The sequence below is a fragment of the Zobellia sp. OII3 genome, from assembly GCF_002211465.1.
GTDB lineage: Bacteria > Bacteroidota > Bacteroidia > Flavobacteriales > Flavobacteriaceae > Zobellia > Zobellia galactanivorans.
This window is the reverse complement of sequence record NZ_MWRZ01000001.1, coordinates 1384118-1441788: the sequence shown is the minus strand read 5'-3', so window position 1 is coordinate 1441788 and position 57671 is coordinate 1384118. Positions and strand designations below refer to the sequence as shown.

Sequence of the window (57671 nt, the reverse complement as noted above, 5' to 3'; positions counted from 1 at the left end):
CTCCCCAGCTTCAATTTAATTTGCCCCAAGAATGGTAACCGCTATGCTTTGCTAACATAGCCTTTCTATAGAAATCATTTTTACGGAAATCTATAATGCGGCAAGAATTAAGTCGAATGGAAAGCGGCTTAAGACCTCCGCATAAGATTTCCACTTTCCAAAAACCTGGGGGGACGCCCCTTCATTTTCAGCGCCTTTAATCCGGTGCCCATCAGACCAAATACTAATCTGGACAGCCACAGCTATGTCCAAAAAATAACAAAACGATGAAAAAAGTATATATAGCGACCTTAGTCGTAATCATGAACGGATTTTTATTTTCATGCTCCAGCCCATCTACGGCAGACACCGATGAGCTTTACCATATTCAAGCAACGGAAGGGGATGACGGCGATCCGCCAACAGACCCTCCAAGAGGATAAGGAAAATAACGATTAAATTCAGTAATTTGAGCCATACTTTCGGGTATGGCTTTTTTTATGTTCAACTCTTAATACTTCCCGCCATTGAATAGGTTCGCACTAATCGTGTTCTGTTTTTTGTTTTTCGGCTGCACATCAAAGCATGATGCCCCCCTCACCCAAGAGGGCAAGGATGCCGACAGTGCCTTATTTCACTATAAGCGTGCCAAGGAAAAAACACTTTCCGTAAAAGAACGCTACCAAGCCATCAACCAATCGTACCAACATCTAAAAAACGACGTTGAAGACAGTCTGTACGGCCCTGTTCTCTTTCAAAAGAGTCTGTTACACCTGCTTTCAAAGGAATACGACAGCTTACGTATATACCACGATCAATTGGCAAACCACGCCCCGAAGGTCAAGAAAGCTTCTGTCTTGGCGGAACAATACTACCTAATGGGCTATTATTTCTCAGAAGTGGAACACGATTACCACAAGTCCATTGAAAACTATTCCCTTTCAAAAGAATACTATACGCAGTTGAAGGACAGCAGTAGAATTGGTATCAACCTGCTGAACATAGGCACCATTCAAAAAAACAACAACGATTTTTTCGGAAGCAAAGAAACCCTGACCGACGCCTTAAAATTTTTAAAAAACCCTAAAAAAGTAGCCCATTGCTACAACGCTTTGGCTACCAACCATAGAAAGCTACTGAACTTTTCCGATGCCATAGACTACTACCAAAAAGCGATACACATTGAAGAAAGCGCCCATGACCGCCTGATTTACGAGAACAATTTGGCAGCCACCTATATCGATAGCAAGTCCTTCGACAAGGCCATGGAACTGTTGAACAAAATAGTAAAGGACAGTACCTTGGGCCGAAATCAAAAACAATACGCCCGGGTCTTGGACAATTTGGCCTATGCCAGATGGTTATCGGGCCTTCCTGTAAAAAAGGAAGCCTTTGAAGAACCCTTGTCCATACGAATTCAGCAAAAGGACAAAAGGGGGCAGATTGCCAGTTATACCCATTTGGGGGAATTCCACAGTAAAAGCAATCCTGTAAAGGCCCGTTCGTATCTTGATTCGGTCATACAGCTATCCAAATCGTTAAAAATACCACGGGCGGAAAAAGATGCCCTGAAACAGCTTATGCAACTCGCACCCAACGCTATCGGAATAAGGGACCGCTACGTGTTTTTGCAGGATAGCCTGTACGACCAAGAATTAAAAGTAAAGACCCAATTTGCCAAATACAGGTACGACGACAAGCTAAAGCAAGAATCCATTCTCCATTTAGAAAAGGAGAGTGCCGAACACCTTTTGGAAGCGGCCAAGCAACGCAACCAAAAGATTATATCCTACTCGGGCCTGGCCTTGATCGTACTCATTTCCGTTTTCACGGGCTTCTTTTCGGTTCAGCGCGCCAAGCGCCTAAAACAAGAAAATAAAACGGCAAAAATAGAAGCCACCTATGCCACCGAAGCAGAACTGTCGAGAAAACTACACGACGATTTTGCAGGCAAGTTAAACCATGCCATGGTATTGCTGCAAAACGGGGCGCCCAATACCGAGGTTCTGAACGTCATCGATGGCCTCTACAACCAAAGCAGGGATTTTTCAAGGAAAATCAACGACATCGACACCGGGCCAAAGTTCAAGGAAGTCCTCTTCGGTATGCTGAGCAGCTACTGTAGAAACACCCAATTGATCGTCACAGGAAGTACTGAAATCGATTGGGGCAAACTACCGGAACTAAGCAAAAAAACCTTGTATAAGGTACTTCAAGAACTTATGATCAATATGCAGAAGCACAGCGGGGCCACAGTGGTCTCCATACACTTTGAAGCCTTGAAAACAAAGCTAAAAGTCAACTACACCGACAACGGTAAAGGAGCCTCAAAAAATAATTTAAATCATAAAAATGGACTATGGAATACGGAAAAGCGTATTCTAGCCATCAATGGAAGTCTTACTTTTGATTCAGAAAAGGGCGATGGTTTTAGAGCCCAAATTGAAATTCCGAATTAAATAGTGCAGACTATGTTCAAAAAAATACTGATTGCAGAAGACTTCCAAGACACGAACAAAGGCATCGTTAACGCCCTTGAAAATCGACTGCAGATTGAAGAAATACAAGAAGAACTTTATTGTGACAAAGCGTACAACAGGTTTAAACTAGCCTTTAACGAAGGGGAGCCCTATGAGCTTTTAATAACCGACCTTTCGTTCAAAGAAGGGCCCGCGGCCCGTAAACTGACTTCAGGCCAGGCCCTTATAAAGGCGGTCAGGGACATCGACCCGAACATAAAGGTCATTGTCAATTCAATGATAGACAATCCGGTCGAGATCAATCCGCTTTTTACCGATCTAAAGATAAATGCCTATGTCTGTAAAGGCCGTAACGGACTCAACGAACTGGTGACCGCCATACAAGAGGCCTACCAGAACAGGACCTATGTTTCCCCCCAGATCAACCTGAATAGTGCCAACACTATTTTTGAACTGGACAAGTACGACCGTATGATCTTGCAAGACCTAGCCGAAGGCTTGACCAAAAAAGAGATCTCGGAAAAACTCAAACGTCAAAACATTTCGCCCAATAGCGAAAGTACCATCGATAAAAAAGTAAGCCGCTTGTTTGACGCCTTCGGGGCCAAAAACATCCAACATCTTATAGCCAAGCTGATCAAAGAAGGCAGGATATAACACCTCCGTATTACAAATTTCTAACCGCCCGACCAATTTTTTAATCCCTTACGGAAATCCGTAAGGGATTATCTATTAATGGTATTAGTTTGGCCGAAAATTACCCGATGATCAAATATTACGTAAACAACACCAGACAAAGCAACGGCAATTACGAAGTACACAAGCACGACTGTAATTTGCTTGCCTTTATCTTAAGCAAGACCGACCTGGGCTTTCACCCCACCTGTCAGGGAGCGGTCATGGAAGCCGGTAAAATGTATAAAAAAACCAGTGCCTGTATCCGTTGTTGCAAAGAATGCCATAATTAAGCATAAGACCGGCCTGTCTATGAGGTGGTTGGGGGATCATCAAATTTGCGGGTTCGGTCTTTTAAACATGATAAGGAAACACCTTTCCCAAAGGGACAGCCCAAAAAACGGCTAGTCACTTATTATAGCAGGGACCCGACCGAAGGGAGCCCACCCTTTTACAATTTATACGAAACAATTTTCGCCCTTTACGGTTTTACGTAAGGAATTGTCTTTCAATGGTTTTACATTTAACCATCACTAACTAAAACCAGAGATGACCATGCCAGTAAAACACATAGCCACAGGAGAGATCCACCAAGGATTAAAAGGAGGAACCACAGGGTGCGGTTTTGATACGACCGAGCGCCCGAGCCATTGGACAAATACGAGCAAACCTATCACCTGTAGCAAAAACGGGTGTAAAAACTAGACGCTTCCCCAAGCACTAAATAGAATTCAAGACTCATATTCTTAACCTCTAAATTAAAACTATGCCACTCCAAAACCAACTTAAGGCCCTTGCCGAAAAAATCGCCAAGTTAAAAGGGAAGATAGACACCGAAGAATCTACCAAACACGCTTTTGTACTCCCGTTTATCAATTTGTTGGGGTATGACACCTTTGACCCCACCGAAGTCGTGCCAGAGTTCACGGCCGACCTTGGACTCAAGAAAGGCGAAAAGGTAGATTATGCCATTTTTCAAGACGATCAGCCCATAATCATTATTGAATGTAAAAATTGGAAAGAAAAACTCAATTCCCATAATTCACAGCTGTTCCGGTATTTCCATACCACCAAAACAAGGTTTGCCCTATTGACCAACGGAATAGAATATCGCTTCTATACTGATTTGGAAGCCGCCAATAAAATGGATGAAAAACCTTTTCTTGAATTCAATATCACCGAACTAAAAGAAAACACGGTTCACGAAATAGCAAAGTTTCACAAGTCCAATTTTGACGTAAACAAAATTGTGGACAATGCCAGTTCCTTAAAGTATACCAAAGAAATCAAAAAGCTTATTGCTGATGAGCTACAATCTCCCTCACACCATTTCGTAAAACTATTTGCCAGCGAGGTCTATACCGGTCGGCTCACGGAAAAAGTAATGGGAGAATTTACCGAGTTGGTAGGCAAGGCCTTCGTTCAGACCATTAGCGAAAAAGTAAACGACCGTCTAAATGCGGCCTTAAGTAAGGAAGCGGTACAACAGCAAGAGGAAGAGCAAGAGCCCGAAGAAATCAGTAAAATCGTTACGACCGAGGAAGAACTCGAAGGTTTTCGAATTGTAGTGGCCATTCTAAGGCGAAAAATTGCCATTGACAGAATTGCCCATAGGGATACCCAATCGTATTTTGGAATCTTATTGGACAACAATAATAGAAAACCGCTTTGTAGACTTCATTTTAACGGCACTATCAAATACCTGGGCCTTATCAATGAAGACAAGAGCGAAACCAGACAGGCCCTAGGTGCCTTGGAAGACATTTACCAATTTGAAGCTCCCCTATTGCAAACCGTAGATTTTTATGAAAATGAATAAAGTTCTTCTAGCATTATTGTTTTTGTCTTTCGGGCCGTCTACACCAAGCGAAACCACCGTTTATATCTGCAAGGGAAAGGGAAGCAAAAAATACCATTACGTAAAAAACTGCCGCGGATTGTCGCGCTGTTCTACACGTATTTACCAAGTACCCCTCCACCAAGCCAAGGAAATAGGGCGAGGCTTGTGCGGCTGGGAAGATTAAACACCAAACCGACCTTTCTTAAAAGAACGGCCCTGTGCCGTTCTTTTTTGTATTACGGATATCCGTAAGGAATTACCCACAAATGGTATTAGGTTTGAAAAACCAAGAACATCAAACCACAAACCGATGGGCTACAGAAAAGGATACTACAAAAAAGATGGCACTTACGTTCAAGGCCATTTTGTAAACAAAAGTTCAAAAAAGAAAAAATCAACACCTAGCAATAAGCGTCAGGGTTGCCTAAAATTTGTACTCCTGCTAATAACGATTTCAGGCACAATTTACCTTGAACTATTATGCTAATTGTTCTAGACAAAGGAAACCATATATCAAATCAAAAAAACCAATATTAAAACTATGGATAAATTAAATGTATCGACCGTACTAAAAAGTCATTTCCTAAGGCTTTATCAAATGGCATTTGCCGACGATAATTTTGATATTCAAGAATTAAAAATGCTTTACAATTTTGCAGAAGAAAGAGGGCTCAGCAAAGATCAATTAAACGAGATATTACTAAATCCTTCCCAAAACTCGGCAATTCCAGAATCCTTAGAAGAAAAAATAGAATATCTCTATGATTTGGCATTAATGATCTGGGCAGATGGCATCGCAACTGAAGACGAGACAAATACCTTAAAAAAGTATTGTCTAAAATTTGAATTTTTAGAGGAGAATATTGATGACATATGTGAATTTCTTCTTGAGAATGCAAAGGCAAAAATTTCCAAAAAAGAATTAATCGCTAAAATGCAAGACTGATATGAGCGCAATAAAAAAAATATTCTCCGTAAAAAAGACTACCCCGCAAGAAATAGAGAAACCAAAAGAGGAAGACACAAAAAAAATCAAACTTACTTTTTTTGAAAGCGGCTACGGTTCATCAAAACAGGCAGCGGGCAACCATATGATCTTTAAAGCGTGTTTGCAAGATGTTTACATGGATTATAAAGGTAAATGTAGGGAAGACGAAAAGCTCCAAAAAGAATTGAAAGCACCCTACGTTCAAGAGAAGAGCAAATTCGAAATTGAACTAAAAAAAAGAAAGACTGTTAAGGGCATTATAGAAGAAGGCATCGCCAGTTTGGAAAACAAAATTTCAATCTTTAAAAACGAAATAGCCGATGTCAAACACAACCCCGAAAAATATGTGGAAGATGCCGACAAAAAGCCCAAGGCGCAATTTTACCTGGGTCTGATTGTTATCATTCCAATTACGTTTTACCTATTGGTTTTCTATATCTCGGCTTCCTATTCCGCTTTTTTCAAAACATTTGATACGGAACAACTCACCAACGCCATTTTCGATGCCAATGCCCTTACCAAAGCCATCAAAGATGGTTGGCTTGAAGGGGTTTTTGTAGCTACGATTCCCTTCGCATTTATGGGGTTAGGATATCTCATTCATATGTTTCAAAAACACAAAAATTGGTTGTCTTATGTAAAAATAGGAACGCTGTTTATAATCACTTTTATTTTTGATGCAATACTTGCCTATCAAATAGAAAAGAAGATATATGACATAGAAAAAACCCTGAATTCTCCAGATTTCAACGTACAAATAGCTTTTACCAAGGCGGAATTTTGGGGCATAATATTCGCAGGTTTTGTGGTATACATTATTTGGGGGTTGGTATTTGATTTCATTATGAAAGAATATGACAATTTCGATAAAATAAAAACCTTCATTAGATCCAAAAGAGAAGATATAAAAAACCACGAACAAGAGATATTGAACCAAACAGAGAAGCTAAGCCCAATAAAAGAGGAAATCTCAGGAATCGAAGGCAAAATAAACGACCTGCAACGTACAATCGATGGTTTTGTGTTTTCCAATAAACATTACCTCACCTATCATGCCGAATACGTAAAAGGATGGTTCTTGGGCATAGCAGATAATTTTGACGATTTAAAAAGGAGGGATGAACTATTGTCCCTTTGCTCTATTGAAGAAAAAAAGCACTTAGAGGAGCACGATATAGCCGATGAAAGTTACGAAGGACGATTATATAAACTAATAAATTAACAAGATGAAAAGATATTTCCTAACCCTTACGATATTGGCACTAATACCTGTTGTCCTTAGTTCTTGTAAAGAGGGCCCCAAGTCAGAAGAGCCCATGCACGACCACGAATTTCCAAAAGTTACCGCGAATGAGAACTTAAACATTAGTGTACTTTTAGATTTATCAGATCGAATAAATCCCCAAAAATATCCCTCACCCGCAATGGAGTTCTACCTGAGGGATGTTGGTTATTTAAAATCTATTGCTGAGAATTTCGAAGCTCATATCATGAATAAAAAAATGATAAAAATAGATGACAAAATCCAAGTTTTCATAGACCCAGAACCTTCCGATAAGACCCTAAACAAAAAGCTCGGAGCCCTTAAAATTTCTTTCAACAGAAATAATGTTACAAAAGAGGGTATACTAATGACTTGCAAAAAATACGATAGTATTTCAACCCTTATCTATGAAGCAGCCATCAATGATGACCATTATGTTGGATCCGATACATGGCGTTTCTTCAAAAACAAGGTGAACGACTATTGTATTGAAGATAATCACAGAAATATACTAGTGGTTTTGACCGATGGTTATATCTATCATAAGGACACTAAAATCAAGGAAGGGAACAGAACAACCTACCTGACCCCTCAAGATGTAAAGCGTTTTGGATTTAACAAACCTGGATGGAAGGACAAATTTGAACAACAAGATTTCGGTTTTATAGTCCCAAATAAAGATTTATCCAATTTAGAAGTGTTAGTTTTAGGTATCAATCCCGATGACAAAAACCCTTACGAAGAGGATATTATCAGGGCATATTGGTCCAAATGGCTCAACGAAATGAATGTCAAAAATTTCGAGATCAAACAGGCCGATTTGCCTTCGAATATGGAAAAAGTGATACAAGGGTTTATTTTAAAGGAATAGTTATGGCTTTCAGGTTCAACAAAAGAATAAAATTGATAAAAGGATTGGGAATTAATGTCAGTAAGTCCGGAATTACACCAAGTTACAGAACCAAAAGGGGAAGCCTTAGCTCCAAAGGATATTCCATAAGAACAGGAATACAAGGCTTAACCTATCGAAAGACATTCAGCAAAACAAAAAGCAATGGATGCTTGGTCGTTATATTTATTTCTTCATTGGTTCTCACCTTGATTTCCTGTACGAGCAGCGATAGCGAAAAAATTGACAACATCAGCAGCAGCACGAACGACTGTAGGGATACAAATTGCGCCAATTACACCTCTCAAGCTGCGGCACAGGCTGCCTATGATGCGGATCCCGAATGCAGGAACGATTTAGATGCAGACAAGGACGGTATGGCATGTGAAGAGCCTGGCAATACCATAAAAAACTGCGCTACGACATCAAATTGTGGTTGTTCTAATAAAAATAAAACCCCATGTCAAGCGGACCCTTGTTGTAAATGGATAGTTGGCAAGGGGTGTAAGTGCGGTTAACTACTCCAAACGAAACCTCAAAAAAACAGGCAAATGGTCCGATAAACGTCTTGCCATTTCCAAGTTGTCGCAAATACGTATAAAATCGAGTACCCCACTGTCGGTCTTTAAGATATCTTCGGAATAAAACATATTATCTATGGGGTGATTCAGGTAACCATACCCGTTACACGCCCTTTTCAAGGTGGTCTTCGTATCGGAAACACAGGCGCGGTATCCGCTTTGTTTAAAAGTATCAAAAACCGACATGGCCTCGTTAACGTTAAAATCCCCTGCTAGAATGGTAGGGTTCGTAAAGTTTTCGGCAATATAATGGGTCAGGGCCCTTATTTCCGCCTCCGGTCTTTTATTATACGGCCTAGAATGAAAATTGATCAGGCTCAACTTTTTGTCCCCAATAAAAAAGTCCACCAAAAAAGGCTCCCTATCAATAAGGCTATCCAATTCCTGAATGAGTTTCCCCCGGTTTTTGATCTTAATGTGTTTCGTCTTCCAAATAAAGGCATAGCGCTCCGTGACGTATTTAGGACTGTTGGTGGGGTTACTGATAAGGTAGTCCCATTTAGCGCCCTTTCGGTTCAGGATATCCGATAGTTTGGCCACGGCTTGGGCTCCGCCATAACCGGCAACTACCTCTTGAATAGCGAGAATATCATATTCCCTGACCAGCTCGGCCATTTGCTCCAGCTCCTCGCTACTCTTGGTCTTTCCAAAGTCTTGAATATTCCATGAAACCAGTTGGATCTCGCTTTTTTGTGCAACGACCGTCAGCGAAAGGAAGAATACGGCAAAAAGTATGATTTTTCTAAACACGGGACGAATTTTGGTGAACTACAAATCTAGATAAAGTCCCGCTTTTAAGCTTACGGAAATCTGTAAAGGAGAAGATAGTATTTAGTACAAAGTAGTCAGGACTAAGTAGGGAGTACAAAGTATTCAGTACAAAATACTTAGTACTTAGTACTAAGAAAAATAATCCTATACCGAACACAGCCAACGACATACTAATTACGGATAAAGATTGAGTTTCTACTTTGGTGGTGGTTCACTGCCCCCTAGTAGTAGACAGGGTGGTTTTTTGATCCCTAATGATTTCGCTACAGAACCAGAAAACAAAAAAGCCTCCAACTTGCGTTGAAGGCTTTCGCGGTCTGGACGGGACTCGAACCCGCGACCCCCTGCGTGACAGGCAGGTATTCTAACCAACTGAACTACCAGACCGTGGCGTTTAGCGAGTGCAAATATACACCGCTATTTCAATTGCACAAACAATTTTTGATAAAAAATTTCGTGATTAAACAAATTTATGCCTTTCTACTAGGTAGGTGTTGAGTATTTTCGAGAAATCGCCCTTTACGTCAACCTCTACATATTTGATCTTATACTGTATACATTTCTGCTTTAAATCTTCAAAATAGGCGGTAACACTACGCTCGTAGGCTTCCTTTATATTACTGGAATACAAATCGATATATTCACCCGTTTCCACATCTAAAAAGCGCTTGGGGGTGTTGTCGAAATTAAAGTGATACTCCGTAGACCGGTCCAAAAGGTGAAACAATACTACTTCGTGCTTGTTGTATTTCAAATGTCGGAGGGCCTCAAAAATTTTTTCGTCATCCGCAGCGGTCTGAAACATATCGGTAAAAAGAAAAATCAGGCTTCTCCGTTTTATATTCTCGGCAATCTGGTGCAGATAGGTGTAGGTTTCGGTCTGTTGGGCCGGCTTGGTCTCCTGACTTAGCTCGCTCAGTTTGGCCAATAGCATTTGATGATGCCTTTCACTCCCCTTTTCCGGGGCATAAAAATTATAGCTATCCGAGTATACACTCAACCCGACCGCATCGCGCTGCCGCTTAAGAATATTCATCAGGGCGGCTATGGCCAGCACCCCAAAACCGATTTTATTTAGGTTGCCCAGGCTTAGGTTCTTGACCTCGGGATAGTACATCGATGCCGAACTGTCCAAGATCATATGGCACCTCAGGTTCGTCTCTTCTTCATAGCGCTTGGTATACAGCTTATCGGTCTTGGCAAAGAGCTTCCAATCTATATGCTTGGTACTCTCCCCTACATTGTAGATCTTATGTTCGGCAAACTCGGCCGAAAAACCATGGAACGGACTCTTGTGTATACCACTGATAAAACCTTCCACTACTTGGTTGGCCAAGAGCTCTAGGTTTTGAAAAAGGCTGGCATTGTTTAGTTCTGACTGCAGGTTCATATGACTAAGATAAACATTAAACCGTAATCACTAGCTGCGAAATTTTAGGCATAAAAAAATCCCGCCATAAGCGGGATTTCCTCTATAATCTCCCTTTTTCAGGAAAAAGTACCTTATAAAACTGCGTCAATCGCGTCTGTATAAACTTTCTTTGGTGAAACCCCAACCTGACGGTTAACGATTTCCCCGTTCTTGAATACCAATACTGTTGGGATGTTACGGACACCGTATTTGGCGGCAAATTCTTGGTTTGCATCCACATCTACTTTACCTACAACGGCTTTACCGTCATATTCGGCACTCACTTCTTCGATGATAGGGCCGACCATTCTACAAGGTCCGCACCATGCTGCCCAAAAATCCACTACTACCGGTTTATCACTTTTCAAAACTACTTCGTCAAAAGTAGCATCTGTTATTTCTAATGCCATGATTCTATAATTTTAGATATATTATGCAAACTTAGTCAAATATCTTAGGGTTTCCTTACTAAGGATACATTCGTTTTAGCTATTGCACTATCAACGTAATCTATAACGTTAAATTGCACAGGTAATCCCCTAATTTAGCTTATAATGCACCTCGTTTTCCCTTAGTGTTGCCAACAGTTCACTGCTAATCTGCACTTTTTGCTTTCGGCTTGTTAGACTCACCTTGATTTCTTCCTCCATTTCATACACGACAAAATTCAACGGATGATTGCCCGTATGCGACAATAGGGTGTCCTTCAATTGATGGATATCTTCTTCCTTTAGGTCATCGATATTGAGCTTGATCGTAAGTTTTTTGGCATAGGTTTCCATTACTTCCTGAAGCAGCATAAAGCTATTGAACTGTATACGGGGATCTCCTTTTTTACCGGTATCACGGTTCATCCATCCTTCACGAACAAAGACCTTGATATAAACGAAGGAGTTGATCATAAGGAAATGGCGGAACTTTAGGTACTCTTCCCCAAAAATCCTGAATTCGAAGGACTCCGAATAATCTTCTACCGTAAACGACGCCCAGCCTTTTCCGTTCTTTGAAACCCTATGTTGCACGTCGGTAATAACTCCCGCAAAGGCCAACTCTCGGTTTACCACACTTTCAAGATCGCTCAGGTTCGCCAAGCTTGCATTACAGAACGCATCGATTTCGGTTTTAAAATCGTCTAAGGGGTGACCTGAGATATAGATCCCCACCACTTCTTTCTCGCGCCGTAGTTTCTCCATAGTACCCCACTCTTCGCATGGCGGTACTTGCGGTTCCGGTATCTGCACCTCACTGGCATCGCCAAAAAGGCTTACCTGGCTAGAATTTTCGCTTTCCTGAAACTTGGCTCCGTACTTTATGGTCTTTTCCAAAAAGGTAATGCCGTCCCCTTCATCGTGAAAATATTGGGCCCTGTGCGTATCCCCGAAGGAATCGAAGCCCCCGGCCACCGCAAGGTTCTCAAAGGCTTTTTTATTGGCGGCACGCAAATCTATACGTTTAGCAAAATCGAAGACCGACTTGAACGGTCCTCCTTCTTTTCTACTTTCAACAATGGTCTCTACCGCACCTCGGCCCACACCTTTAATGGCCCCCATTCCAAAACGGACGGCACCGGCATCGTTCACCGCAAACTTATAATACGATTCGTTGACATCGGGACCCAAAACGTCGAGTCCCATACGCTTACATTCCTCCATAAAGAAGGTCACCTGCTTGATGTCGTTCATGTTGTTCGACAGCACGGCAGCCATATATTCGGCCGGATAATGGGCCTTACAATACGCCGTTTGGTATGCGATCCACGCATAACAGGTAGAATGCGATTTGTTAAAGGCATAGGCGGCAAAGGCCTCCCAGTCTTTCCATATTTTTTCCAGTTTATCTACCGGATGTCCCTTTGCAGAAGCCTGTTCAATGAACTTGGGCTTCATTTTATCAAGTACGTGCTTTTGCTTTTTACCCATGGCCTTACGCAAGACGTCGGCCTCACCCTTGGTAAAGTCGGCCAGTTTTTGCGAGAGGAGCATCACCTGCTCTTGGTATACCGTAATACCATAGGTTTCGGCAAGGTACTCTTCACAGGCATCGAGGTCGTATACAATTTCCTCGGTACCATGTTTACGGGCGATAAAGCTAGGAATGTATTCCATAGGCCCGGGACGATAGAGGGCGTTCATAGCGATCAAATCCGCAAAAACCGTAGGTTTCAGCGCACGCATGTGCTTTTGCATACCGGGCGATTCGTATTGGAACACCCCAATGGTCTCACCCCTTTGGAAAAGCTCGTATGTTTTTTCGTCGTCAAGCGGAAAATTTTCGGGATCCAGCTCAATACCGTGCTTCGCCTTTACGATCTTTACGGTATCCTTGATCAAGGTCAAGGTCTTGAGTCCCAAGAAATCCATCTTCAACAGTCCCGCACTTTCCACTACCGAGTTATCGAACTGGGTACAGTACATGTCGGAATCCTTGGCCAGGGCCACAGGAACGAACTTGGTAATATCATCGGGGGTAATGATCACCCCACAGGCATGGATACCGGTGTTACGCACCGACCCCTCTAAAACGTAGGCCTGGTTCAAGGTCTCCGACTCAAGTCCGTCACCCTCGGAAATATTCAAGAGTTCGTTTATTTTTTCAAGCTCTTCGCTATTGAACTTGCTCCTCAACACCTTTTCATCTACCCCGATAATCTTTTTCAGTTTAGACATGTTGGGGATCAGCTTCGCCATACGGTCGGCATCGCCCAAGGGCAGGTCCAATACCCTTGCCGTATCGCGAATCGACGATTTGGCGGCCATGGTACCATAGGTGATGATCTGTGCTACCTGGTTGGCCCCGTATTTTTCGATTACATAGTCCATCACACGGCTACGCCCCTCGTCATCAAAGTCGATATCGATATCGGGCATACTCACACGGTCGGGGTTCAAGAAGCGCTCAAAAAGCAGGTCGTACTTGATCGGGTCCAAATTGGTAATCCATAAGCAATAGGCCACGGCCGAACCCGCCGCGGAACCACGGCCCGGACCCACCGAAACGTCCATCTTTCTCGCCGCCCGAATAAAATCTTCCACAATCAAGAAATACCCCGGATACCCGGTTTTCTCGATTACCTTCAACTCAAAGTCTAGTCGCTCGTCTATCTCTGGCGTTATTTCGCCATATCGCTTTTTGGCCCCTTCGTAGGTAATATGGCGCAGGTACTTGTTTTCCCCGCGTTTCCCCCCGTCCAGCTTATCTTCTTCAAACTGGAATTCCTCAGGTATATCGAAGGCCGGCAAGAGTACATCACGCGCCAAGGTAAAGGTCTCTACCTTATCAACGATTTCCTGAATATTGATAATGGCTTCGGGAATATCCTTAAAGAGCTCCTTCATTTCTTCGGAAGACTTGAAGTAATACTCTTGATTGGGAAGTCCGTAACGATAGCCACGGCCCCGACCTATAGGTGTAGACTGTTTCTCACCGTCTTTAACGCAAAGCAAAATATCGTGCGCATATGCGTTTTCCTTGTTTACATAATAGGTATTGTTGGTGGCGACCAGTTTTACATTGTGCTTTTTGGCAAACTGTATCAACACTTGGTTTACACGGTCTTCATCTTCTTGACCATGGCGCATGATCTCTATATAGAGGTCATCCCCAAAAGTCTCTTTCCACCATATCAAGGCCTCTTCCGCCTGCTTCTCCCCTACGTTCAATACCTTACTGGGCACCTCACCATAAAGGTTACCCGTCAGCACCATTACATCTTCCTTGTACTGCTCAACGATTTTTTTATCGATTCGGGGTACGTAGTATTTTCCGTCGACAAAGGCAATGGAAGACATTTTTGCCAAGTTCAAGTAGCCCTTTTTGCTCTTGGCGAGCATCACTATTTGATATCCGTTGTCTTTTTGCGACTTGTTGGTATGGTCTTCACAGACCTGAAACTCACAACCGATAATCGGGGTAATCTCCAATTCGGGTTCGGGCAATTCGTTCAACGGCTCCTGGCCTTCTTCAAGGGTTCCGTTCCGTGTTGCCTCATAACGCTTCAGGTTCTCCTCGTTACGGGCCACCACCCCTTTGTTGTGGTTGAGCACCCCATTGACAAAGTGAAAGGCGCCCATCATATTCGCGTGGTCGGTCATGGCAACGGCGGGCATTTTAGCCTTGGCCGTAGCCGCGATCAAATCGGGTACGCTTATGGTGGACTGAAGTATGGAAAATTGGGTATGGTTGTGCAAATGGGCGAAACTGGCCGACTCCAAAGTAGCCAGGTTCTCCTCTATTTCCTCTTGCGACACCCCGCCCGTGTCTTTTTCCCAAAGGGCATCCGCTATTTTTTTGGAAGCCTTTTTCAGGTTGATATGCTTCAATCCGATAAGCTGGATCTCTTGCGGATTCGCCTCTGAAAAATTCTTGAAATAATCGGGCTGAACATCTAACTGTTCAGCGGTATATTGTTCTTTACGGATAAGCTCGAGAAAACAACGCGTAGTGGCCTCAACATCGGCCGTGGCATTGTGCGCTTCCCCGAAAGGTTCCCCGAACAAAAACTGGTGCAGCTCCGTCAAGGTAGGAAGCTTAAACTTGCCCCCGCGTCCACCCGGTATCTGGCACAATTGTGCCGTATGCTCGGTACAGGTATCTAAAACCGGCAATTCCTGCAAGGGGTTCTCAACGCCCATACGGTGGAATTCCGCCCCCATAATATTTACATCAAAGCCAACGTTCTGCCCCACGATAAACTTGGTCTTCGACATGGCGATGTTGAACTTCTCCAAGACCTCCGACAAGGCAACCCCCTGTTGTTCGGCGAGCTCCGTGGAAATTCCGTGGATCTGCTCGGCATCATAGGGGATATTAAAGCCATCGGGACGCACTAGGTAATCTTGATGCTCTATACACCGCCCCATTTCATCATGCAACTGCCAAGCGATCTGTATACAGCGCGGCCAGTTGTCGGTATCGGTTATGGGTGCATCCCAACGTTTGGGAAGTCCGGTGGTTTCCGTATCAAAAATGAGGTACATAAAAGTTCGTGTTTGAGCTTAAAAAAGAGAAGGTAAAATTACGTAAAAAGAGCGCTCATAAGCCCTATGACTTGTCAAGAGTTATCAACGAAGGCAAAAGCCCCTGCCCAATGACCCGCAAACCCCTAGTTCGATGATAGTTACAACCACAATATACCTTCCTTCAAAAAAGTCGCTTTCCTTTGTATTTTTCTTCAGATCAAGAGTGCCTACCTCAAAAATAAATTCTATATTTGCACCCCTTTTAAAGGGAAAAATTTAAAATGAATTAATAACAAGGGTCGGGCACCCTACAAATTAATGTGATATGCCAGTAAAAATTAGATTACAGAGACACGGTAAAAAAGGAAAACCATTCTATTGGATCGTTGCTGCCGACAGCCGCGCAAAAAGAGATGGTAAATTCTTGGAAAAATTGGGTACTTACAACCCAAACACCAACCCTGCCACCATTGACCTGAACATTGACGGTTCAGTAAAATGGTTACAGAACGGTGCCCAGCCTACCGATACTGCCAAAGCAATCCTTTCTTACAGAGGCGTTCTCTTAAAGCACCACCTATTGGGAGGTGTTCGCAAGGGCGCTTTGACCGAAGAGCAAGCCGAAGAAAAATTCAAGGCTTGGTTGGAAGAAAAAGAAAACAAGATCGCCTCTAAGGTAGATGGTCTTGACAAGGAAAAGGAAAAAGCGAGAGCCGAAGCCTTGAAAGCCGAAAAAGAAGTAAACGACAAGAGAGCCCAAGCCGCTGCCGAAGCTGCACTGCCAGAAGCACCTGAAGGTGAAGAAGCAGAAGCAGAAGTTGCTGCAACCGAAGAAGCTCCGGCCGCAGAAGCAGAAGCCTCTAAGGAAGAAGAATAAATAAATTTTGAAACGGATGCGTAAGGAAGATTGTTTCTACCTCGGTAAGATCGTTTCAAAATATAGTTTCAAGGGTGAGGTACTAGTTAAACTAGATGCCGACGAACCTGAGATATACGAAAACATGGAATCAGTTTTTGTCTTGATGAAAGGCAATACACTGGTTCCATTTTTTATTGATAGATGTCGCCTGCACAAATCGGAACTTTTACGAATCGATTTTGAAGAGGTGAAAGACGAGGCGGCGGCCAACCGCATCATGGGCCACGAACTCTACCTGCCCTTATCGGCCCTTCCAAAACTGGAAGGCGATAAATTCTACTTTCACGAAGTTATCGGTTTTGACGTATTGGACGAAGTTCATGGCAACATCGGAAAAATTACCGGGGTGAACGATTCCACCTCACAAGCCATTTTTGAGATCGATAAAGACGGGAAAGAAATTCTCGTACCCATCATAGACCAGATCGTAAAAAAAGTGGACCGCGACAACAAAGCCATCCATGTAAGCACTCCCGACGGTCTAGTAGAACTTTATTTAGGGTAAACCCGACCTAATTCGACCAGACCTACCCTATTCCTTTCTATTTACTTAAGGCCTTTTCACAGAAAGCCACACACTTTTGAACCTCGGCCACGGCATTTGAGCCTTCGGGCACATTATACTCAAGTTCAATGGTTCCGGGAAACGCATATTTTTCATCACGCATCAATTGCAAAGCCCCGGCCAATGGGGTATCGCCACTTCCCCATACCAGATTGCCCTTGCCGTGCTCAGGGGTCTGCCTGTCTTTTAAATGCATACTTTTAATATGTTGGTGCTTGCTTTTTATTATTTCTAGCGGCGCCGTGTTGCCAGCGGCCACAAAATGGCCCAAATCAAGGTTCAGGGCGTTGTATTTCGATTGTTCCAAAGCCGTATCCCATAACGTCGGTGTTTGCTGTTCATGACCGTGATAGGCAATGTAAATACCGTGTTTTTTGGCAAAATTGCCCAAGCGGAGCGTAGTAGCATCATCACCAGGGTGCTCTACGGTAACGTGGCTGGCTCCCAAAACTTTGGCCGTCTTCATCCCCCAGTCGATATCGGCATCGGAATTGTTCTTTCCGAAGGTGTTCCGTGGCTTAAAGGCGTAAATATCGACCCCGGCGCGATTGTACATCTTTCTGAACTGCTCGAACTTTTTCATATCCACCGTCTTTCGCCATTGGCCTACCCGCGCGTTGTAAGCTGCCTGCTCGGCCTGTATTTCGGCAAGTTGTTTGGCTTCGTCATCGCTAATGCTACCACTGCGTTTCTTTTTCATCAACCCAAAAAACACCGATCGATCCAGCTTGTTCTCAGGCCTTCCCGCAAAGGTTTCGGCAGGGTCCCCTATCAATTCAATGGCACTGATCCCACAATCGAGTATATACTTTAGGGTTGCTTCCGCACTTTGGTCTTCCATACTTCTGAACGAATAGGTGATGACCCCGACTTGCACCCCGTTAAATCTGGAATTCGGTTTTTTGTAATGTTTTAAAATGGACGGAGCCCCAAAAAGCGATGGCGTAATCAGTGTTGACCCTGCGGCCACCGCTAGGGTATTCTTTAAAAACTTGCGCCTTCCGGACTTTGAATCGTTTTGCATTTGAGTATATATTTTGGTTTGAGTCGTATTTTGTTTTTTTAAGGAAATCCATCCCCTAAAAAAGAAAAACCATAATTCATAAAGGAACGAATTATCACAAGAAAATTAAGTATTTTCAACCCTAGTGACAAGTTTTTATGTCAGCTGTAACAAAAAGCGGCCTGCATTGAAATTATATTCCGATATTTCACTTGTCTTTTAAACATACAAAATACAATCAGCCGTTTCAGCCCATGGACCTCTCCTGAGAACGGAAGGCACTAAACGGATGAAACGCCCTTATAGAATGAAACCCTTCAAATTCAAACAATTTACCGTAGATCAAGACCGTTGTGCCATGAAAGTGGGCACCGACGGTGTATTATTGGGCGCTTGGACCTCTTTGGAAAGCGCTCCTGAATCTATTTTGGATATCGGTGCCGGAACAGGCCTAATAGCCCTTATGATGGCACAACGCAGCCTAGCAGATACCATTGACGCCCTAGAGATCGACGAGGACGCCTACGAGCAATGCGTATCAAATTTTGAAGCCTCCGATTGGGGCGATAGGCTCTTTTGCTATCACGCAGGGCTTGACGAGTTTGTAGAGGAATGGGAAGACCCCTACGAGCTGGTCGTTTCAAATCCCCCTTTTTACACAGAAGAGGTTTCCAGCGGGAATGCTTCCCGTGACAATGCGAGACAGAACCAATCACTCCCCTTTGACGAACTCCTGGAAGGCGTAGCGAAGCTAATGGCTTCCGAAGGTACCTTTGCCACCATTATTCCGTATAAAGAAGAAGCCGCATTTTTGCAACTGGCGGATTCCTTTAAACTATATCCACAGCGTATCACCCGTGTTAAAGGCAGTCCCACCTCCGAGATCAAGCGTAGCCTGCTTCAGTTCACACGTACGAAGTCCACCCCACTTACCGACGAACTTACCATTGAAATCGGCCGGCACGAATACACCGACGCCTATGTCGCGCTTACCAAAGATTTTTATTTAAAAATGTAACAATTTGTATTCGTAATGTTACGTTTCATTAGTACATTTGATTAAAATTCACTTTATGAGACCTGATTTGTTCGAAGCTCCAGACTACTACCATCTTGACGACCTTCTTTCAGAAGAACATAAATTGGTGCGTGATGCCGCACGCCAATGGGTTAAAAGAGACGTCTCGCCCATAATCGAAGCATATGCCCAAAAAGCAGAGTTCCCAAAGCAAATCTTAGGGGGCTTGGCCGAAATTGGGGCCTTCGGACCCTATATTCCCGAGGAATACGGAGGAGCGGGACTCGATCAGATCAGTTACGGACTCATCATGCAAGAAATAGAACGTGGTGATAGCGGGGTGCGATCTACGGCCTCGGTACAGTCGTCATTGGTCATGTATCCGATCTACACCTACGGCACCGAAGAACAACGAAAAAAGTACTTGCCCAAATTGGCCTCGGGCGAGATGATGGGCTGTTTCGGACTTACAGAACCCAATCACGGTTCCAACCCCAGCGGAATGGAAACCAAGTTCAAGGATATGGGCGACCACTACCTATTGAACGGCGCCAAATTATGGATATCCAATTCCCCTTTTGCCGACATTGCCGTAGTATGGGCCAAAAATGAGGAAGGCCGTATTCACGGACTTATCGTTGAACGCGGTATGGAAGGTTTTTCAACACCTGAAACGCACAACAAATGGTCTTTAAGGGCCTCGGCTACGGGCGAATTGATATTTGACAACGTCAAAGTACCTAAAGCGAATTTATTGCCCAATAAATCGGGCCTAGGGGCCCCACTCGGATGCCTCGACTCTGCACGCTACGGAATTTCATGGGGAGCCATCGGCGCGGCCATGGACTGTTATGATACCGCATTGAGGTATGCCAAAGAACGCATACAGTTCGGAAAACCAATCGCCGCCACCCAATTACAGCAGAAAAAACTGGCCGAAATGATCACCGAGATTACCAAGGCCCAGTTATTGGCCTTTCGCCTAGGCCAATTAAAGAATGAAGGCAAGGCGACATCGGCACAGATTTCAATGGCCAAACGGAATAATGTGGAAATGGCCATCACCATAGCCCGAGAAGCCCGACAAGTATTGGGCGGAATGGGCATTACCGGCGAATACAGCATTATGAGGCATATGATGAACCTAGAGAGTGTTATCACCTATGAGGGCACCCACGACATCCATCTATTGATCACCGGTGCCGATATTACCGGATTTCCGGCCTTTCAGTAGCAGCCACCACCATCCGAATCAGCTGATCCCCTTAAACGGAATTGCCCCAGGCATATTTCCGGGATGATATATGCCCCCATTTGAAAAAATCAGGGCTTCCCCCATGGGAATTTATAGGTGTATTTGACGGGGAAGTATTCAAAAGGATAGTTTCACAACACAAATTGGGCGTTTCACATCATTTTTTTTCAAATAGAGACCTACTGCCGTAAGTTTACAGTGTTAATCATTCAGAAATAAAATTTTTCATTTTCATATAGTGTTCTCGTAAAAGAGTCTTATCGGTTTCGATAAGACTCTTTTTAGTTTTTGGCTATTGATATTTTGCGACTTCCTCCTAAGAAACCAATTTCCCATCAAACACTTCAATTTCCTGAAGCAACTGTTTTAGAAGGTCACGGCTTTCCCTTAACTGGTCCAATAAATGTCCGCATGAGGGGGCCTTCCCTTCTTGGCCTTCCCCAAACAAGTTTTCGTAATAGGTAATGCCGTCGTTAAGGTGTTCGCCAAATGACAACAATTGCTTTTTCTGTTTGTTTGATGGCGACCTTTCGTATTCCGCAATCTGTTCCTTGAAATATTGGAGGTAGATATGCAGTTCCTTGACAAACATATTCGGGCGGTCGGTACGAGATATGATATTGGTTTTGCCATAAATATGGCCAATCATTTCCTTTAGGGAAGTAAGCTTTGAAAAATAGGCCATATTCGGGCCCGGACAGACCGACACCCCTTCCCCTTCGATTTTGGTATCCAGATCATAGGCCAAAAGTGCCGTCGTTCCCAAACCTACGCAAGTACACGATTTTTCGGTAATCTTACGAAAATGGTATTCGTACTCGGCTTTTGATAGGTTTTGACCTTTGAGTTCCTTTAATTTTTGATTTTGGTATTGACGCGATGCCGTACACAGCCCCTTCTCATTGAAATCTTTGTTCAGTGCCACGAACTTTTTCGGACACGGACTACCAGGCCTTCCCGCAGAAATGCGTTTCTCTTTTTCCAAATCCTTGGTATTTCCCTTCAAACTATGAAAAGGAATACCGAGAGGGGAAATATTGCTCAAATAAAGATCGTCCTCTTTCGCTTTTACCAATTTGTCCAAAGTATCTTGATCCACCGTCGTGGCCTCTGGCACCAATAGAAAGGCGGAACCCCAACCTACGGTGTCTATCTGGTACCTATCGAGAAGAAATTGATGCTCTTCGGCCGTGCCCACACCGCCTTGGGCAGAAATCTTTAAAGGCAGCGGTTTTTTAGGAACCGTACGCCCCTTGCTTTCAAGCGCCCCGATCAAAAGCCCGTGAACCGTATCGATCAGTTCCTGTCGATTATCTTTAAACTGTTGAAGAATCGGCCCCATTAAGTAGCCATCCGTGGCAAAGGCATGGCCCCCACAATTGAGCCCTGACTCCACACGGTACTCCGAAACCCAAATTCCTTTTTTCGCCAAAAACTTTCCTTGGATCAAGGCCGAACGGTAATCGCTTACCTTGAGAACTATTTTCTTCTTGACCCTTCCCTCGGCATCGGGGTAAAAGTCATCAAACTGCTCCAAATAACTATACAATCTGGGATTCATTCCAGCAGAGAGCACTACTGAAGACTGCAAATTACTTTTCGCGAAGCCTCTTATGGCCGCATGGGCATCGTTATATTCCGAGGACAGCTTTTCCTTTTTAATATAATTGTCCTTATCGACCTTCGTCATGATGTTCACATCAATACTCCCCATGGGCATTTGCTCCCTTACCCAGTCCTTGATTTCGGTCAAATTGAAGCAATGCTCCGTAAGCTGGTTGAATTCCCGCTTAAACGTTGACGAATCCGGCAGCATATGGAAGTACTCTTTGATGCTCTGTGCGGTTTCCGTGGTGCTCATCTTGAATTCCTCGAATTTCTCGTGGGCCAGATCGTGGACCATATTGAGATACGAGCTGATACGTTTTGCCCTAAAATCGTTTTGGTTATCCGTAATTTCCTTGTAGGGAAGGCCATGCTTGCCCGAATACATCTTGCGAAGCTTTTCCAAGAGCACATCATCGACCAACGAAATGACCGAGTCGATACCGAATTGTGAAACTTTTAAAGGAGAGTCAATAGTAAAACCTATACCCATAACCGGGATATGAAAGGAATGTGCGTACGTCATAACATATAATTTTTGTGATGATTTGACCCTAGTGAACCTCTTCGTCCATAAAACCAAAACTAAACCCTCAAAAATCGGGTCTTAATTTCTTACAAAATATGATTTTAATCAGGTTTTCTAAATCCTATTCTACCGAAGATTTACATACACCCAAGACGCAAACCCACAGACGATCAAGAAACTCAAAAGACCAAGAACATCTTCCGAAAAAGCCCGATTTCCTTACAATCCACCCCCTTTACAACAAAACATCAGAATAGCCTTACATATTATTTAGATATATTCCAAATTAATGAGAATATCATAATTATTTTGCTAAATAAGTGTCATATTTATATTTTAATGTTTCCAAACCAAATATTTTATAACAATATGGCAAATGTATTATGGTTGCAGGGAGGCGCATGCAGTGGCAACACGATGTCCTTTTTGAATGCCGAAGAACCCACGGTGGTTGAGCTCATTACCGACTTCGGCCTAAACATTTTATGGCACCCCACAACGGGTTTACAGATCGGGGACCAAGTTCAAGACCTCTTAAAGGATATCCTTGCCGGTAAGGTACAGATGGACATTCTTGTTTACGAAGGTTCGTTGATCCAAGGCCCGAACAACACGGGCACGATGAACTATTTCGCCGACCGTCCGATGATGGACTGGATTAAAGAACTCTCGGAAGTTGCAGGTTATGTCGTCGCTATCGGCGATTGCGCAACATGGGGAGGTATACCTGCGGTTCCTCCGAACCCCAGTGAATCTACCGGATTGCAATTCCATAAGAAAAACAAGGGCGGTTTCCTAGGGGCCGACTACGTTTCCAAGGGAGGCTTGCCGGTAATTAATATCCCCGGTTGTCCGGCCCACCCCGATTGGATCACGCAAATTCTTGTGGCCATTGCCGTAGGAAGGATCGGCGATGTTCAAATCGATGATTACCATAGGCCAAAAACCTTCTTTACCGATTTTGTGCAAACAGGTTGTACCAACGTGGTCAACTTTGCGCAAAAAGTAGATGGTGGCTTTGGTAGACGGGGCGGATGCCTATTCTATGAGGTTGGTTGTAGAGGACCAATGACCAGGGCTAGCTGTAACAACATTCTTTGGAACAGACAGTCAAGTAAGACAAGGGCCAATCACCCCTGCCTTGGCTGCACCGAACCCGGTTTCCCGCACCACGACCTCAAAAAGGGAAGTGTTATGAAAACCATGAAATATATGGGCACGTTTCCAAAAGAGGTTCCTGAAGGAAGAACTAAACTAGCCTATTACATGGAGGCAGGTTTCCAAAAGATCATGCCTTCGAACAAGCGAGTACAGGAAACTTCAAAATAACCGAACCTTAAAGAATCAAAAATGTCAGTTAAAGAATTAAATATATCTCCTGTTGGCCGTGTTGAGGGCGATTTGGACGTAAAAGTCTATATCGACAACGGCAAAGTGACCCGTGCCCATACGCAAGCTGCGATGTTCAGGGGCTTCGAGAAAATAATGGCGGGCAAGGACCCCCAATCGGGACTCGTAGTTACGCCAAGGATTTGTGGAATCTGCGGAGGATCGCACCTTTATTGCGCCTCGTCGGCACTTGATACCGCTTGGGGTACCAAACTAACGCCCAATGCCCTTTTGTTAAGGGCCATAGGCCAAGCTTCGGAAACCCTACAAAGTATCCCCAGATGGTTCTACGCTATCTTCGCGACCGATTTGGCGAATAAAAAATACGCCGATAAACCTTTATATAAGGAAGTAGTAAAACGCTGGTCCGCCTACGTTGGCGAAACCTTTCAAATAGGATTGACCGCCAGTGGACTGCCTGTTCAGATATACGCTTTGTTCGGTGGCCAATGGCCGCACTCGAGCTATATGGTTCCGGGCGGTGTTATGTGTGCCCCTACCCTTAAGGATATTACAAGGGCACATGCCATTCTGGCCCAGTTCAAAAACGATTGGCTGGAACCCGTTTGGCTAGGTTGTTCCATTGAACGTTACATGGAAATCAAGACCTGGGACGATATGTTGGCGTGGGTCGAAGAGAACGAATCACAGAAAAACAGTGATCTAGGCCTATTGATACGTGCAGGAATCGAGTTCGGATTGGATAAATTCGGTCAAGGTGTGGGCAAGTTCTTGGCAACAGGAACCTACTTGCACAAAGACATGTACAACAACCCGACCATCGAAGGTAGAAATGCCGCCTTGATTTCCTCGAGCGGATTCTTCGACGGCGAGAACTATCACGAGTTCGACCACATGAAGATCAGTGAGCACGTGAAGCATTCATGGTACGATAATCAAAAAGACGGGCTCCACCCTTGGGACGAGCCCTTACCAACGCCCATGAAATCGCAGACCTTGCACGAAACCGATTTTGACAACCAATACAGTTGGTCCAAATCGCCCCGTTACGACGGCCATGCCGCCGAAGCCGGACCATTGGCCCGTGCCATCATGAACGCCAACCCGGCCAACAAAGACCATCAAATTCAAGACCCTTTGTTTGGCGATATAATTAAAAAGCTAGGCCCCAGTGTATTTACCAGGGTATTGGCCAGGGTACATGAGGCTCCGAGAATCTACACCTTTATTGAAAAATGGTTATCGGAAATCGATTTGGACGGTGAGTTCTACGTAAAACCTGTTGAGAAAGACGGCAAAGGTTTCGGTGCTACCGAGGCGGCACGTGGTGCCCTCGCCCACTGGATCGAAATCGAAAAGGGTGTGATCAAAAACTACCAAGTCATGGCGCCGACCACATGGAATGTCGGTCCGCAAGACGGTAACGATAACCCTGGACCTATAGAAACCGCCCTGTTGGGCACCGAGATAGAAGATCCGTCAGATCCCGTTGAAGTGGGTATCGTGGCGCGTTCCTTCGACTCGTGCCTGGTATGTACCGTACATGCCCATGATGCAAACAGTGGTGTTGAACTATCCCGATTTAAACTATAATTACGGATTTCGATAATGATTACCTTAGACCTCATAGATCTTAGAGATCTGTGAGGTCTTTATATCTAAAACAAGAAAGCATATGAAGACGGCCATAATGGGCTTCGGAAACCCCGTACGTAGCGATGATGCGGTAGGTATTTACGTCATCGAAGAACTGCGAAAAAAACTCCCCGAAACGGAAGACATCAGCATTTTTGACATGGGCACCGCGGCCTTTGAGGTGCTTTTCGGCTTAAAAGGACACGATAAGATTATTTTGGTAGATGCGGTCCTTAACAGCAACGAACCCGTGGGCACCTTGTTCAAGGTTCCCGCCAAAGAGGTTATGAAAGCTCCGCAAGACGACCCCATGGTCTTCTTGCACGGCATGAAGTGGGACCAGGCCTTGTCGTACACCAAAAAGATAATGCAAGACGAATATCCCGAAGACATTCAAGTGTACCTAGTGGCCATAGAAAATACGAAGCTAGAGGTAGACCTTAGCGATGAAGTGAAAGACGCCGGGGACAAAATTGTACAACACATTTTGGAAGACCTAAAGCTACCGATACCCTCGTGAACCCTAGAATCAGCCTAAAAACTTCCCATATTTACTTAGACCATGAGTTGATCGCCCCCATTTTTGGGGAAACCCAATATGCCTATGTAACCTATGTAAGGGAACAGGGCACTATTTTGATCACGCCCGTCACGAGCCAGTGGTTCGTAAAAATGTACAAACCCACGCAGTTTCTATTGAAAACGCGTAACTTAAAGGGTGACAAGACCCTTGCCGTTCGCGAGTTGTTGATAGATAACGATCTGGATATGACGGATAGGGAACTTGACTATGAAATTATTGAAAAGACCCGTTTAATCAAGGTGGCTATCTCATGACTAAACAAAACAACAATTGGCTGATAGATGCCGAGGTACAGTACAAGGTTACCCCGGTCAAAGGCCGTTGGGAAGTTTCGCTGATATTCATCAACACCAAAGACCCGAAACAGGTCTTAATTCAGACCATTGGGGATTATAGGACAGAGCGCCTGGCCGAGATTTATGGAAGAAACATGATGTTGACGGCGGCCAAAGACCCCCGAGGCACACAAAAAGTAGACAAAGATGCTTACGATATTAACGACAACTGATGCCTTGCAAAAAGTACAAGATGCGATTGGGAGCGTCGACCGGCTCGATGAACTGGTTACGGTAACCGAGGCTCCTGAAAATATAGGCGACACAAAAATGCTAACGGCCGATACCGACACCCTATCGGTTCCCTTGGATTGGTACGACCTGGAACCGCCCTATGTGTTTCCTGAGATTCCGTTTACTCCCAAAAATTTGCTCGCCTTGGTTTTCTACAAATTGGGAAACCATCAGAAGGCTTTTGAATTTGTTTCGGAAGCATCACCCCTGTACCATCACCTTCTGATTGCGACCCATTTACAGTTCGGTTACGAGATTTCGACCAACATGATCGATTTCTGCTACAACACCTCGGCCCACAACAGTGCCATTATCAATTATTACGGTGCCGTGACGCCCTCCCAAGGACATGCCGAGCTTAAAAAGGGATTTATCGAAGCCCTAACAAAAGCCGAAAACGACGAGGTCAAGGTTTTTACCGCAAAACATTACCTGAACTTGTTATTGGATGCGGGAGAATTGGAGGAGGCCAAACCATTAGTGGAAGAGCAACTGAAAATCGCTGTTTCCGACGATGCCAAAAATGCCATGAACAGCCATTTGGCCGGCATTCTAATGGCCCAATTGCAACTCCCCTACACACCTGAAAAATTAGATGAGGTCCATGAACTGCAACTGGGCTGCATTGCCTATTTCGAGGAAAAAGGCCTAAACGTACAGGCGGGAATGTTACTTGTCGATGCGGCCGAAATCGCCAATTTCAAGAAAGATTTTATCGCCTCGAAGGAACTCATCAACCGGGCGATTCAATATTTTAGAAAGGAAGATATTCCCGAATTCCTAGGGGAAGCCATGTATAAAAAAGCCATTCTTTTGTACACTTGGTCAAAGAACGGAAATCCGCAGTATTACAAGGCGTCCATTAACGCCTTCCAAGACGTTCTAAAGGTATTTAAGCGCGATACGCATCCGCAGAAATTTGCCGATGTACACCATAATTTGGCGCTTATCTATTCGGAAATTCCGGTATCCCCTGAAGAAAAACCCATGTGGACGGCCTTTTGTGCTTCTTCCTTCAAAGAGGTACTCGCTTTTTATACCAAGGATAAATACCCGTACGAACATGCCATGGCCAGCCACAATTATGCAACGGCCCTGATGCATTTTCCCCCGGCAAAAATCCACGACAACCTGGAGAAGGCGGCGGGACTTTTCAACGAGGCCCTCGAAATACGAACGGCAAGCGAATATCCGTTCGAACGTGCCCTTACCCTATTGAACCAATTGGAACTGGGGTGGCTCACGCACAACGAAAACAGTTCCGAAGAACTGAAAAAATACGAAGAAATGAAGGCCAAGGCCAAAGAGATCAAAACCTTGGTCGACGACAAAAACCTGATTGCCCAGGCGGATCAGCATTTAGAGGAATTGGAAAAAGTAAAAAGTTTAATTTAATGCACGAAACATCGATCGTAAATAGCATTATGCGCACCTTGGAACAGGAGTTCGAAAGGGAAAAATTAAATAAAATGAAGGCCATTCATTTGAAAGTAGGCGTCTTATCGAACATTGAACCCCGCCTTTTGCACAATGCCTATAGCGCCTATCATTTGAGCAACCCAGGGTACCACCATGTGGAACTGCACATAGAATCGACCCCTTTAAAGATCCAATGCGAGGTCTGCAACCATATTACCGATGTGCAGAACTATCGGTTTATCTGTGAAAATTGTGACCGACCCAGCAAAAATGTGATCCAAGGCGAGGAAATGCTGATCCACAAAGTAGAATTTGAAGACTGAGCCTAGCGGCCAGCCGATTATAACAAGGAATTACGACCCCAAGGGTCACTCAAAAAAAGGAAAGAAAATGGTAGAAAAATCAACGAAAGCGGCACGAGGTACCGTGCAATGTGAAAACACGAACATCCATTTGCTCAAGGCCAATGATTTTGTGGCCGATATCATCAAAAAGGAAATGGCCAAGACCGGCACCCTTTTAATCAATATTACCTCTTCGGCAGGAAGCGGTAAAACGACCCTTATGCAAAAAACGGCCGAAAAGCTGAAAGACAAGATAAACATCGCCGTGATGGTAGGTGACCTCGAAACCGAGCGGGATGCCGACCGTATTCGCGAAACGGGCATTCAGGCCCTGCAGATCGTAACCGGCGGCATCTGCCACTTGGAAGCGCAAATGGTACACCAGGTATTGGACCAGTTTGATTTGGAAAACATCGATCTGCTCTTTATTGAAAATGTGGGCAATTTGGTCTGCCCCTCGTCCTTTGATTTGGGCGAAGACTACCGGGTGACCCTGATGGCCACTACCGAGGGCGACGACAAACCCAAAAAATATCCCAAAATGTTCTTGACCAGCGACATGATGCTGGTGTCCAAGGCCGACCTGCTTCCCTACGTGCCCTTTTCGGTAGAAGCCGTTACCAAGGATGCCCGTGAGGTAAACCATGAAATCGAAGTGCTGCAAATATCTTCGACTACCGGTGAAGGTATCGACGAATGGTGCAACTGGTTGTTGGAAAAAGTGAAACAAAAGAAAGGATAGGTCTTCGTAAAAGGAATCTCTCAAGAGACCTCACGGGTCTTAGAGACCTGAAGAGAGACCTCACGGGTCTTAGAGACCCGTGAGGTCTGTAGGTCGGTCTGTATTCAAAACCATGGAAAAAACTTTTCAAATCATTATTTCGGGGCAGGTACAAGGAGTCGGATTTCGCCCCTTTGTCTATGGTTTGGCGCATCAATATCGATTAAAAGGCATGGTTTGCAATAATGAAAATGGGGTGTTGATCCATATAAGCGCCTCCGAAGAAAGGGCCACCGAGTTCTTGCACGCCCTGTTGCAAAAGGCCCCGGCCATTTCCGTGATACAATCCCACAGCCTATCCGAGCTTCCCCTGCGTTCCTATTCCGATTTTAGGATCCTTCCCTCGGAAAGCAAACACCAGATCGACATTCCCTTAACGCCCGATTTTGTCATTTGCAAATCCTGCAAATCCGAGATTAGAAATACGACCCATCGGCGCTTCGGCTATGCCTTTACCACCTGTACCCATTGCGGACCGCGGTATGCTATAACCACCAAATTTCCTTTTGAACGGGCAAATACTACCATGTCCGAATTTCATATGTGTTCCCAATGCGAAACCGAGTACACCAACCCCAACGACCGACGCTTTCATTCACAGACCAATAGTTGTACTGAATGCGGCATTCAATTACGATTGACGACTGCGGATGGAATCCCCATAGCAACCGACACCCCTGGGATTATCAAAAAGGTTTCTGGGCTTATTCTGTCGGGAAACATCGTGGCCCTTAAAAACACGAACGGCTATTTGCTTTGCTGCGATGCCAACAACAAAACGGCTATAGGGCGCTTGCGTGAAAAAAAACAACGCCCCACCAAACCCTTTGCCCTCCTCTACCCATCCCTCGAAAAAATAAAAAAGGACTTCGAACTTGGTACTGCGGAGGAAAAGGCGCTTACTTCTTCGGCCGGCCCCATTGTCATTCTCAATCCGAAGAAAAACATCACCGATTTGACACTAGGAGCCATAGCTCCCGGGCTGGACCAATTGGGGGTAATGTTGCCCTCTTCCGCCCTGCTCACCCTTTTGATGGATGCCTTGAAAATACCCATCATCGCCACGAGCGGAAACATCCATGGCTCCCCCATCATTTGCGAGGCCGAAGATGCCATTCAAAAGTTATCGGGCGTTGCCGACTATTTTGTACACCACAATCTAAACATCTCCTTTCCCCAGGACGATTCGGTAGTGCGCTTTGCCGGCGAACAACGGATTACCCTACGGCGTTCACGCGGCTTGGCCCCGAATTATTTGAAGAGTCCCCTTTCGGGCAACCAAAAGGTATTGGCCATGGGCGCCCACCTCAAAAGCACCTTTGGTTTCGTTCCCAATACACACACCTATGTGAGTCCCTATTTCGGAAACCTCGACAGCTACGAGGTCTCACAGCGCTATCAAGAAAGCATCACAAAATTCACCTCCCTCTTCGAAACACGGCCCGAAATCGTTTTGATCGATGCCCACCCCCAATACCAGAGCAGTATTATGGGCAGGGAGCTGGCCGATAAATGGAAGGCCGAACTGTACCCGATTCAACACCACAAAGCCCATTTCGCCAGCATTTTGGGAGAGCATCGCCTCTTCGAGACCGAAGAAAAAATACTGGGAACGGTTTGGGACGGTACCGGGTTAGGCGACGACGGTGCCATTTGGGGCGGTGAGTTCTTTGTTTTTGAAAACGGAAGGATAGAACGCTTGGCCCATTTTGAATATGTCGATTGGATCGCTGCGGATAAAATGGCCAAGGAACCCCGTTTGTCCTTGCTCTGTATGCTTCCCGAAAGCGAAAGGGAAGTTGTTCGCCATAAATTTTCGGAAACCGAATGGAAGGTCTATCATACAATGTTGAAGAAAAACACCCTAAAAACCTCTTCCGTCGGCCGTTTGTTCGACGCCGTGGCCTCGCTTCTGGATTTGGGCGATACGACTTCCTACGAAGGTGAGGCCGCCATGCTTTTGGAAAATGAGGCCAAAAACTATTTGGGTAGCGATTCCATCGATTTTTTGGAAGGAAGGAGCTACCAAAACATCCCTACAAGAATACTTACGACCAACATCCTAAAGGCAAAAACAGCAGGACTCGCCAAATCGCAAATCGCGCATGGTTTTATCCATACCCTGGCCCTATCGATTTTAAAAACGGCAAGACAAAACCATTGCGGAACCATAGCCTGTAGCGGTGGTGTTTTTCAGAATTCGGTATTGGTCGAAAAACTGTCGCAACTAGCGCAAAAACAAGGCATCAAGTTAAAATTTAATCGTATATTGTCTAGTAACGACGAGAACATTTCGTTCGGACAATTATGCTACCATCAGTATATTAAAAATTGAATTATGTGCTTAGCAATTCCAGGTAAAATAAAGAGTATCGAATCGCAATACGACGGTATGGTGCGTATGGCCAAAGTATCTTTTGGCGGTATCACCAAGGAAGCCAGTCTAGAGATGCTGCCCGATGCCGATGTAGGCGACTATGTCTTGGTGCACGTGGGTGTCGCCATTAGCAAGGTGGACGAGGAAGAGGCCCAAAAAACGTTCAAATACCTCGAGGAGATCGGGGAACTGGGCGACCTGGAAGACGTTGATGAATATTTACCCAAAACCGATAACTAGCGAACTATGAAGTACATGTCGGAATACCGCGATCCCGCGTTGGCAAAAAAGTATTTGGAGGAAATAAAAAGAACCGTATCCCGGCCTTGGTCCATTATGGAAGTTTGTGGCGGGCAGACCCACAGTCTGGTAAAGAACGGCATCATCGACATGTTGCCCGATAAGGTCACCATGATCCATGGGCCCGGTTGCCCGGTCTGCGTTACTCCCTTGAACCTGATCGACAAGGCCGTTCACCTGGCTACGGAAAAGGGTGTAATCCTTTGTTCCTTTGGCGATATGCTCCGCGTACCGGGCTCCGAAAAGAGTCTTTTGGAAGCCAAGGCCGAAGGGGCCGATGTGCGAATTTTATATTCTCCTTTGGAAGCCGTGAAAATTGCGGAGGACAATCCTAATAAAGAAGTGGTCTTCTTTGCCGTGGGGTTCGAAACTACGGCACCGGCCAATGCCCTGTCCGTTGTGCATGCCCACCGTAGAGGAGTAAAGAACTATTCCATCTTGGCATCGCATGTATTGGTGCCCCCGGCCATAAAGGCGGTTATGGATGACGAGGAAAGCAAGATCGACGGGTTTTTGGCCGCAGGCCATGTATGTACCATCATGGGCAATACGGAGTACCACCCGCTATCGGCCGAATACAAGGTGCCTATCGTCATAACCGGCTTTGAGCCCTTGGACGTGCTTCAAGGTATCTTGATGGTCATCCGCCAGTTGGAACAGAGCAAATCGGAAGTCGAAAACCAGTATGCCCGTATCGTTCGGGAGGAGGGAAATACAGAAGCACAAAAGATCATCAATGAAGTGTTCGAGGTGCGCCACCAAATGTGGCGCGGTATCGGTGAAATTCCCGATAGTGGCTATGCGGTACGCGAGAAATACGCCGAATACGATGCCACCAAAAAATACGAGGTCAGTATAACGGAAGCTCCCGAAAACCCCTTATGCATTTCGGGACAGATCATGAAGGGCATCAAAAAACCATTTGAGTGTTCGCAGTTCGGCAAAACATGCAAACCTACGAATCCCTTGGGCGCACCCATGGTGAGCAGCGAAGGGGCCTGCGCCGCCTACTATCACTTTTCGGGAATGGTTGAAGCATAACGACCCCATCGGGACAAGGGGTTTCAGGTATAGACTAAATCATATCCAAATGCAATACGAACCGATACGATCGGACCAATACTATCATATCTACAATCAGGGAAACAACGGAGAGGACATCTTTGTTGAAGGTAGGAATTATGCCTACTTCCTTCGATTAATGTACAAATACCTCGATGCCATAAGCGACATATACGCCTACTGTTTATTGAAAAACCATTTTCACATCGTCTTGAAATTCAATGAAAATGTGGCCGACAAGGTGATTTCACAAAAACTATCCAACCTGTTCAACTCCTATGCCAAGGCCATAAACAAGGCCTATGAACGCACGGGAAGTCTTTTTCGGGACAGATTCCGAAGAAAGAGAATAGAAGACGAAAACTACCTTAAAAACTTGATCGTGTATGTGCATTTGAATCCCGAACACCACGGGTTTACCAATGATTTTAGAAGGTACAAGTATTCTTCGTACTCAAGTTATTTGTCCGATTTGCCCTCGAAGCTCGATCGGGAATTTATACTAGGGCTGTTCGAAGACAGGTCCAATTTTGTACATGCCCATTTGAACAAAAAAATGGAACTGGAAAAAAGTTTAACTTTAGAATAATAGACCTTATATGAGACCTCACTGAGACCTCACGGGTCTTGAAGACCCGTGAGGTCTGAACTAAAAACATCAGGTCTCACCGAAAAAATGAGACCTCACGGGTCTCGAAGACCCGTGAGGTCTGACCGAAAAAAATGAAAGAAAACAACAAAATACGCATGCAACTGCAATGCCCCATGCCCAAACTGGACTTTGATGTCATTACCCTAGGGCATGGAAGCGGAGGGGTATTGACCAACAAACTGTTAGACAGCGGGGTCTTTGACCTGCTCAGTAACGATATCCTGGACGAAAGACACGATGGTGCTTTTCTTGAACTCAACGGCAAGACCGCCTTCTCTACGGACAGTTTTCTGGTGTCCCCCATCTTTTTTCCGGGCGGGAACATCGGTGAGCTTGCAGTGAACGGAACGGTAAACGACCTGGCCATGTGCGGGGCCACCCCAAAATACCTGTCCCTCAGCTTTATCATCGAGGAAGGCCTGCCCGTAAAGGAGTTTTGGGATATCTTGGTATCCATCAAATTCGCCTGTGAAAAAGCGGGCGTACAAATCGTTACCGGTGATACCAAGGTTGTGGAAAAGGGAAAGGGCGATAAAATATTCGTCAATACCTCGGGTGTAGGCCCCATACATCCGAAAGCCAATATCAGTGCCAAAAATATAGCGGTAGGCGATAAAATTATCATCAGCGGAAATATCGCCTCGCACGGAATGGCCATTATGTCTGTACGTGAAGGGCTGGAATTCGATTCCGAGATTGAAAGCGATACCACCAACCTTAACCATACGGTCATTAAGCTGATCGATGAATTTGGAGGGGACATCCACCTATTGACCGACCCGACACGGGGCGGCGTGGCAACGGTACTCAAGGAAATAGCCCAATCGTCGGAAATCGGAATCGACCTGTTTCAAAAAGACCTGCCTATCGACGACCAAGTGGCAAGCGCCTGCGAACTCTTGGGGCTCGACCCTTTGTACGTGGCCAACGAAGGGCTCTTCATCACCTTTGTCCCCGAAGCATCGGCCGATGCGGTTTTGGAACGATTACAGCAAGATGAAAAGGGCAAAAACGCACGGATCATTGGAAGCGTCGTCGGCGAACACCCCAAGCAGGTGATTATGGAAAGTGCCATAGGCGGAAAACGCGTCATCAGCATGTTGCCCGGCGAACAGTTACCCAGGATCTGCTAACCCAAACACTTATAACCCAAGATGTCCGTAAAAGTACCGACCGAGAAAAACCTATCCATGAATTTTGAAACCTTAGGTCCGAACGTTAGCAATTCCTATATTTTTAAAGGTTCGGAGCAAACTCCCTTTTTGGCACCACGGGGTGTCTTTGTCGCCAACGGCCATCTTTTTGTTTCCGATACAGGGCGAAACCGGGTGTTTATCTGGAAGACCCTGCCTACCACCGAGTATCAGGAACCTGACGTCGTCCTGGGCCAGACGGACATGGAGGAAACGGGAAGAAATTCGGGCGGACTTGTATCGGAGCATACCTTGCACTACCCTTCCGGCATTTGGAGCGACGGCAATCTATTGATCGTCGGCGATGCATGGAACCATCGGGTGCTGATCTGGCATACCCTGCCCACAAAGAATGGCCAAGCGGCCGACGTGGTCGTGGGGCAGCCGGACTTCGTCTCCAACCAGCCCAACGTTGCCGGGATAGGAAACGACCCTTCTGCTCGAAGCTTGAATTGGCCCTACGGTGTTTTTTCCGATGGCACCCGGCTTTGGATCGCCGATACCGGCAACCGGAGGATCCTCTTTTACCATGACATCCCCAAAACCAACTATAAAACAGCCGATAAGGTCATCGGAAAGCCCGATTTTACAACCCGAGATTACGAAAACCACGAACCCATTTGGCCCTATTCGGTTAAAGTGAACGCCAACAAGCAAATGGTCGTCGCCGATACGCAGTTCTACAGAAACCTCGTTTGGAACAATGCCGAAGAAGCCTTTTCAAAACCGGCCGACGTAATCGTTGGCCAAGCGGATTTTGATGCCTGTGGGCAGAATCAATTCGGACTCTTTCCTAACGCACGATCCTTAAACTGGACTTACGATGCCTGTTTTTATAAAGGTGGCCTTTTGGTAAACGATACGGGAAACAGCAGGATATTGTGGTTCGAGTCCATTCCAAAGATCCACAACGCCGAGGCCACGGCCGTCATCGGAAAGCGCGATTTTAAAACGGGAAGTGAAAACAAGGACACCCTACATGGCACCTCAAGTTCACTCTACTGGCCCTTTTCGATCTGTACCCAAGGGAACAAGCTGATCATTGCCGATACGGGCAACCACCGCCTAGTGCTTACCAACTTGAAATTTTAGAGTCCCAAATACAGCCAATAGACGCCTACGAAAATAGCGAAGAGTCCGCCCGAAAGACGAACCATCTTAAAAAGTGATTTGCTTTGGCCCTTGGCATAGCCCGATACCTTCCCCAATAAAAACGTATATATGGTCATGGCCAAAACCGTACCTATGCCAAAGCCAATGATATACTGAAGGCTGTCCCCTTGACTTTCGAATCCCAATACCGGGAGAAGAAGAATAAAATGCGCCACCCCGGCAAGTCCGTGCAGCACGCCGATTCCAAAAGAGGACCAAACGTTCTGTTTTACCTTTTTATCGTGGGGATGGGAGTGTTCGAGTTTATTGGCATCATGATCGTGTTCATGTACATGAATGTAGGGCTCGTCCCCATCGTGTACATGAGGATGTTTGTGGTTTTTAGCCTTGTAAAAGAGACTGACCAAGGCCCATAGCCCGATGGCGATCAGCACCACCCCGACCAATTGCTCGCTGTGCTCCGATATCCTTTCGATGGGAATGTATTCCCTGAAGGCCAGAAAAAGCAGGCCGATGAGGAGCATTCCCACCAAGTGTCCAAAACCCCAAAACAGACCTATTTTCCATACTTTACGACGGGTTTCAATGGCTAGGGGCGTAACCGCGGCCAAGTGGTCCGGTCCGGAAACCACATGTAGTACGGCAGCGGCAATACCTGCAAATAGTGGAAAACTTATCATATTGACAATTCTAAATACAATGTAAGGAAATTTCAGATTATCAAGCGCATCTTAACCCTGCATTTTTCAGTTTATGGCGATAATTTGAAACACCTGAATCTAGGCGCTTTAGAAGCTGTTCCCACACGTAGAATACAACTTAATAACAGGATAATATAGACCTATAATAGATGTAGTAAAATGATTATAATTTAATAAGATATATACTACTAAATACAAATCATTCACCCCTAAATACATCTGGCTTTATGCGGGATCATAGCTTTACACCGAAACCACAAATCTATATCTATGAAAAAAATTCAAATGTATTTAGCCACAATTGCCCTTTCCGCTTTACTCGTTCAATGTGAAATAAACGACTACATCGGGTCGGGAAGCGATCAAGAACCCTCACAATGCAAAATAGACGATGACAGGGTGCAAAAGAACCTAGTAGTCGATTATGGAGCTGATGGCACCGACCAAGAGAACGACAGTAAACAATTACAACAGGCCATAGACGAAGTTTCGGCCATAGATGGAGGAGGTATAATATTCATACCTCAAGGCCAATACTACCTCAGTGAGATAAGCCTAAAATCCAATGTCCATTTATCTTTTGAAGACGGAACTATCATTAAGCCCATAGGAAGGGAAAACAATAAAAACTACTCTGTTTTCTATCTAGGTGTAAACTCCGGCGTAGTGAAAAACGTAAAAATAACCGGAAGTTGCGGCAAGTTCACCGTCGATTTACGAGAGGTCGAGAATACCAATGTCAGGGTCATTCAATGTGGAAATGTGGACGGATTTGTACTTTCAGATTTTGGCGTATTGGACCAACTCACCAAGTTTTCAGCGATTACTTTCGGTTTAGCTTCCTATGACGGCAAGTATTTCGGACCACGCAACGGTACGGTCAAAAACATTAGTGCCTTTTCCACCCACTACGGCTATGGTTTGGTTCAAGCACAGGTAGCCAAAAACGTAGAATTCAAAAACCTCTATAGTGAGGGCGGAGTGACCTTGCGATTGGAAACAGGGGAAAACAAATTCAATGAATTACAACCTGAAGGACTCGGCATTTTCGATATTAAAGCGAAAAATATCATCGGGGAAAACGGGAATTCCGCCGTCATGATATCCCCCCATACCATCAAAAACGGGCATGTAGACATAAAGAATGTTGTGGCCAACAATTGCGGATTTGCAGTTCGTATCGATAAAGGTTTTGCCAACAAATCACAGTCAGAACTAGGAATATCTCCCGGTTACTTTAAAAACCCGACCATTTCGAACGTTAAAGCCACCTATGGCACAACCTCACAGCTTAAATGGAAACACTGGGACAAGTACTTGGATTGCGACTCAAGGGCCTTGCTAACCCCGAATCCCGATGAATTTACCGGCAATCTCGGCAAAGAAATTTTTATAGGCCCTTCTATTACCCCCATATTGTACGATGCCTCGGGAGAAGGACCTGGCCATTACGAAGCTACCATCTCAAGAGTCACAAAAAAAGGTTTTGGCCCTACTCAAAAAGCATCATCACCGAAAACGACAAGGTAAACTGCACCCCATAACAATTGCCCTATCAAGTCTGTAAATAGCCTCTTGAGACCATGTCTTAAGAGGTTATTTTATATCAAAGCATATTGCTTGATATATCCGTATTGAACGCTAACCAATATATAAACGGTGGACAACAAAACCTTTTGCCATTACTTCCCGATACAATATTTAACTACCCTTGTATTCATTGGTGCTATTGTATTTGGGCAACAAATAGCATACAAAAAATGGATAATAAGAGAAGATTAGTAACAACTATTAATAAATAGAGCAACAAATATAGCATAAAAAAAACCGCTCGATTAGAGCGGTTTCCAAATAAAAACACCAAGCATTAATTAGCTGTACCAGAGCCTAAATAAATACTGTTTGATACTTGACTACCATTAGCAGAAATAAAAGCCATAAATAGCTCTACTGTATCTCCTGCATAAGTTGTTGGGATTGGAATAATTTGAGAACCTACTGTTCTGTCTGCTCCATCAAGTAAAGAAATGGATTCCTTTTTTGAAGGATTGTAAACCAATAACATCGCCTTGTCAGTAGCATTTGCGTTACCTTCAGCAGAGTTATCATCCCAACCAAACGTTACTTCTCCAGCAGTTGCTAAATCAGTCGTTGGGTTTAGCACACCAGATAAACCTCCTCGACTTACTAAAGCGTTCGGATAGTCAACAACAAAGTTAGGTTCAGTACCTGTAATAGCATTATTCAATACATACGACATTGCAGCATTAAATTCTGTTTTCTTAACAGCTAACCCTTTATATCCTAACTTAATAAAAGGCTTTACAGCCTGTAAAAATTCTAAAGTGGCAGTAAACTTGGTTCTTTGGTTTACTTGACCAACAGTTCTTGGATTGGCTACACTTGAAGGTTTAATTCTAATGTAATCAATTCCTTTCCAGCTTCCACCGATAACGTTACCAACCTTACCTGAAAGACCTCCTAAAATACCTTGAGCAATTTTACCCATAACATAAATAATTTAAATGAAACATAATTTTCTTCGGACTTGGTACGGACTTAACACGAAGTTGTACCTTCCGCTGAAATATATGGCAAGTTTTATGCTATTCTTTTGATATGGATTTTGTTGCTTTAGATTGCTTCTTTTTGCATTTTAGAAAATAAACTTTGGATATATGATACTTTCAAATCTGCCATTTTTGAAATAATTTTATGAAGCTCCTTTTCCTTTTTATTAATTGCTGACACAATATTAATATGTTTTTGCAACTGAATTGCATCATAAAACAATGAGCTGTAGCTGTTTTTCAAAGTGTTCCTACAATCATCTATTGAAATAAACGGAATAACACTACCTTTTAAATAGTAAGCGTAAAAACCGCCTATTTGCAACATCATAGATAAGTGAAAAAGTGTGTGTTTTACCTCTTCTGTTGTAGTAGTGACAACGAAACAGTTAGCACAGGATTTTAAGAGTGGTTTTCCGCTGTTTAGACCTTTGTTTAGAATGAAAAAATGAGGGTTCGAGTAAGTCTTTCCGACTTGGTGTGTTTTTAGTTCAAAAGTTGACATAGCTATCCAATTTAAAATTGCTTCGCTACGCTTCGCGCCATTATTTTTTTTGAAAAGAAAAAAGATAGCCATAGTTGTTGTGGCGTGGGTAAGGCTGTCAAGGTTTTTGGATAAAAGTTTTTTGAGTTGAATGTCTAAATCAAAAGAAAAAGGGTATTGAAAAAAAGTTTTATTCAAAACCCGTAGGGCTTGACCTTTATAGCCTTGTGCGGTTGGCAGAGGTAGCCACATATATTTGCCATTTTTTTTTATTTTAATATTTCAAATCGGTTTAAACTTGATTCAATTTACTTTTAACTTTTCTGGGGAATTAACACTTAAAAAAATAGGTTTCAGTTCGTATTTGAGCGTTGGATGAAGCGTTTGTATATGTAGCGTTTTAAATAGTTGTTTGATAAAACAGCATTTAAACAAGCTACTTATACAGGACTTTTAGACAATAGCTTATTGCTTTTTTGAGGCACGATAAAAAGTAATGTGCTATGGCGTATTACTACATATTCTAAACCTATTTTTTTATATCCTATTTCTTGGGTGGTGGGGAAAAGTGGACATTAATATTTGCTAACGAAATGAAACAAACAAAGACTTGAGGTAAGGAATACTTGGACTTAACGATGGTTTTGTGCAGTTGAATGAGATAACGAATATTATAATAAATTAACGTTACCCTTTTGAATGTTCGACTGTTTAATGTTTGTTGAAAATGTAGTTAGAAGTTCGGATGTGAGCGTTGGAATAGCGGATATTTTACATAATAGCAGTTATAGCGACGAAAATATAATAAAACGCCGTAGGCAACCATTGAAAGGATTTTTGCTCCTATAACTGCTATTATGTAACATAGCTTGGGATTGGTTTTTTGGCGTAATAGTTGTTTGAGCGTTGGCAATAGCTCTTTGCTTTTTTATTGTACTAATTTATTTATATAGATACTTTTAAATAAAACAAGTAATGTGCTATTATAGCGTTGGATACAAGTATTATGACATAAAACCAATTATGCATTGGCGAGCGGAACAGCACAAAAGACAGAGGATTTTGAGGTACGAAAAAACTGGGTTTTGGGTTGTGGGGACAATTACCAACTCATTCGTTGTAATCTAACTGCATTTAAAATTGCTAATAATGCTACTCCTACATCTGCAAAAACTGCTTCCCACATTGTAGCTAAACCACCTGCTCCTAAAATTAAGACAATAACTTTAACACCAAATGCTAAAATGATATTCTGCCAAACAATTTTACGTGTAGAACGACTTATTTTAATGGCTCTTACTACTTTTGAAGGTTGGTCTGTTTGAATGATAACATCTGCTGTTTCAATAGCTACATCGCTCCCTAAACCACCCATTGCAATACCAACGTTACTTGCTGCTAAAACTGGTGCGTCATTAATACCATCACCTATAAAAGCTACTTTGTTTTCAGGATTTTTCTTTAAAATTTCAACTTCGTTTAATTTATCTTCTGGTAGCAAACCACCTTTAGCATTTTCGATGTTCAACTCTTTAGCGACTTGTTGCGTAATGGAATCTTTATCACCGGAAAGCATCATAATATTTTTAATGCCTACTTTATGTAAATTAGTAATTGTTTCTTTTGCATCTTCCTTTAATTCATCTGCTATTACTACAAAACCTGCAAATTGATTATCGATTGCTACCAACACTATCGATTCTACAATAGATTCCGTTTCCGTTGGAACATTAATATTATTCGCAGTCATTAAGGCTTTATTACCTACTAAAACTGTTTTACCATTTACAATGCCTTTTAAACCTTTACCTGCAACTTCAGAAACGTCTTGTGCTTCAAAATCTTCACCTTCAGCTTTGTACTCTAAAATGGCTTTAGCAATTGGATGCGTGGATTGTTCTTCCATCGCCATTAAGTATTGCATAAATTCGGTTTCATTCCAACCAATTGCTTTTACTTCTTTGATTTTAAAAACACCTTTGGTAACGGTTCCTGTTTTGTCCATTACCAAAGTATTTATCTTGGTCATTGCATCTAAAAATGAAGCACCTTTAAATAAGATTCCATTTTTTGAAGCTGCTCCCAATCCACCGAAATATCCTAATGGAATTGAAATCACTAACGCACAAGGACAAGATATTACCAAGAAAATTAATGCTCTGTATAACCAATCTCTAAACACATAATCATCTACAAAAAAGTAAGGTATAAAAGTAACACCAATAGCTAAAAACACTACAATTGGTGTGTAGATACGAGCAAACTGTCTGATGAATAATTCTGTTTTAGATTTACGTGCTGTTGCATTTTGAACCAAGTCTAATATTCTCGCAATAGAACTGTCTTCAAACTTATTGGTTACCTCAACTTCAATAACGCTTTCCAAATTAATACTACCTGCGTAAACCTTTGCTTCTTTTTGAATGGAATCTGGTTTGCTTTCTCCTGTTAACGCAGCTGTATTTAAAGATGCTTTTTCGGATAATAAAATGCCATCCAATGGAATTTTTTCACCTACACGAATTTGAATTTTCTCTCCAATATTGACAACTTCAGGCGAAACACTTTTATAATCTCCCTCACGAAATACATTGGCTTCTTTAGGTCTAACATCTAATAATGCTTTTATATTTCCTTTTGCACGATTTACAGCAGCACTTTGAAATAATTCGCCTACTGCATAAAATAGCATTACTGCAACACCTTCGGGATATTCACCAATAACAAATGCACCAATGGTTGCTATAGACATTAAAAAGAACTCTGTAAAAACATCACCTTTTTTAATACTAATCCAACCCTCTTTTACAACAGGAAACCCTACAGGAAGATATGCAATACCATACCAAGCAATACGAATCCAATCCTTAAAGAATGAAACATCAAAATAATCTAAACCTATACCAATGATAAGCATTGTAAAACTTATTATTGCAGGCACGTAGGTTTTGAATGCACTTCCATTACCGTGATTATGACCATCATTATGCGTGTGTTGCACTTCTGAATTTGGTTTTAAATCTCTTAAATTGACTTTCTTTTTTTTCATTTAATATCTAATAATTTTTCAATGTCATTGGGAATAGGCATTCGTTTTAATGGTGGCACGTTTGCTCCACCAGTATTACCAAGTGGAACGTGATTTATAAATGATTTCCAGCCACCCACAAGCAACCTAATTATTTGACCTATTACTTCTTTCGTATCTTTTTGTCTAAATCCAAACTTTAGCATAAGCCAATGTGAATAGGTATGTTCTATAGGATAAGATTGTCCTATTATATGACTACGTTCTAAATGATACCAAGCATTACCAAACTGCTTATTTTCTAAACAGAAACTGTATTGTTTTAATTCTTGGTTATACGCCTGTTTTAGATGTTTAGGTATTTTAGTATTAAACTTCATATCCTCTAATTTTGGATAAATGTACTTTAATAGTAAGTGCAATGGAAGTGCAATAATTAGACACTACACTTATCGCAAATACCTTTTACCATCAAATTTACATTCTCTGACACAAAACCATCTGGCACTTTTATTTGAGGTATTTTATGTTCTGTTAAGCAAATGGTTTCATTGCAATTATTACAATGGAAATGTAAGTGCAAATCGGTTTCAATTTCACAATTACATCCCTTTTCACATAATGCATATTTTGTAATCCCTGTACCATCGTCTATTTGATGCACAATAGCCTTTTCTTCAAAGGTTTTAATAGTTCTGTATAAAGTGGTTCTGTCTGCTTTTGAGAAAGCATTTTCAATATCACTTAAAGTAACAGCGACCTCTTTTTCTGTAAGAAACTTATATATAAGCAAACGCATTGCTGTAACACGAATATTTTTTGACTCTAATACTTGTTCTATTGTTTCCATAATTAATGTGCGTGTTCTGCTTCTCCTTTTTTCATTTCTGCGTTAAGATAATAAGCATTGTTATAAGCAAATTTTGTATTACTTTCTATGTTTTCAGTAAATTGAACCGATACCCAATCACCATCTTTAGTGCCTAACACAACTTCGATAGGTTTAAAGCTCCAATCGTCATTTTCTTTTTCTACTGAAAACACATAATATCTTTCGCCTTCTTTTATAATTGCACTTTCTGGTAAAGCTTTTGTTTGGGTATTATCTACTTGAATTTTACCTTGAATATACATACCAGGAATTAAGTTACCTTTTTTGTTTTCTATTTCTGCGTGAACGTGGACTGCTTTTGGGTTGTCCTCAAAGGTTTTGCTTACGGAATAGATTTCTGCGATAAGCTCTGCATCTGGTATGGATTGTACCGTAAAGTTAACTTTCTGACCTTTCTGTACTTTATAAACATCTTTTTCAAAAACCATTAAATCGGCGTGAACGTGATGCGTATTTACAATTTCAAATAATTCGGTTTGTGGCTCTACATATTGACCTGTTTTTACTTCAACTTTTTGCACAAAGCCTTCTATTGGACTTCGCAATGCTATGCGCTGTGCAATTGTTCCATTGCGAACTGATGTAGTGTTAACGTTGAGTATTCTTAATTGCGCTTCTAAACCATTAACCATTGCTTTTGATGCTTGATATTCTGCTTCTGCTTTCTGGAAATTAGCACCAGAACCAACACCAGCATCGTACAATTTTTGTTGACGTTCATAATTTTTCTTTGCAAGCTCGCTATTGCTATAAGCGTTTAAATAATCCGTTTGCGCTTGTATGATATTTGGGTGCGATAGATAAGCCACAACTTGACCTTTATTAACCTTATCACCTTCAATCACTTCAATTGAAACGACATTTGCACCAACAACAGTAGTAATAGCTGCTTCGTTTTGTGGTGGTACTTCTAACGTTCCGTTTGCTTCTACATAGCCGCTCATATTACGTAATGCTAACGTATCTATTTTCATTTTCAATGCATCGAATTGCTGTTGTGAAAGCATTACTTCGTCTTCATCGTGATGCTCTTCGTTAACTTCTGTTTTTTCTTCCTCATCGTGGGAATGACCATCATTCTCGTTATGATTTTCTTTATTTCCGCAAGCTGAAACAAATATGGCTAACACCATTACGGTAAGGATTTTATATATTTTGTTTTTCATTGTCTTATTTATTAAAATATTGTAATTGAAATGTGCTTTCTAAATAGTTTACTAATGCAGTCTGTGCTTCCAGTTCCGATTGAATTGCTTCTTTTATCAACTGCGTAAATGCAGTATAATCAATTTCGCCTTCTCTATATGCCAGTAATGCACCTGTTTTTTGCTCTTTTGTTAATGGTAAAACTTGGTCTTTGTAAAACTCCCAAGATGTTTTCCATTTCATATAATTTTCTTTAGCCTGAACAAACCTTGATTGTACTTCCTGTTTTTTGAACGCTACATTGGTTTCCGCTATTTCTTTATCAATTCTGGCACTTCTAACTTGTGCTTTGCTAGAACCTGATAAAAACGGAATTGAAATTCCTGCTTGATAGGTGTAAAATCCTGAATTGCCATTTACTTTTTGTAAACCACCTTGAAGATTGAACTTTGGCAAATTATCTGCTTTTGCAGCTTTATATTTAGCTTCCGCTTCATCTACAATGCTCTGCGACATACTGTACAATGGATGACTTTCAATACTGAATGTTTCCATATCACTATCTATCGCTACCTCAAATTCATCTGAAACTGTAAAAATTTCTTCTGATACCAACCACAAATTGAATTGCTGTAAGGCAATAAGATAATTACTATAGGCTTGCGCTTTTTTATTCTGAATTTGAAACGCTTGATTTTTTGCTGCCGAATATTCTAATTTAGAAATAGCTTCGACTTCATAATTTAAAGCTACTGCTTGCTCGAATTTGGAATAAATGGAATCCAATTCCTTATACAAATCATAGTTTTGTTTCATTTGATAGCAATTAGACCAAGCTTTTTTAACTTCCAATTCTAATTCCAACTCGGAAAGTTGAAAGGCTTTGTGTTCCAATTGAATGCGTTGTTCTTGTAGCTTCTTTTTAGAACCAATGCCAAATACATCGATATTTGATTGACCAATACCAATGGTTGTATAGATGCCATTTCCATTATCAATTTCTTCTCCACCTGTAAAAATTTGAGTCGTTCCGAAATCATAGGCAGTCGATTTTAATTGTTCTTGTTTTGTAATTTCCAACTGCTTTTGCTTCAATAATGGATAATTACTTTTTGCGAGTTTAACAGCTTCCTGTAATGAAATTTCGGGAATTGTATCATTCAACTCTTGTGCATTACTTTGTGGTGAAAAGCCAAATAGTAATAATACAACTGCTGTTGCTGTTACTAACTTTTTATTTGGCTTAAACGTAAAAGATTTGTTTTCTACCCAATGATATAAAATTGGTAAAACAAATAAGGTAAGCAAAGTTGAAGTTAATAATCCACCAATAACAACCGTTGCCAATGGACGTTGTACTTCTGCACCAGCTGATGATGAAATAGCCATTGGTAGAAAGCCTAATACATCTGTAAAAGCAGTTAGCATAATAGGTCTGATTCTTCGTTTAGTACCTTCAACTATTCTATCCTTTAGATTGGTTACACCTTCTTCTTTTAATTCGTTGAGTCCGCTTATCATTACCAAACCATTTAAAACTGCAACACCAAACAGCACAATAAAACCAACACCTGCCGAAATACTAAATGGCATATCACGTAACCACAACGCCACAACACCACCAATAGTTGCCATTGGAATAGCTATGTAAATCATTAAGGTCTGTGGTAAAGATTTTAATGCAAAATATATTAGTATAAATATGAGTAACAATGCAATAGGCACAACGGTTTGTAATCGGTTGCTGGCACGTTCTAAATTTTCAAATGCACCACCATAACGAATAAAATAACCTGATGGTAATTCTAATTGTGCATCTAATTTTGATTTAATTTCAGTTACTAACGATTTTACATCACGTCCTCTAACATTAACACCTACATAGGTTCTTCTATTGGTGTTATCTCTACTGATTTGCATTGGTCCTGCTTTATAGCTTACATCTGCAATTTCACGTAAAGGAATTTGAGCACCCGAAGGTAAATTGATATACAGGTTTTGAACATCTGAAATATCCTTACGGTTTTGATCGCTTAATCGTACTACTAAATCGAAGCGTTTTTCACCTTCAAAAATTACACCTGCTGTACCACCTGCAAATGCAGATTGTACGGTTTGATTAAGCGTATTTATTTGAAGACCATATTGCGCCAATTTATTCCTGTTGTAATTGATTGTCATTTGTGGCAAACCTGTTGTGGCTTCCGCTTTCATATCACCAATACCTTCAGTACCTGCGATAATTTTAGATATTTCTTCGGCTTTTTGAGATAGAATATCAATGTCTTCACCATAAAGTTTTATAGCAATATCTTCACGAACACCTTCTAATAACTCGTTAAAACGCATTTCAATAGGTTGTGTAAACTCATAATTAACACCAGGAACCATTTCAACTGCTTCTTTCATTGCTTCAATCAATTCATCTTTTGATTCTATAGTAGTCCATTCACTTTTAGGTTTCAGAATTACAAAAACATCGGCAATATCCATAGGCATCGGGTCGGTTGGAATTTCGGCAACACCAATACGACTCACAATTTTATCAACTTCTGGAAATTTTGCTTTTACTATTTGTTCTATTTTGGTAGTAGTTTCAATAGTTTCTGTAAGTGAACTACCTGGTTTTAAAATAGCGTGAAATGCAATATCACCTTCATCGAGTTGCGGAATGAACTCGCCACCCATTCTTGAAAACATAAAAACGGTTATTCCGAACAACACAACTGCAATACCAATTACCCATTTCCCTTTTCGCAAGGCTCTAACCAATAAAGGTTGGTATTTATCTTCAACCCAATGCACAAATCTATCTCCATAAGATTTTTTATCGTTTTTAGGTGCTCTTAATATTAAAGCTGACATCATTGGCACATAGGTTAAACAAAGTACCATTGCACCAATCATAGCAAAAATAAAGGTCAAAGCCATTGGTTTAAACATCTTTCCTTCAATACCTTGTAAGGCTAAAATGGGTAGAAAAACGATAAGGATAATCAACTGACCGAAGAAGGCAGCATTCATCATCTTTTTTGAAGCATTAGAAGCAACTTTATCTCTTTCTTTAGATGTAAGTTGTTTCTTTTTCAAAACTTGTGATGCTATAAGAAAAACAGTGCTTTCAACAATAATTACAGCACCATCTACAATGATTCCGAAATCAATTGCTCCTAAACTCATTAGGTTTACCCAAACATCAAAAACATTCATTAAAATAAAAGCAAATAATAAGGATAATGGAATAGTAGAGGCAACTATTAAACCTCCTCGCCAATTACCTAATAAAAAGACCAACACAAAAATGACGATTAATGCACCTTCAATAAGATTAGTTGTTACTGTAGAAGTTGTTTCGCCAATTAATTTACTTCGGTCTAATAATGGTTCAATAATTACGCCTTCTGGTAACGACTTTTCAATTTGAGTCATTCGCTCTTTTACATTGGCAATAACATCATTGGAATTAGCTCCTTTTAGCATCATTACCAATCCACCTACAACTTCTCCTTCACCATCTTGGGTTAATGCACCGTAACGAATTGCAGAGCCAAATTGTACCGTAGCAATATCGCCAATAGTGACAGGTATATTATTAATATTCTTGACAGTGATTTTTTTAATGTCCTCTAAACTTCTCACCAAGCCTTCACCACGAATAAAATTGGCTTGATGGTTCTTTTCAATATATGCACCTCCTGTATTTTGATTATTGGCTTCAAGTGCATTAAACACATCTGTAATGGTAAGGCCAATAGCATTTAAATCGTTTGGGTCAACCGCTACTTCGTATTGTTTTATTTTTCCACCAATAGCGTTTACTTCTACCACACCAGGAACCATTGCCATTTGACGCTGTACAATCCAGTCTTGCATTGAGCGTAAATCTGCAATGTTGTATTTGTCTTTAAACTCTGGTGCAACTTTTAGTGTGTATTGGTAAATCTCTCCTAAACCTGTTGAAATAGGCCCCATTGTAGGTTCGCCAAATCCAGCAGGTATTTGCTCTTTGACTTTGTTTAGTTTTTCGGCTACTAATTGGCGAGGTAGATATGTTCCCATATCATCATCAAATACAATAGTAACCACAGATAAGCCAAAACGAGAAATTGACCTTATTTCCTGAACATCAGGAAGATTGCTCATTGCCACTTCAATTGGATAAGTAACAATTTGCTCAATATCTTCAGTACCTAAATTGGGGGATTGTGTTATAACCTGTACTTGGTTATTGGTAATATCTGGAACAGCATCGATTGGCACTTTGGTCATACTCCAAATACCTGTTCCGATTATGGTAAGCGTAAGCAAACCAATAATGAATTTGTTATTGATTGAAAAATCAATGATTTTATTAATCATAGAAAATGTATTAATTCAGTTAAACTATTCGATACAATTCTGATATAAGAAAATAGAATTACACGAAATGAAATGAACCCTTTAGGCTCAAAATTGGATATAGCTATCCATTAAAAAACTGAATTATACTTTAGGTGGCTGGAAAAGTGATTCCAAATATCTGGAAGTGAAGTTTACTTTATGTAAATTATATTGTTTTTTCTCTTCAAACTTTAATCGATTGGTTAAAGCCAAATTATTGTTCGCAATAATTAATACCAAAGGGTGACAACATTGATTATGGGAATGGACTGGTGTATTCTCCTTATCTGGGTTATGATGATGCTCTTCATTTTTAGCATCGCTCTCAATGTAATCTTCAACTACATATTCAAAGAAAGAGTCTCCATAAACTTTATGGTCTTGATAATGGGTAATTACATTTGAAATTTCTTTAATTGGACCACAAAAGTCCATATCTATGCTTATCCCTTGAAAAAAGAATAAAATAGACATTGATATGGAAACAAATATTTTCATATAATTTATACAAATATACAAATTATTGAATGCAATGGTGTTGCAAATAAATTGATTGGTAAATTACAAAAACCATAGAGCATCTTTAGCATCGTCTGGAACGCCATTATTAAAACGTGGTGCTATTTGTGCTACCATTTCTGGATATTTTATTGTGATTGGTACATTTTGTTGTCGAAGCGATTTCCAATATAATCTGCTAAACTGATACACTTGTGTTAATAATTCTAACACTACATCTGCATCTTCAAAAGCATCTTCATCTGGACTGCTTACCTTAATTTTTATTGGGAACGGATAACCATCTGTATCTGAATACCGCTGTGAATTAGGGTAACGTGCATTATTAAACAACAAAAATTGATTTTCGCTAATACGTATGTATGTACCACTTACAGGCATTAACTTTTTGTTCCAATTAAGGTCGTAAGCAATAATATCTTCTGCTTCTGTTTTATTGATATTTAGAATGTAGAGCGGAATTTTTAACCCTAATGTATGCATCCCTCTAATAATTGGTTTTAGTTCCTCGTAACTCATTTCCTTATAGAAGTGAATGACTACTTTATCTGCTTCTGCAACCGATGTAAAATCTCTAATGGCTTTACATATACTTCCTGCCAATAGGTCTGTTTCGCTTTGGTCAAAATATTCGAACTTTCTAAATAAGCCATTGTTTTGAAAACTAAAGGCACTTGCTATATAACGTCTGTTTTCGCCTTGATTGGTAAATGCACCAACACCTATTACTAATTCTTTTTTATCGGTTACTGCAAGTTTCCAAGGTGCGCCACCTAATTTGGCGTGAATAGCTAACGCCATATTTTGCAATGAAAATTGGAAGTTGTATTGATTCTCGATATTGACCACCATTTTTTCATAATCTACCACTTGTGTAACAATGCCTTCATTTAAAAACAGTTCTTTGATTTGAATATAGATTTCGCGGTCTTCGGGATTTTGTGTGAACTTATCGAAAGGACTTAAATAAAAAGCTGCGTAAAGCACATTATCGTGGTCGAAGGTTAAACTCTCTAACTTTTCAATTATTTCTGGTATTGGGTCGTTTTCGTTGGTAAATTCAATGAAGTGTTCTTTGGATGATGATGCTTTAATGTTCACATAGGCTTCTAATCCTTTATAATAATTCTTTTCTGTATTTACACCTTCCTTTAAATTTTGATAGAAAGACAATACCGAATCTTTATGAGAAGTATGGCAAATGAAAAATATCTTGATATTTTGATTGTTTGGACGTCTGTAAGGGTTTAGGATATTCATTGCCTTTTTAGGCACTAAATGGGTTTTCTTGTTACCGTATTGGTCTTTACCAAATTCCAATAAACCTACTTGTGGGTCGATATGGTTGATACGATTGAGTGGCACATCTATAAACGTATCAGTTTTAAATGGAAATATGACTTTAAAATCTTCTTTAAACAGATAGTTGGTTGCAAAATTATTAATAAGTGCTACGTACTTTTGATATTTATTAATTGGTCTTATAGGTTCCTCAATAGGTATATCTAATGCTCGTGCTAATGACAAATTAAAAATTGGGTATGCTTGGTCAAACTGAATAGCATTGTAAAATTCTTGTTTTTCCTCTGTATCGAGGTCCATTTGGTAATTGAACGTTTTTTGACCATATACACAACGTTTTATTAACTCTGAATCCTCTATATCCTTAACCGATGTTGTAAGGACTTTTGAAGTACCATCGTATGATACAATTAACTCTGGTAAGTCTGTGAGTTTTGCAAACTGTATCTTAAATGAAAATTTATAGTAGAGGTTATAGTCTGCTGTATTCCCTTTTTTTGAAGGCATCCACACTTGTACATCACCAACGAAGTTTTTTACTACTATATAGTCTTTCGATTTAAAATAGCTTCTTAATTTATGTTTAAGGAATTGCTTATAAATTCTTAATTCTCTACTATCTACTAAATTTAGCTTAATGCTTGGTGCATCTGGTATTTCTGTTGTAAATGTTGTAAATATTTGGTCTTTGTTAGATAAGTCTGCATCTGGAAACACCTCTTTTATCTGCCTTGAAAATTTAGATTTATGGATAGGATGACTACCTTCAATATCCTCTAAAGTTAAATAAATAGTAGGCGCACTATTAGGCCATTTAAAGTTTAGTATGTTGGTTTTGAGGTGTTCTTGCATAAATGAAATTATATTGTAATTTTACATAGAAGGTTGAACTTTATTATTGTTATCAACTAATAAATCTTTGTTTAGTAGTCTATTTACAGACTGCATATCTTGGTATGTAGATTTAGCACGCTCTATTATTTTTTCAATAATTTTATCAGAAACTTCCATTTGTTTCACCAAGCCTAAACCAACCAAATAATCTAATAAAAAGGATATATACAATAGTTCAAACTGTGAAAAAATATTGTTTTTTGTTTTAGTGCGATGTATTAAATAATCTCGATGACGAACAATCTTTGATACATATGTTTTAATATCATCTTCTGGAATATTAGTTATATCGACTAATAATTGCTTTTGTTCTAATAAATCTTTGGCAAAAGATGAGTTCTTAATCTTATTACCAAATTTCAAACTATAAGCTTCGAAAGCTGTATAGGAATTTGTAAATCGCCTACTATGGCTCGTTTTAACCGAGAGTAAATTTTCGATAATAATATCAGCACAATAACCTATGCCTTCATTGTTATACCAATGCTTAATTATATTGGACAAATCATCTTTAATAGTATCATAGTCAAGCGCTATAAAACCAGATATGTTTTCTTTGTTGAAATCATCCTTGTAATATAACGAAGCCCAATTACCACAGCTTAAACATTTAAAATTAAAAGCTTTAAATTGTACAGACTTACCGTATAAAAAATGAAATAATTTTTGAAATGAATTATATAAATCTATACTCTCAAGAATACTCAATTTTTTTTCTGATTTAAAATCGACATATCCAACATTGTCCATTCTAAAAAAGTTGTGGTTAGAAGTATATGATGTTGATTTTGTGATTTTAATAGATAAGTCTTCAGTAATATTCGTATTGTGGACTACGTCATCCTCTTTTTCAAGTTTGTCTTCTAAAGAATTATACCAATGCATTTTTCTAACCCAACTCACTATTGCTAAATTGTCAATTTGAAATTCATTAATTTTCAAACCTATAGGTTCAATTAAATGATATGCACAAGCAAACGTATATTTAGGCTTATAAGTTTTAGTCTCTACTATTCCATTGCTACTGTTTTTAATCTTGCAGTTTACAAAAGTTAAATAGCCTAAACCTGTAAAAACCCCATAAATTAACTCTATTTGATAGGCAGGTAATCTTTCTGACAAATTGGTCGTTATGTGTACTTCATCATTAATTAACTCTAATACACAAAAGCACTTATTATCCTCTGCAGATTTAAACCATACCTCGCCATAATATTTATTCTCTTTAAACATAAATTACTTTAAATCCTAACCCTTTTTTACAATCTTACTAATTTTTTCTTCAGCTATTTTGAGGATTTCCGTACGCTCCTTTTCATTTTTGAGCATTAGTACAATTTGTTCGGACATCCATAGCTTAATTAATTCGTTTTCGTCTTCTTTTAATGTTTTGGCAAAAGCAACTACTTGTTCGCGTCTTGCCATCCGATTTCCTCGTTCTATTTTACTTAAATAGGCAACATCCATATTTAGGTTTGCAGCCATTTCCCTTAATAGCAAATTGCGTTTTTCACGCAATGAACGTATGTACTCTCCAAACTCCATAATAGAATTATTTAGACTTGTCAAATTTTGTCTAATTTAACAAAAGGAAACCAAAGGAAAGTAAAAAGATATAAACAGTTATTAACAGGTAATGAGGATATTAAGGATTTGAGGAAGTCAATTTAATCATATCCTTAAATCCTTAAAATCCTTAACTATGTCTTTGCAGGATTTGAATAGTTGTTGTGTGCTTCTCTGTATATTAAACCTGCATCAACAAATTTGGTAATATAGCCTTCTGCGGTTTTGTGTGCGATGCTTTGTTTTGTGGCTAAATCTAAATACTCTTGTCTGCTAAATTGCTTTGGCAAACTTTCTAAAAAGCGTTCTTTTCTATTTAAGCGTTTTGTTGCTTTTTGCTCTATTGGTAAATCATTAAATACTTTACTACTGTGTTTTACTAAAATTGAAATTATGGTTAGTGCATTTTCAAAATCTATATCCTCACATTCTTTAGTTGCGTTTACATCACCATCCTCCATAATTCGGAATGCTGTGAATAGCATCATTATCCTAAACGCAATTAAGCCTAATCGCCTTATTGTTGCGATGTACTCTTCGGGTTGTAGGTTGATGTATTTGGTCTGTAAGGATTCAAAGAACGTATTGAATTGCTGTTGTTGGGTTGTGGTTAATCGTATTTCAATCTCTGGGTTGTTTTTTAGCGTTTTGTACAATTCTAAAAACTCACTACCTAATTGGTTATAGTAATCATCTAAACCTAACTTATTACTATTTTGAAATACATTTTTCCAAGTTGGTTTTATATTCATATAGTAAAACATAAAGCGACTAAATAGCCCATTTTCTGCATTGGGTATTAAGGTTGCCACTTGTTTAGGTGTGCCTGATAATACTGTTGACAAGCACGGTTTCTCAATATCTACATATTCTCTATCTGTTCTACGATAATAGCTTATGGTTTCGTGATGAAATGCTTTACGAAATCCATCGGAATAATTGCCATAATCACTTTTAAAGGCTTGTGCTAATGTATCGCCTTCGGTTTCAAAAATTAAACCTCTGCCTTTATTATCAGAAATTAATTGATATACGCCTGTTACACTATTGTTGGCAGGAATGAACAGCATTCGCTCTGGCGGTTTACTCGGTTTTTCCAAGTTTTCATCTTTGCCTTTATTCATATTATAAGTAGCAGTTACTGCTTGAAATTGCTGCTTTAATACTTTGGCTTGTTCTCGTTTTAATTTATGAACAGGCTCTACCAAATTTTTAATTTGGTTAAGTCTTCCTTTACCTGCAGATGCAGGTGCGGTTACAAATAAATATAAGTTGCTGAATACTCTACGTTGGTCATAGATACCAAAGAGTTTAGGAAAACACGCACTAAATGCTGTTAATGAACCTAACAATAAAATATCCTTTTCTTCTTGTCCATTAGCAGGATTTACAACTTGTTGTAAAAACTGTGGCAAATTCTCATATACCGTTTCTGGTATTGTAGGCATTGATTGGTTGGCTGTATCGACAACAGTTGCAACGTTTGTTGCAACTTCGTTGTTATACTGTTGTTTAGTCGGTTTGATACCTGACTGATGTGCATAGTGATAAAAGGTAGCAATTGTAATTCCGTGTCCTTTTGCGTTTGAGCATTTATCGAATTGTGCATCACACTCTTTAGCATCGTAACCTGCATAATTTTTACTCATACGGTGGAAATAATCTCTACCTATTTCTCCATATTCTTCTGCTAAAGCAAAGCCTAAATCTCTCCAAGTGGCATAACTTCCTGTTATGTCTGTACCTGATTGCTCGATTGCTGAAATGTAGGATTCAATGTCGTTATCAGCAACAGCAACAACATTAGTTGTTGCTGTGTTGCTTTTTGGTTTTGTTGGCTCTTTAGGAACTTCTAACCAATCTTTTGGGTTAAATATTTTAGTCATAATGCTTGATGTCTTTTATGTAAAAAGGCTGTTGGGTCATATGGTAAAAAACACGCTCTGGAAACGTCTTTACCTGACTGGTCAACCTCAATGTTATAATTGTGTTTAATGTAATTTGCTACTGCTGTGAAATATTCTGAATGTGTTACTTCTGAAATATCTATTCTAATAATCCATTTTAGGCCATCGCCAGATGGTGATATGAATAGCATTTCGGTTTCAAAATATTCATCATTTAAGAGCTGTGTTCTTAACTCTTGTAGATTCTCTAAATGGTCAAAATCAATGGTTAATAAATTAGAATGCTTTAGCAAATTGTTATCGCTTCGTTTTTCAAATGTTCCTGAAAGTGTTACGTAATCAAAGCGATTCGCTTTGAATTTACGTGCTTCTTTTACATTGGTAATTGCTCTTAATTCTTCAGTAATCTTTTTGTATTTATTACTTGTGATTAATGCAAATACTTGATGTAATCGCAAGGTTTCCGAAGGAAACACATTGCGAACAGGTGCTTTAAAAAAGCTACAGTTGGCATACCACGTATCGTCTGGTTCATTAAGCCATTCCAATTCGTCTTTTTCCTTGACTTCTAAATTTAGATGTAGCTCTTGATTTATCTTCTGGTACAAATCTTCTTCATCGGTTATTCTAAAATGATATTGTGCAAAATCGAATACATCACCTTTAAAGGCTTCTAATTCTGTATCTCGATGTGTTGCTATAATACCATCAATATGAATCCGCAAGGTTTCTTTACCACCATTAAAAGGGTTTCGAGTTATCCCACAGTCCCTTCCTTTTACAGAAAGGACTGTTTGATTAGGATAATACTGTCTCAACACATAGGCATAGATTTTTAAACCATAATGTGTTTTGTCTAAAATTGCTTCTCTACTTATTTCCATCTTGCTTGAAATTATGGTTGTAGTAGTTGTCTTGAAGCAATTGCTCTATGTCAGCAACTTTATAGTAAAATTTACCTTTTACTTTGCTGTAAGGCAAAGTGCCATTGGTTCTTAAAGTTTGTAGCGTTCGCTTACTTATATGTAAGGTCTGCAATACATCTTGATTGTCTATCCACGTATCTTTTAATACTTCTGCTCTCGATTGTCGTAACAATTCGATACGTGCTTTAATGTCCTTTATTTCTTGAGAGAGCGTTAAGAGTAAATCGATTATTTCAGTCATAACTTCACCGCTCCTTTCTTAATAAGGTAATCGGCAGCTTGCTGTTCGATTTCGTCTCTTGAGTTCATACGGTTACGCAGTAACCAATGGTCTAACTCTTCTCTTTGGAAATAAATCTTTTTACCATTCGGTTTATAATGTGGAATGGTTCCCGTACTTGTGAGTTTATACAAGTGCGATTGGGATAATTCTAAATACTTGCAAGTTTCATTAAAGTTTAATACTTGCTTTTGCATTGTTTGTTGCTCTAATAAGAGTTTTTCAATGCGGTCTAACTTTTCGATGATATTTGTGTCCATCGTTTATTTTGTTTTAAATAAATGAGGACATCTGGCCAAATGTCATTCTTGGTTTTCAAGAACAGGACAAAGGTTGAAAATTGGCTTCCCGATTTTAGTAAGAGTGTAAAACAAGGGTAAGACAACAGTAAGGTTTCTTACTATTCTTACTGTTTTTTATTGCAGTTGTTGGATGATTTTATCTATTTCTTCCTTTTCTTTTGGGTTGTGAATTTTGTTTTTGTGAAGATTATTCGCCTTTAATAGCGTACCTGTTTTAGTAATAAATTTTCCAGAACGTTCTATTGAGGTAGGATTGAAACCATTAAAAAATGGTTTAAGTTTTGTTACAAGGTAACTAAACTGTGTAGTTTCGCATTGAAGATAAATTTGCGATTCTGTATTTGCAAAATCTTTTGCTAATAACAATTGGTGCAAATGTTCAACAGTTGTGCGGTTATCTAACAAATCGATTTTTAGATTTACTTGTTTAAGTACAGTTAGCAAAGTTGAAGTGTCATTACTTTTATATCCAAAAGAAGTCTTGGGTGTTGCTTTCGTTTTTGATGTTTTTTTGGTAGCAACTTTTTTAGTGGTGTTCTTTTCTATTAAGCTAACATCAAAAGTTTCATCATTAAAGTATTTTTCTGCAATTTCAGAAATTGAGAATTTTGTATTTTCCGAAAATTGTCCGTATTGCTCTTGTAGTTCAGCATACAACCTTATTAC

The 57671-nt window shown here is 41.1% G+C and carries 53 protein-coding genes and 1 tRNA gene (1 of these 54 cut by a window edge); 30 read left to right on the top strand and 24 right to left on the bottom strand.

All coding sequences use genetic code 11. From position 1 onward, the window contains the following. The first annotated feature begins 266 nt into the window (after window positions 1-266). The 11 genes from B4Q04_RS22685 to B4Q04_RS22815 all read left to right on the top strand — a co-directional run bounded on the left by B4Q04_RS22685 (window position 267) and on the right by B4Q04_RS22815 (window position 8633). A complete protein-coding gene (locus tag B4Q04_RS22685) occupies window positions 267-422 on the top strand; it encodes a hypothetical protein (protein ID WP_013993545.1) in 156 nt (51 codons plus the stop codon). Window positions 423-506: 84 nt separating this feature from the next. Further along, on the top strand, window positions 507-2438 hold the full coding sequence (locus B4Q04_RS06005) for a hypothetical protein (protein WP_123772338.1): 1932 nt from the start codon (window positions 507-509) through the stop codon (window positions 2436-2438). 12 nt (window positions 2439-2450) lie between these two features. After that, window positions 2451-3116: a response regulator transcription factor gene (locus tag B4Q04_RS06000; protein ID WP_013993543.1), complete on the top strand. Its 666-nt coding sequence runs from the start codon at window positions 2451-2453 to the stop codon at window positions 3114-3116. 107 nt (window positions 3117-3223) lie between these two features. Beyond that, window positions 3224-3427, top strand: a complete 204-nt coding sequence (locus B4Q04_RS05995; RefSeq protein ID WP_088696251.1) for a hypothetical protein — start codon at window positions 3224-3226, stop codon at window positions 3425-3427. A gap of 262 nt (window positions 3428-3689) precedes the next feature. Next, window positions 3690-3839, top strand: coding sequence for a hypothetical protein (locus B4Q04_RS22820; RefSeq protein ID WP_088696398.1), 150 nt, complete (start codon window positions 3690-3692; stop codon window positions 3837-3839). 61 nt (window positions 3840-3900) lie between these two features. Continuing rightward, window positions 3901-4953 (top strand): type I restriction endonuclease, encoded by a 1053-nt coding sequence (locus B4Q04_RS05985; protein ID WP_013993540.1) that lies wholly within the window; start codon window positions 3901-3903, stop codon window positions 4951-4953. Then, the gene (locus B4Q04_RS05980; protein ID WP_088696250.1) at window positions 4940-5158 is read left to right on the top strand and encodes a hypothetical protein; all 219 of its coding nucleotides are present in this window, start codon (window positions 4940-4942) and stop codon (window positions 5156-5158) included. Before B4Q04_RS05985 ends, B4Q04_RS05980 begins: the two co-directional genes overlap by 14 nt. A 357-nt stretch (window positions 5159-5515) precedes the next feature. Further along, on the top strand, window positions 5516-5920 hold the full coding sequence (locus tag B4Q04_RS05975; RefSeq protein WP_076455605.1) for a hypothetical protein: 405 nt from the start codon (window positions 5516-5518) through the stop codon (window positions 5918-5920). Window position 5921: 1 nt separating this feature from the next. Beyond that, on the top strand, window positions 5922-7184 hold the full coding sequence (locus B4Q04_RS05970; RefSeq protein ID WP_088696249.1) for an ECF transporter S component: 1263 nt from the start codon (window positions 5922-5924) through the stop codon (window positions 7182-7184). 4 nt (window positions 7185-7188) lie between these two features. Then, window positions 7189-8097 (top strand): hypothetical protein, encoded by a 909-nt coding sequence (locus tag B4Q04_RS05965; protein WP_088696248.1) that lies wholly within the window; start codon window positions 7189-7191, stop codon window positions 8095-8097. A gap of 2 nt (window positions 8098-8099) precedes the next feature. Further along, the gene (locus tag B4Q04_RS22815; RefSeq protein WP_201723374.1) at window positions 8100-8633 is read left to right on the top strand and encodes a DUF4236 domain-containing protein; all 534 of its coding nucleotides are present in this window, start codon (window positions 8100-8102) and stop codon (window positions 8631-8633) included. On the opposite strand, the gene B4Q04_RS05955 is transcribed toward B4Q04_RS22815, so the two are convergent. The 5 genes from B4Q04_RS05955 to dnaE all read right to left on the bottom strand — a co-directional run bounded on the left by B4Q04_RS05955 (window position 8634) and on the right by dnaE (window position 15854). Continuing rightward, entirely contained in the window at window positions 8634-9446 is an 813-nt protein-coding gene (locus B4Q04_RS05955) for an endonuclease/exonuclease/phosphatase family protein (protein ID WP_088696247.1), read from the bottom strand. A gap of 334 nt (window positions 9447-9780) precedes the next feature. Further along, window positions 9781-9854 (bottom strand) — tRNA-Asp (locus tag B4Q04_RS05950). A gap of 73 nt (window positions 9855-9927) precedes the next feature. Continuing rightward, window positions 9928-10857 carry a DUF58 domain-containing protein gene (locus B4Q04_RS05945; protein WP_013993537.1) on the bottom strand — a complete coding sequence of 310 codons (930 nt, stop codon included), beginning with the start codon at window positions 10855-10857 and terminating at the stop codon, window positions 9928-9930. 113 nt (window positions 10858-10970) lie between these two features. Next, window positions 10971-11288, bottom strand: coding sequence for a thioredoxin (gene trxA, locus B4Q04_RS05940; protein ID WP_013993536.1), 318 nt, complete (start codon window positions 11286-11288; stop codon window positions 10971-10973). Between the two features lie 129 nt (window positions 11289-11417). Then, a complete protein-coding gene (gene dnaE, locus B4Q04_RS05935; RefSeq protein ID WP_013993535.1) occupies window positions 11418-15854 on the bottom strand; it encodes a DNA polymerase III subunit alpha in 4437 nt (1478 codons plus the stop codon). Between the two features lie 307 nt (window positions 15855-16161). On the opposite strand from dnaE, the gene B4Q04_RS05930 reads away from it, so the two are divergent. Both B4Q04_RS05930 and rimM read left to right on the top strand, forming a co-directional pair. Then, a complete protein-coding gene (locus B4Q04_RS05930) occupies window positions 16162-16713 on the top strand; it encodes a 30S ribosomal protein S16 (protein ID WP_013993534.1) in 552 nt (183 codons plus the stop codon). A gap of 16 nt (window positions 16714-16729) precedes the next feature. After that, window positions 16730-17260: a ribosome maturation factor RimM gene (gene rimM, locus B4Q04_RS05925; protein ID WP_013993533.1), complete on the top strand. Its 531-nt coding sequence runs from the start codon at window positions 16730-16732 to the stop codon at window positions 17258-17260. A 37-nt stretch (window positions 17261-17297) separates the two neighbouring features. On the opposite strand, the gene B4Q04_RS05920 is transcribed toward rimM, so the two are convergent. After that, window positions 17298-18344, bottom strand: coding sequence for a sugar phosphate isomerase/epimerase family protein (locus B4Q04_RS05920; protein ID WP_088696246.1), 1047 nt, complete (start codon window positions 18342-18344; stop codon window positions 17298-17300). Window positions 18345-18630: 286 nt separating this feature from the next. Here B4Q04_RS05920 and B4Q04_RS05915 point away from each other — a divergent pair, with 286 nt between their 5' ends. Together B4Q04_RS05915 and B4Q04_RS05910 are read left to right on the top strand one after the other, a co-directional pair. Further along, window positions 18631-19341 (top strand): tRNA1(Val) (adenine(37)-N6)-methyltransferase, encoded by a 711-nt coding sequence (locus B4Q04_RS05915; RefSeq protein WP_088696245.1) that lies wholly within the window; start codon window positions 18631-18633, stop codon window positions 19339-19341. Window positions 19342-19396: 55 nt separating this feature from the next. Next, window positions 19397-20575, top strand: coding sequence for an acyl-CoA dehydrogenase family protein (locus tag B4Q04_RS05910; protein WP_013993530.1), 1179 nt, complete (start codon window positions 19397-19399; stop codon window positions 20573-20575). A gap of 337 nt (window positions 20576-20912) precedes the next feature. Here B4Q04_RS05910 and B4Q04_RS05905 read toward each other — a convergent pair whose 3' ends face one another. Further along, a complete protein-coding gene (locus B4Q04_RS05905) occupies window positions 20913-22727 on the bottom strand; it encodes a hypothetical protein (RefSeq protein WP_088696244.1) in 1815 nt (604 codons plus the stop codon). Between the two features lie 372 nt (window positions 22728-23099). Between B4Q04_RS05905 and B4Q04_RS05900 the strand changes: the two genes are divergently transcribed. The 14 genes from B4Q04_RS05900 to B4Q04_RS05835 all read left to right on the top strand — a co-directional run bounded on the left by B4Q04_RS05900 (window position 23100) and on the right by B4Q04_RS05835 (window position 36087). Next, complete coding sequence (locus tag B4Q04_RS05900) at window positions 23100-24059, top strand: hydrogenase (protein WP_046287861.1); 960 nt, start codon at window positions 23100-23102, stop codon at window positions 24057-24059. A gap of 21 nt (window positions 24060-24080) precedes the next feature. Continuing rightward, a complete protein-coding gene (locus tag B4Q04_RS05895; RefSeq protein WP_088696243.1) occupies window positions 24081-25673 on the top strand; it encodes a nickel-dependent hydrogenase large subunit in 1593 nt (530 codons plus the stop codon). Between the two features lie 82 nt (window positions 25674-25755). Next, on the top strand, window positions 25756-26235 hold the full coding sequence (locus B4Q04_RS05890; RefSeq protein WP_088696242.1) for a hydrogenase maturation protease: 480 nt from the start codon (window positions 25756-25758) through the stop codon (window positions 26233-26235). Continuing rightward, window positions 26232-26552, top strand: coding sequence for a hypothetical protein (locus B4Q04_RS05885; RefSeq protein WP_088696241.1), 321 nt, complete (start codon window positions 26232-26234; stop codon window positions 26550-26552). The genes B4Q04_RS05890 and B4Q04_RS05885 overlap by 4 nt, the downstream gene beginning before the upstream one ends. Next, window positions 26549-26806, top strand: a complete 258-nt coding sequence (locus B4Q04_RS05880; RefSeq protein WP_013993523.1) for a hypothetical protein — start codon at window positions 26549-26551, stop codon at window positions 26804-26806. The genes B4Q04_RS05885 and B4Q04_RS05880 overlap by 4 nt, the downstream gene beginning before the upstream one ends. Then, the gene (locus tag B4Q04_RS05875) at window positions 26781-28262 is read left to right on the top strand and encodes a hypothetical protein (protein WP_123772337.1); all 1482 of its coding nucleotides are present in this window, start codon (window positions 26781-26783) and stop codon (window positions 28260-28262) included. The genes B4Q04_RS05880 and B4Q04_RS05875 overlap by 26 nt, the downstream gene beginning before the upstream one ends. Then, window positions 28262-28609 carry a hydrogenase maturation nickel metallochaperone HypA gene (locus tag B4Q04_RS05870; protein ID WP_013993521.1) on the top strand — a complete coding sequence of 116 codons (348 nt, stop codon included), beginning with the start codon at window positions 28262-28264 and terminating at the stop codon, window positions 28607-28609. The genes B4Q04_RS05875 and B4Q04_RS05870 overlap by 1 nt, the downstream gene beginning before the upstream one ends. Window positions 28610-28676: 67 nt before the next feature. Continuing rightward, the gene (hypB, locus tag B4Q04_RS05865) at window positions 28677-29372 is read left to right on the top strand and encodes a hydrogenase nickel incorporation protein HypB (RefSeq protein ID WP_013993520.1); all 696 of its coding nucleotides are present in this window, start codon (window positions 28677-28679) and stop codon (window positions 29370-29372) included. Between the two features lie 112 nt (window positions 29373-29484). Next, window positions 29485-31746, top strand: a complete 2262-nt coding sequence (hypF, locus tag B4Q04_RS05860; protein ID WP_088696239.1) for a carbamoyltransferase HypF — start codon at window positions 29485-29487, stop codon at window positions 31744-31746. Between the two features lie 3 nt (window positions 31747-31749). Then, window positions 31750-32028, top strand: coding sequence for a HypC/HybG/HupF family hydrogenase formation chaperone (locus B4Q04_RS05855; RefSeq protein ID WP_013993518.1), 279 nt, complete (start codon window positions 31750-31752; stop codon window positions 32026-32028). 6 nt (window positions 32029-32034) lie between these two features. Then, a complete protein-coding gene (hypD, locus tag B4Q04_RS05850) occupies window positions 32035-33129 on the top strand; it encodes a hydrogenase formation protein HypD (protein ID WP_088696238.1) in 1095 nt (364 codons plus the stop codon). Between the two features lie 49 nt (window positions 33130-33178). Further along, the gene (locus B4Q04_RS05845) at window positions 33179-33739 is read left to right on the top strand and encodes a transposase (RefSeq protein WP_013993516.1); all 561 of its coding nucleotides are present in this window, start codon (window positions 33179-33181) and stop codon (window positions 33737-33739) included. Between the two features lie 134 nt (window positions 33740-33873). After that, window positions 33874-34935: a hydrogenase expression/formation protein HypE gene (hypE, locus tag B4Q04_RS05840; RefSeq protein ID WP_236630972.1), complete on the top strand. Its 1062-nt coding sequence runs from the start codon at window positions 33874-33876 to the stop codon at window positions 34933-34935. A gap of 21 nt (window positions 34936-34956) precedes the next feature. Next, complete coding sequence (locus B4Q04_RS05835; RefSeq protein WP_088696237.1) at window positions 34957-36087, top strand: hypothetical protein; 1131 nt, start codon at window positions 34957-34959, stop codon at window positions 36085-36087. Here B4Q04_RS05835 and B4Q04_RS05830 read toward each other — a convergent pair. Next, the gene (locus tag B4Q04_RS05830) at window positions 36084-36788 is read right to left on the bottom strand and encodes a sulfite exporter TauE/SafE family protein (RefSeq protein ID WP_013993513.1); all 705 of its coding nucleotides are present in this window, start codon (window positions 36786-36788) and stop codon (window positions 36084-36086) included. The two genes, B4Q04_RS05835 and B4Q04_RS05830, sit on opposite strands and share 4 nt — an antisense overlap. A 291-nt stretch (window positions 36789-37079) precedes the next feature. Here B4Q04_RS05830 and B4Q04_RS05825 point away from each other — a divergent pair, with 291 nt between their 5' ends. Then, on the top strand, window positions 37080-38339 hold the full coding sequence (locus B4Q04_RS05825) for a glycosyl hydrolase family 28-related protein (protein ID WP_088696236.1): 1260 nt from the start codon (window positions 37080-37082) through the stop codon (window positions 38337-38339). 337 nt (window positions 38340-38676) lie between these two features. On the opposite strand, the gene B4Q04_RS05820 is transcribed toward B4Q04_RS05825, so the two are convergent. From B4Q04_RS05820 to B4Q04_RS05745, 16 genes are all read right to left on the bottom strand, one after another. Continuing rightward, window positions 38677-39318, bottom strand: a complete 642-nt coding sequence (locus tag B4Q04_RS05820) for a DUF6266 family protein (RefSeq protein ID WP_088696235.1) — start codon at window positions 39316-39318, stop codon at window positions 38677-38679. A gap of 125 nt (window positions 39319-39443) precedes the next feature. Then, on the bottom strand, window positions 39444-40115 hold the full coding sequence (locus B4Q04_RS05815; RefSeq protein ID WP_236630971.1) for a DUF6943 family protein: 672 nt from the start codon (window positions 40113-40115) through the stop codon (window positions 39444-39446). A gap of 850 nt (window positions 40116-40965) precedes the next feature. Next, window positions 40966-42912 (bottom strand): heavy metal translocating P-type ATPase, encoded by a 1947-nt coding sequence (locus B4Q04_RS05810; RefSeq protein ID WP_088696234.1) that lies wholly within the window; start codon window positions 42910-42912, stop codon window positions 40966-40968. Next, window positions 42909-43271, bottom strand: a complete 363-nt coding sequence (locus B4Q04_RS05805) for a DUF3703 domain-containing protein (RefSeq protein ID WP_013622781.1) — start codon at window positions 43269-43271, stop codon at window positions 42909-42911. The genes B4Q04_RS05810 and B4Q04_RS05805 overlap by 4 nt, the downstream gene beginning before the upstream one ends. 56 nt (window positions 43272-43327) lie before the next feature. Next, window positions 43328-43741 carry a Fur family transcriptional regulator gene (locus tag B4Q04_RS05800; RefSeq protein WP_088696233.1) on the bottom strand — a complete coding sequence of 138 codons (414 nt, stop codon included), beginning with the start codon at window positions 43739-43741 and terminating at the stop codon, window positions 43328-43330. A 2-nt stretch (window positions 43742-43743) separates the two neighbouring features. Beyond that, on the bottom strand, window positions 43744-44949 hold the full coding sequence (locus tag B4Q04_RS05795; protein WP_013622779.1) for an efflux RND transporter periplasmic adaptor subunit: 1206 nt from the start codon (window positions 44947-44949) through the stop codon (window positions 43744-43746). A gap of 4 nt (window positions 44950-44953) precedes the next feature. Then, window positions 44954-49288, bottom strand: coding sequence for a CusA/CzcA family heavy metal efflux RND transporter (locus B4Q04_RS05790; protein ID WP_088696232.1), 4335 nt, complete (start codon window positions 49286-49288; stop codon window positions 44954-44956). A gap of 123 nt (window positions 49289-49411) precedes the next feature. Continuing rightward, window positions 49412-49807, bottom strand: a complete 396-nt coding sequence (locus B4Q04_RS05785) for a hypothetical protein (protein ID WP_236630970.1) — start codon at window positions 49805-49807, stop codon at window positions 49412-49414. Between the two features lie 63 nt (window positions 49808-49870). Further along, window positions 49871-51982: a Piwi domain-containing protein gene (locus B4Q04_RS05780; RefSeq protein ID WP_088696231.1), complete on the bottom strand. Its 2112-nt coding sequence runs from the start codon at window positions 51980-51982 to the stop codon at window positions 49871-49873. A 21-nt stretch (window positions 51983-52003) separates the two neighbouring features. Further along, on the bottom strand, window positions 52004-53257 hold the full coding sequence (locus B4Q04_RS05775) for a hypothetical protein (RefSeq protein ID WP_013622775.1): 1254 nt from the start codon (window positions 53255-53257) through the stop codon (window positions 52004-52006). Between the two features lie 15 nt (window positions 53258-53272). Next, window positions 53273-53569 (bottom strand): helix-turn-helix domain-containing protein, encoded by a 297-nt coding sequence (locus B4Q04_RS05770; RefSeq protein ID WP_038507003.1) that lies wholly within the window; start codon window positions 53567-53569, stop codon window positions 53273-53275. A gap of 155 nt (window positions 53570-53724) precedes the next feature. Further along, a complete protein-coding gene (locus B4Q04_RS05765) occupies window positions 53725-55476 on the bottom strand; it encodes a DUF3987 domain-containing protein (RefSeq protein ID WP_088696230.1) in 1752 nt (583 codons plus the stop codon). Continuing rightward, window positions 55473-56381, bottom strand: coding sequence for a BT4734/BF3469 family protein (locus B4Q04_RS05760; RefSeq protein ID WP_088696229.1), 909 nt, complete (start codon window positions 56379-56381; stop codon window positions 55473-55475). Before B4Q04_RS05760 ends, B4Q04_RS05765 begins: the two co-directional genes overlap by 4 nt. Beyond that, window positions 56368-56664: a helix-turn-helix domain-containing protein gene (locus tag B4Q04_RS05755; protein ID WP_013622771.1), complete on the bottom strand. Its 297-nt coding sequence runs from the start codon at window positions 56662-56664 to the stop codon at window positions 56368-56370. Before B4Q04_RS05755 ends, B4Q04_RS05760 begins: the two co-directional genes overlap by 14 nt. Next, window positions 56661-56963, bottom strand: coding sequence for a helix-turn-helix domain-containing protein (locus B4Q04_RS05750; RefSeq protein ID WP_013622770.1), 303 nt, complete (start codon window positions 56961-56963; stop codon window positions 56661-56663). Before B4Q04_RS05750 ends, B4Q04_RS05755 begins: the two co-directional genes overlap by 4 nt. Before the next feature lie 156 nt (window positions 56964-57119). Then, on the bottom strand, window positions 57120-57671 hold the 3' portion of the coding sequence (locus tag B4Q04_RS05745; protein ID WP_013622769.1) for a DUF6617 family protein. The gene runs 396 nt beyond the window's last position; only the last 552 of its 948 coding nucleotides appear in the window; its start codon lies off the right edge, out of view; it ends in the stop codon at window positions 57120-57122.

Excerpts from the sequence above, each read along its gene's own strand:
- hypF (WP_088696239.1), top strand. The coding sequence starts at position 29,485 with ATGGAAAAAACTTTTCAAATCATTATTTCGGGGCAGGTACAAGGAGTC.
- B4Q04_RS05900 (WP_046287861.1), top strand. The coding sequence starts at position 23,100 with ATGGCAAATGTATTATGGTTGCAGGGAGGCGCATGCAGTGGCAACACG.
- B4Q04_RS05800 (WP_088696233.1), bottom strand. The coding sequence starts at position 43,741 with ATGGAAACAATAGAACAAGTATTAGAGTCAAAAAATATTCGTGTTACA.
- B4Q04_RS05755 (WP_013622771.1), bottom strand. The coding sequence starts at position 56,664 with ATGACTGAAATAATCGATTTACTCTTAACGCTCTCTCAAGAAATAAAG.
- B4Q04_RS05760 (WP_088696229.1), bottom strand. The coding sequence starts at position 56,381 with ATGGAAATAAGTAGAGAAGCAATTTTAGACAAAACACATTATGGTTTA.
- B4Q04_RS05825 (WP_088696236.1), top strand. The coding sequence starts at position 37,080 with ATGAAAAAAATTCAAATGTATTTAGCCACAATTGCCCTTTCCGCTTTA.
- B4Q04_RS05985 (WP_013993540.1), top strand. The coding sequence starts at position 3,901 with ATGCCACTCCAAAACCAACTTAAGGCCCTTGCCGAAAAAATCGCCAAG.
- B4Q04_RS06000 (WP_013993543.1), top strand. The coding sequence starts at position 2,451 with ATGTTCAAAAAAATACTGATTGCAGAAGACTTCCAAGACACGAACAAA.
- B4Q04_RS22815 (WP_201723374.1), top strand. The coding sequence starts at position 8,100 with ATGGCTTTCAGGTTCAACAAAAGAATAAAATTGATAAAAGGATTGGGA.
- B4Q04_RS05855 (WP_013993518.1), top strand. The coding sequence starts at position 31,750 with ATGTGCTTAGCAATTCCAGGTAAAATAAAGAGTATCGAATCGCAATAC.
- hypD (WP_088696238.1), top strand. The coding sequence starts at position 32,035 with ATGAAGTACATGTCGGAATACCGCGATCCCGCGTTGGCAAAAAAGTAT.
- B4Q04_RS05820 (WP_088696235.1), bottom strand. The coding sequence starts at position 39,318 with ATGGGTAAAATTGCTCAAGGTATTTTAGGAGGTCTTTCAGGTAAGGTT.
- B4Q04_RS05780 (WP_088696231.1), bottom strand. The coding sequence starts at position 51,982 with ATGCAAGAACACCTCAAAACCAACATACTAAACTTTAAATGGCCTAAT.
- B4Q04_RS05880 (WP_013993523.1), top strand. The coding sequence starts at position 26,549 with ATGACTAAACAAAACAACAATTGGCTGATAGATGCCGAGGTACAGTAC.
- B4Q04_RS05805 (WP_013622781.1), bottom strand. The coding sequence starts at position 43,271 with ATGAAGTTTAATACTAAAATACCTAAACATCTAAAACAGGCGTATAAC.
- B4Q04_RS05870 (WP_013993521.1), top strand. The coding sequence starts at position 28,262 with ATGCACGAAACATCGATCGTAAATAGCATTATGCGCACCTTGGAACAG.
- B4Q04_RS05895 (WP_088696243.1), top strand. The coding sequence starts at position 24,081 with ATGTCAGTTAAAGAATTAAATATATCTCCTGTTGGCCGTGTTGAGGGC.
- hypB (WP_013993520.1), top strand. The coding sequence starts at position 28,677 with ATGGTAGAAAAATCAACGAAAGCGGCACGAGGTACCGTGCAATGTGAA.
- B4Q04_RS05910 (WP_013993530.1), top strand. The coding sequence starts at position 19,397 with ATGAGACCTGATTTGTTCGAAGCTCCAGACTACTACCATCTTGACGAC.
- B4Q04_RS05830 (WP_013993513.1), bottom strand. The coding sequence starts at position 36,788 with ATGATAAGTTTTCCACTATTTGCAGGTATTGCCGCTGCCGTACTACAT.
- B4Q04_RS22820 (WP_088696398.1), top strand. The coding sequence starts at position 3,690 with ATGCCAGTAAAACACATAGCCACAGGAGAGATCCACCAAGGATTAAAA.
- B4Q04_RS05875 (WP_123772337.1), top strand. The coding sequence starts at position 26,781 with ATGCTTACGATATTAACGACAACTGATGCCTTGCAAAAAGTACAAGAT.
- B4Q04_RS05980 (WP_088696250.1), top strand. The coding sequence starts at position 4,940 with ATGAAAATGAATAAAGTTCTTCTAGCATTATTGTTTTTGTCTTTCGGG.
- B4Q04_RS05945 (WP_013993537.1), bottom strand. The coding sequence starts at position 10,857 with ATGAACCTGCAGTCAGAACTAAACAATGCCAGCCTTTTTCAAAACCTA.
- B4Q04_RS05810 (WP_088696234.1), bottom strand. The coding sequence starts at position 42,912 with ATGAAAAAAAAGAAAGTCAATTTAAGAGATTTAAAACCAAATTCAGAA.
- B4Q04_RS05845 (WP_013993516.1), top strand. The coding sequence starts at position 33,179 with ATGCAATACGAACCGATACGATCGGACCAATACTATCATATCTACAAT.
- B4Q04_RS05970 (WP_088696249.1), top strand. The coding sequence starts at position 5,922 with ATGAGCGCAATAAAAAAAATATTCTCCGTAAAAAAGACTACCCCGCAA.
- B4Q04_RS05965 (WP_088696248.1), top strand. The coding sequence starts at position 7,189 with ATGAAAAGATATTTCCTAACCCTTACGATATTGGCACTAATACCTGTT.
- B4Q04_RS05835 (WP_088696237.1), top strand. The coding sequence starts at position 34,957 with ATGTCCGTAAAAGTACCGACCGAGAAAAACCTATCCATGAATTTTGAA.
- B4Q04_RS05920 (WP_088696246.1), bottom strand. The coding sequence starts at position 18,344 with ATGCAAAACGATTCAAAGTCCGGAAGGCGCAAGTTTTTAAAGAATACC.
- dnaE (WP_013993535.1), bottom strand. The coding sequence starts at position 15,854 with ATGTACCTCATTTTTGATACGGAAACCACCGGACTTCCCAAACGTTGG.
- B4Q04_RS05775 (WP_013622775.1), bottom strand. The coding sequence starts at position 53,257 with ATGTTTAAAGAGAATAAATATTATGGCGAGGTATGGTTTAAATCTGCA.
- B4Q04_RS05930 (WP_013993534.1), top strand. The coding sequence starts at position 16,162 with ATGCCAGTAAAAATTAGATTACAGAGACACGGTAAAAAAGGAAAACCA.
- B4Q04_RS05975 (WP_076455605.1), top strand. The coding sequence starts at position 5,516 with ATGGATAAATTAAATGTATCGACCGTACTAAAAAGTCATTTCCTAAGG.
- B4Q04_RS05815 (WP_236630971.1), bottom strand. The coding sequence starts at position 40,115 with ATGTGGCTACCTCTGCCAACCGCACAAGGCTATAAAGGTCAAGCCCTA.
- B4Q04_RS05795 (WP_013622779.1), bottom strand. The coding sequence starts at position 44,949 with ATGAAAAACAAAATATATAAAATCCTTACCGTAATGGTGTTAGCCATA.
- B4Q04_RS05785 (WP_236630970.1), bottom strand. The coding sequence starts at position 49,807 with ATGAAAATATTTGTTTCCATATCAATGTCTATTTTATTCTTTTTTCAA.
- hypE (WP_236630972.1), top strand. The coding sequence starts at position 33,874 with ATGAAAGAAAACAACAAAATACGCATGCAACTGCAATGCCCCATGCCC.
- B4Q04_RS05915 (WP_088696245.1), top strand. The coding sequence starts at position 18,631 with ATGAAACCCTTCAAATTCAAACAATTTACCGTAGATCAAGACCGTTGT.
- B4Q04_RS05765 (WP_088696230.1), bottom strand. The coding sequence starts at position 55,476 with ATGACTAAAATATTTAACCCAAAAGATTGGTTAGAAGTTCCTAAAGAG.
- B4Q04_RS22685 (WP_013993545.1), top strand. The coding sequence starts at position 267 with ATGAAAAAAGTATATATAGCGACCTTAGTCGTAATCATGAACGGATTT.
- rimM (WP_013993533.1), top strand. The coding sequence starts at position 16,730 with ATGCGTAAGGAAGATTGTTTCTACCTCGGTAAGATCGTTTCAAAATAT.
- B4Q04_RS05750 (WP_013622770.1), bottom strand. The coding sequence starts at position 56,963 with ATGGACACAAATATCATCGAAAAGTTAGACCGCATTGAAAAACTCTTA.
- trxA (WP_013993536.1), bottom strand. The coding sequence starts at position 11,288 with ATGGCATTAGAAATAACAGATGCTACTTTTGACGAAGTAGTTTTGAAA.
- B4Q04_RS05790 (WP_088696232.1), bottom strand. The coding sequence starts at position 49,288 with ATGATTAATAAAATCATTGATTTTTCAATCAATAACAAATTCATTATT.
- B4Q04_RS05770 (WP_038507003.1), bottom strand. The coding sequence starts at position 53,569 with ATGGAGTTTGGAGAGTACATACGTTCATTGCGTGAAAAACGCAATTTG.
- B4Q04_RS05905 (WP_088696244.1), bottom strand. The coding sequence starts at position 22,727 with ATGACGTACGCACATTCCTTTCATATCCCGGTTATGGGTATAGGTTTT.
- B4Q04_RS05890 (WP_088696242.1), top strand. The coding sequence starts at position 25,756 with ATGAAGACGGCCATAATGGGCTTCGGAAACCCCGTACGTAGCGATGAT.
- B4Q04_RS05995 (WP_088696251.1), top strand. The coding sequence starts at position 3,224 with ATGATCAAATATTACGTAAACAACACCAGACAAAGCAACGGCAATTAC.